Annotated in this window: 47 protein-coding genes (1 of these 47 running past the window's edge); 3 read left to right on the top strand and 44 right to left on the bottom strand. The window is 39.7% G+C overall.

The genetic code is table 11. The features are described from left to right. The 14 genes from pgsA to BJ095_RS13445 form a co-directional block, all read right to left on the bottom strand. On the bottom strand, positions 1 to 201 hold the 5' portion of the coding sequence (gene pgsA, locus BJ095_RS13510; protein WP_107932850.1) for a CDP-diacylglycerol--glycerol-3-phosphate 3-phosphatidyltransferase. It extends 378 nt beyond the left edge of the window; the window shows 201 of its 579 coding nt (coding positions 1-201); it begins with the start codon at positions 199 to 201; its stop codon lies off the left edge, out of view. A 137-nt stretch (positions 202 to 338) separates the two neighbouring features. Beyond that, the gene (locus BJ095_RS13505) at positions 339 to 1229 is read right to left on the bottom strand and encodes a helix-turn-helix domain-containing protein (RefSeq protein ID WP_306460146.1); all 891 of its coding nucleotides are present in this window, start codon (positions 1227 to 1229) and stop codon (positions 339 to 341) included. A 142-nt stretch (positions 1230 to 1371) separates the two neighbouring features. Further along, the gene (locus BJ095_RS13500; protein ID WP_107932846.1) at positions 1372 to 2172 is read right to left on the bottom strand and encodes a DUF3388 domain-containing protein; all 801 of its coding nucleotides are present in this window, start codon (positions 2170 to 2172) and stop codon (positions 1372 to 1374) included. Positions 2173 to 2576: 404 nt separating this feature from the next. Further along, positions 2577 to 2834, bottom strand: coding sequence for a DUF3243 domain-containing protein (locus tag BJ095_RS13495; protein ID WP_107932845.1), 258 nt, complete (start codon positions 2832 to 2834; stop codon positions 2577 to 2579). 47 nt (positions 2835 to 2881) lie between these two features. Beyond that, positions 2882 to 3610 carry an elongation factor P 5-aminopentanone reductase gene (gene ymfI / locus BJ095_RS13490; RefSeq protein ID WP_107932843.1) on the bottom strand — a complete coding sequence of 243 codons (729 nt, stop codon included), beginning with the start codon at positions 3608 to 3610 and terminating at the stop codon, positions 2882 to 2884. Continuing rightward, positions 3611 to 4906 carry an EF-P 5-aminopentanol modification-associated protein YfmH gene (yfmH, locus tag BJ095_RS13485; RefSeq protein WP_107932841.1) on the bottom strand — a complete coding sequence of 432 codons (1296 nt, stop codon included), beginning with the start codon at positions 4904 to 4906 and terminating at the stop codon, positions 3611 to 3613. A gap of 6 nt (positions 4907 to 4912) precedes the next feature. Beyond that, positions 4913 to 6175: an EF-P 5-aminopentanol modification-associated protein YfmF gene (gene yfmF, locus BJ095_RS13480; RefSeq protein WP_107932839.1), complete on the bottom strand. Its 1263-nt coding sequence runs from the start codon at positions 6173 to 6175 to the stop codon at positions 4913 to 4915. Between the two features lie 735 nt (positions 6176 to 6910). Continuing rightward, positions 6911 to 7870, bottom strand: coding sequence for an ABC transporter permease (locus tag BJ095_RS13475; RefSeq protein WP_107932837.1), 960 nt, complete (start codon positions 7868 to 7870; stop codon positions 6911 to 6913). Position 7871: 1 nt separating this feature from the next. Next, entirely contained in the window at positions 7872 to 8921 is a 1050-nt protein-coding gene (locus BJ095_RS13470) for an ABC transporter permease (protein WP_107932835.1), read from the bottom strand. Beyond that, the gene (locus BJ095_RS13465; RefSeq protein WP_107932833.1) at positions 8914 to 10458 is read right to left on the bottom strand and encodes an ABC transporter ATP-binding protein; all 1545 of its coding nucleotides are present in this window, start codon (positions 10456 to 10458) and stop codon (positions 8914 to 8916) included. Before BJ095_RS13465 ends, BJ095_RS13470 begins: the two co-directional genes overlap by 8 nt. Positions 10459 to 10881: 423 nt before the next feature. Next, positions 10882 to 11967, bottom strand: a complete 1086-nt coding sequence (locus BJ095_RS13460; RefSeq protein ID WP_107932831.1) for a BMP family lipoprotein — start codon at positions 11965 to 11967, stop codon at positions 10882 to 10884. Positions 11968 to 12022: 55 nt separating this feature from the next. Further along, on the bottom strand, positions 12023 to 12751 hold the full coding sequence (locus BJ095_RS13455; RefSeq protein WP_107932829.1) for a GntR family transcriptional regulator: 729 nt from the start codon (positions 12749 to 12751) through the stop codon (positions 12023 to 12025). Between the two features lie 168 nt (positions 12752 to 12919). Then, on the bottom strand, positions 12920 to 15271 hold the full coding sequence (locus BJ095_RS13450; RefSeq protein ID WP_107932828.1) for an FtsK/SpoIIIE family DNA translocase: 2352 nt from the start codon (positions 15269 to 15271) through the stop codon (positions 12920 to 12922). Positions 15272 to 15422: 151 nt separating this feature from the next. Then, positions 15423 to 17090 (bottom strand): ribonuclease J, encoded by a 1668-nt coding sequence (locus BJ095_RS13445; protein WP_107932826.1) that lies wholly within the window; start codon positions 17088 to 17090, stop codon positions 15423 to 15425. A gap of 1546 nt (positions 17091 to 18636) precedes the next feature. Here BJ095_RS13445 and BJ095_RS13435 point away from each other — a divergent pair. Continuing rightward, entirely contained in the window at positions 18637 to 19551 is a 915-nt protein-coding gene (locus BJ095_RS13435) for a nuclease-related domain-containing protein (protein WP_235867667.1), read from the top strand. A gap of 131 nt (positions 19552 to 19682) precedes the next feature. Here BJ095_RS13435 and dapA read toward each other — a convergent pair whose 3' ends face one another. The 6 genes from dapA to BJ095_RS13405 form a co-directional block, all read right to left on the bottom strand. Beyond that, positions 19683 to 20585 (bottom strand): 4-hydroxy-tetrahydrodipicolinate synthase, encoded by a 903-nt coding sequence (gene dapA, locus BJ095_RS13430; RefSeq protein ID WP_107932822.1) that lies wholly within the window; start codon positions 20583 to 20585, stop codon positions 19683 to 19685. Positions 20586 to 20598: 13 nt separating this feature from the next. Continuing rightward, positions 20599 to 21636, bottom strand: coding sequence for an aspartate-semialdehyde dehydrogenase (locus BJ095_RS13425; protein WP_107932820.1), 1038 nt, complete (start codon positions 21634 to 21636; stop codon positions 20599 to 20601). Positions 21637 to 21722: 86 nt separating this feature from the next. Beyond that, entirely contained in the window at positions 21723 to 22307 is a 585-nt protein-coding gene (locus BJ095_RS13420; RefSeq protein WP_107932818.1) for a dipicolinate synthase subunit B, read from the bottom strand. After that, the gene (locus tag BJ095_RS13415) at positions 22301 to 23083 is read right to left on the bottom strand and encodes a dipicolinate synthase subunit A (protein ID WP_107932816.1); all 783 of its coding nucleotides are present in this window, start codon (positions 23081 to 23083) and stop codon (positions 22301 to 22303) included. The genes BJ095_RS13420 and BJ095_RS13415 overlap by 7 nt, the downstream gene beginning before the upstream one ends. Further along, a complete protein-coding gene (locus BJ095_RS13410; protein ID WP_107932814.1) occupies positions 23084 to 23350 on the bottom strand; it encodes a YlmC/YmxH family sporulation protein in 267 nt (88 codons plus the stop codon). Positions 23351 to 23691: 341 nt separating this feature from the next. Beyond that, complete coding sequence (locus tag BJ095_RS13405; RefSeq protein ID WP_107932812.1) at positions 23692 to 24918, bottom strand: M16 family metallopeptidase; 1227 nt, start codon at positions 24916 to 24918, stop codon at positions 23692 to 23694. Positions 24919 to 25177: 259 nt separating this feature from the next. Here BJ095_RS13405 and BJ095_RS13400 point away from each other — a divergent pair, with 259 nt between their 5' ends. Then, positions 25178 to 25873 carry an ABC transporter ATP-binding protein gene (locus BJ095_RS13400; protein ID WP_107932810.1) on the top strand — a complete coding sequence of 232 codons (696 nt, stop codon included), beginning with the start codon at positions 25178 to 25180 and terminating at the stop codon, positions 25871 to 25873. Next, a complete protein-coding gene (locus BJ095_RS13395) occupies positions 25863 to 27146 on the top strand; it encodes an ABC transporter permease (protein WP_107932808.1) in 1284 nt (427 codons plus the stop codon). The genes BJ095_RS13400 and BJ095_RS13395 overlap by 11 nt, the downstream gene beginning before the upstream one ends. 841 nt (positions 27147 to 27987) lie before the next feature. Here BJ095_RS13395 and pnp read toward each other — a convergent pair. From pnp to BJ095_RS13270, 24 genes are all read right to left on the bottom strand, one after another. After that, complete coding sequence (gene pnp, locus BJ095_RS13390; protein ID WP_107932807.1) at positions 27988 to 30102, bottom strand: polyribonucleotide nucleotidyltransferase; 2115 nt, start codon at positions 30100 to 30102, stop codon at positions 27988 to 27990. A 404-nt stretch (positions 30103 to 30506) separates the two neighbouring features. Beyond that, positions 30507 to 30776, bottom strand: a complete 270-nt coding sequence (rpsO, locus tag BJ095_RS13385; RefSeq protein WP_107932805.1) for a 30S ribosomal protein S15 — start codon at positions 30774 to 30776, stop codon at positions 30507 to 30509. A gap of 133 nt (positions 30777 to 30909) precedes the next feature. Beyond that, the gene (gene ribF / locus BJ095_RS13380) at positions 30910 to 31863 is read right to left on the bottom strand and encodes a riboflavin biosynthesis protein RibF (protein ID WP_107932803.1); all 954 of its coding nucleotides are present in this window, start codon (positions 31861 to 31863) and stop codon (positions 30910 to 30912) included. Positions 31864 to 31882: 19 nt separating this feature from the next. Continuing rightward, complete coding sequence (truB, locus tag BJ095_RS13375) at positions 31883 to 32791, bottom strand: tRNA pseudouridine(55) synthase TruB (RefSeq protein WP_107932801.1); 909 nt, start codon at positions 32789 to 32791, stop codon at positions 31883 to 31885. A gap of 529 nt (positions 32792 to 33320) precedes the next feature. Continuing rightward, positions 33321 to 33662: a 30S ribosome-binding factor RbfA gene (rbfA, locus tag BJ095_RS13370; protein ID WP_107932800.1), complete on the bottom strand. Its 342-nt coding sequence runs from the start codon at positions 33660 to 33662 to the stop codon at positions 33321 to 33323. Positions 33663 to 33891: 229 nt separating this feature from the next. Then, positions 33892 to 34170 carry a DUF503 domain-containing protein gene (locus tag BJ095_RS13365; protein WP_107932798.1) on the bottom strand — a complete coding sequence of 93 codons (279 nt, stop codon included), beginning with the start codon at positions 34168 to 34170 and terminating at the stop codon, positions 33892 to 33894. Continuing rightward, positions 34170 to 36644 carry a translation initiation factor IF-2 gene (gene infB / locus BJ095_RS13360; protein WP_107932796.1) on the bottom strand — a complete coding sequence of 825 codons (2475 nt, stop codon included), beginning with the start codon at positions 36642 to 36644 and terminating at the stop codon, positions 34170 to 34172. Before infB ends, BJ095_RS13365 begins: the two co-directional genes overlap by 1 nt. Before the next feature lie 14 nt (positions 36645 to 36658). Next, positions 36659 to 36961 carry a YlxQ family RNA-binding protein gene (locus BJ095_RS13355; protein WP_107932794.1) on the bottom strand — a complete coding sequence of 101 codons (303 nt, stop codon included), beginning with the start codon at positions 36959 to 36961 and terminating at the stop codon, positions 36659 to 36661. Next, on the bottom strand, positions 36958 to 37236 hold the full coding sequence (gene rnpM, locus BJ095_RS13350; RefSeq protein WP_107932792.1) for an RNase P modulator RnpM: 279 nt from the start codon (positions 37234 to 37236) through the stop codon (positions 36958 to 36960). Before rnpM ends, BJ095_RS13355 begins: the two co-directional genes overlap by 4 nt. Positions 37237 to 37302: 66 nt before the next feature. Next, on the bottom strand, positions 37303 to 38454 hold the full coding sequence (gene nusA / locus BJ095_RS13345; RefSeq protein ID WP_107932790.1) for a transcription termination factor NusA: 1152 nt from the start codon (positions 38452 to 38454) through the stop codon (positions 37303 to 37305). 22 nt (positions 38455 to 38476) lie between these two features. Continuing rightward, on the bottom strand, positions 38477 to 38953 hold the full coding sequence (gene rimP / locus BJ095_RS13340; protein WP_107932788.1) for a ribosome maturation factor RimP: 477 nt from the start codon (positions 38951 to 38953) through the stop codon (positions 38477 to 38479). A gap of 362 nt (positions 38954 to 39315) precedes the next feature. Then, positions 39316 to 43644, bottom strand: coding sequence for a PolC-type DNA polymerase III (locus BJ095_RS13335; RefSeq protein WP_107932786.1), 4329 nt, complete (start codon positions 43642 to 43644; stop codon positions 39316 to 39318). A gap of 214 nt (positions 43645 to 43858) precedes the next feature. Then, positions 43859 to 45565 (bottom strand): proline--tRNA ligase, encoded by a 1707-nt coding sequence (locus BJ095_RS13330; RefSeq protein ID WP_107932784.1) that lies wholly within the window; start codon positions 45563 to 45565, stop codon positions 43859 to 43861. An 864-nt stretch (positions 45566 to 46429) separates the two neighbouring features. Next, positions 46430 to 47689: an RIP metalloprotease RseP gene (gene rseP / locus BJ095_RS13325; protein ID WP_107932782.1), complete on the bottom strand. Its 1260-nt coding sequence runs from the start codon at positions 47687 to 47689 to the stop codon at positions 46430 to 46432. A 49-nt stretch (positions 47690 to 47738) separates the two neighbouring features. Beyond that, entirely contained in the window at positions 47739 to 48884 is a 1146-nt protein-coding gene (gene dxr, locus BJ095_RS13320) for a 1-deoxy-D-xylulose-5-phosphate reductoisomerase (RefSeq protein WP_107932780.1), read from the bottom strand. A 56-nt stretch (positions 48885 to 48940) separates the two neighbouring features. Beyond that, a complete protein-coding gene (locus BJ095_RS13315; RefSeq protein WP_107932778.1) occupies positions 48941 to 49732 on the bottom strand; it encodes a phosphatidate cytidylyltransferase in 792 nt (263 codons plus the stop codon). 5 nt (positions 49733 to 49737) lie between these two features. Next, a complete protein-coding gene (locus BJ095_RS13310) occupies positions 49738 to 50520 on the bottom strand; it encodes an isoprenyl transferase (RefSeq protein ID WP_107932776.1) in 783 nt (260 codons plus the stop codon). Positions 50521 to 50908: 388 nt separating this feature from the next. Then, positions 50909 to 51466 carry a ribosome recycling factor gene (frr, locus tag BJ095_RS13305; protein ID WP_107932774.1) on the bottom strand — a complete coding sequence of 186 codons (558 nt, stop codon included), beginning with the start codon at positions 51464 to 51466 and terminating at the stop codon, positions 50909 to 50911. Beyond that, positions 51466 to 52191 carry a UMP kinase gene (gene pyrH, locus BJ095_RS13300; protein ID WP_107932772.1) on the bottom strand — a complete coding sequence of 242 codons (726 nt, stop codon included), beginning with the start codon at positions 52189 to 52191 and terminating at the stop codon, positions 51466 to 51468. Before pyrH ends, frr begins: the two co-directional genes overlap by 1 nt. Positions 52192 to 52302: 111 nt before the next feature. Beyond that, the gene (gene tsf, locus BJ095_RS13295; protein ID WP_107932770.1) at positions 52303 to 53187 is read right to left on the bottom strand and encodes a translation elongation factor Ts; all 885 of its coding nucleotides are present in this window, start codon (positions 53185 to 53187) and stop codon (positions 52303 to 52305) included. A gap of 658 nt (positions 53188 to 53845) precedes the next feature. After that, positions 53846 to 54568, bottom strand: coding sequence for a 30S ribosomal protein S2 (gene rpsB, locus BJ095_RS13285; RefSeq protein ID WP_107932767.1), 723 nt, complete (start codon positions 54566 to 54568; stop codon positions 53846 to 53848). 157 nt (positions 54569 to 54725) lie between these two features. Beyond that, the gene (locus BJ095_RS13280) at positions 54726 to 55310 is read right to left on the bottom strand and encodes a hypothetical protein (RefSeq protein WP_107932765.1); all 585 of its coding nucleotides are present in this window, start codon (positions 55308 to 55310) and stop codon (positions 54726 to 54728) included. Positions 55311 to 55320: 10 nt separating this feature from the next. Then, positions 55321 to 55632 carry an RNA polymerase subunit sigma gene (locus BJ095_RS13275; RefSeq protein WP_107932763.1) on the bottom strand — a complete coding sequence of 104 codons (312 nt, stop codon included), beginning with the start codon at positions 55630 to 55632 and terminating at the stop codon, positions 55321 to 55323. A 168-nt stretch (positions 55633 to 55800) separates the two neighbouring features. Then, positions 55801 to 56568, bottom strand: a complete 768-nt coding sequence (locus BJ095_RS13270; protein WP_107932761.1) for a FliA/WhiG family RNA polymerase sigma factor — start codon at positions 56566 to 56568, stop codon at positions 55801 to 55803. Positions 56569 to 57671 lie beyond the last annotated feature (1103 nt).

Raw genomic sequence — 57671 nt, 5'->3', positions numbered from 1 at the left:
ATTGTATTTACGGGCATAATACCCGTCCACCCAGTCTGTACACGAGGCAATGATAAAAACTAAAGCCGCTAAGAAGTGATTCACCGGCATTGTTGCCCCTAAAAAGCTCATATTTCCTAAACCAAAGTCAAATAGTATTACAATCATAAAGACTGGAATCAAAAATATTCTCGAGACTGTAATCTTATTCGGTATATTCATTTGCTAACACCTTTCATTCGAGTATGTGAAACAGCTAGTGAAGGAATTGCCCTTTCCAATTGCTTCCTCGATTTCGTATTTATTGCTAAATTTTGTATTCGTTAAAACGGGAGAAAAATAGCCATCAAAAATGATGACTATTCTCCTGGCTGTAATGTGATAATGATATTTTGCGTTGTAATGGTTTGAGCATATTGAAGCTGTTCGTCGTTGATAAAGACCTTCGCATTGTTTGCATTTCCTAAGCGGATACGAGCGTAAGCATTTGCAGTAGCATCAAAATTAACTAGCTCGCCTGCTGTATAAACACGGTCCTCCACTTGCTCGGCACCCTGTTCATTACGTATACCCACCCAAGTGTCTCCTGTAACCTCGATACGAATATTCATCGTTTCAGTGCCAGATAACTCATAAGATGTTGTTTCTCCCTGTGCAGTACCTGGAGAAATCACTTGTGTTGGAGCTGGCTCTTCTTCTGGTTCTTCAGTCGTCTCTTCAGTTTCAGTATCCTCTGCAGCGTCTTCCTCTTCGTCAACAGCTGGCTCTTCTGTTGGAGGTGGCGTTTGCTGCTCGTATTCTACCTGTGCATCCTCTTGGAGCTCTTCTGGTTGATCGGACGACATCTTTTTTTGATATAAAAACCAAAATGCCACCAAACTTACGATGATGAATAGACCGACGATGATTTTAGGCATCGTTTCCAGTAAACGATTCGTTGAACGCGTATTGAGCTTACGACGTGTCGGACTTTGAGAAATCGATTGAGCAACCTCTTCCTTTTGCTGATCGGGAATTTCCTTCTTAAACTCACTTAAGACTTCCTCTGCATCCAGCCCAACAGCCTCTGCATATTGTTTGATAAATGCTCTAACGTAAAAAGTACCAGGCATGATTGAATAATTTCCTTCTTCAATCGCAACTAGATATCTTTTTTGTATTTTTGTAATTTCTTGAAGATCATCCAAACTATATCCTTTAGATAACCTCGCTTCTTTAAGGCGAGTTCCGAGTTCAGTCAACAATAACACCTACTTTTTAATAATCATTTCAACTCGGGGATCTTGTCGTCCACGATTTTAATATGAATTACGCTTTCATCTTAAAATTTGAGACATTTCCAGGAGCTTAGTCCACTAGTTTTTGTGGGCTGTTTTCAATTACTTTGCTTCATTAAAAATTAAATCCGCCACCAAATCCACCAAAATGGTCGTTCTGTGACATCATTTCATTTTTCTCAATAATTTCATACGTAATCACTTCGTCTGGATGGTGACGCAGCTCGATAATATAGTCAAAATCCTCTATCTTATATTCAGAATGCTGAACAAACAAATCAGGATGCTCTACTACTTTAATAGCCGGAACACGCATCATTTCACGAACAAGCTGCTGATGCCGCTCATCTGTAGTCCTCCGCGTAACTGCTCCATCAAGAATAAAGATATTATTCTCACTAAACTCATCACCCATTAGCTGATGGCGAACTGTTTGCTTGATCATAGTAGATGATAAAAAGAGCCATTTTTTGTTGGCACAAACACTTGCGGCTACAACGGATTCCGTCTTGCCAACACGAGGCATGCCCCTTATCCCAATTAACTTATGTCCCTCTTTCTTAAATAATTCTGCCATAAAGTCAACCAAAATACCGAGTTCATCTCTTACAAAACGGAATGTGTTTTTCTCATCGGCATCCCGTTCTATATAATGACCATGGCGTACAGCTAGACGGTCGCGTACTTTCGGTTCACGAAATTTTGTGACATTGATGTTCTCCATTGTCGAAACAATCGATATAAACCGTTGAATGGATTCATCATTATCTGTTTTTAATAGCATTCCCCGTCGCTCTGCATCTACTCCATTAATCGAAACAATGTTTACTCTTAACATACCCAGGAGTGATGCAATATCACCTAGTAACCCCGGACGATTCACTTGGATTTCATATTCAAAGTACCATTCGCCCATAAAAACGTCCCCCTACTAACGAAACGAAAATTTTTCCTATAAGTTTCATCATAGCGGATTTTATATGTATTGAAAAGTTAGAAACAACCGTTTTTCTTCCAAATTATTAAATTTTATCATCATTAGGTAGAAAATTAACAACCTGACAAAGTTTTCTGTCGAATTTTGAAGAAAATCCCCAACTGGTAGTAATTTTAAAATGAGGAAAAAAGTCTTATTTCTCCTATATAATGATAGAAAAAGAAAAGGAGGACAAGCCTCCTTAAACAACTTAGAAGAATTGATGAAACGCATGTAGAAATGTTCTATGATATAAGGATTTTTCTAAAGGAAGTAGCATTCATTGCACAGGCTTGTACAAAGTGCTACTTTATAAGCCATAACGGCATAAAGAGTGGATACTACTATTGTACGCGGTGGCTTTGTACCAGCTTGATAACACAGTTAGCAAGAGCGTGCTTCTCATCGCCATCAGCAACGGCCCAAAGGTCTTTTAGTACGCGTTCTTGCTCGTTTTTAGGATCTACATTCTTAGCTAAATAGTCACCAATCTGAATAGCTGATTTCTCAATCATCTTTTTAGACATACCATGCTCTTGAGCTTCGTTGACTTGTTCACCTAAAAATGATGTCCATTTTTCCCAGTTTTCTAAAAGTGCCATATTTATCTCCTCCTCCTTTGCACACTTATTATGCGCAAGTTCGGAATTTATATGTACCATCCACCATTAATTCTAATAATTTGTCCTGTAACATAATTCGCTTGACCACTTAAATAGAAACTGACCAAATTTGCAACATCCTCAACCTTACCCGCTCTCGCTAGTGGAATCTCCTCATACAACGCTTGCTTTTCCTCATCATTTAAATGCCCATTCATCGACGTATCAATCAGCCCTGGCGCTATCGCATTCACCAAAATATGATTATAGGCTACCTCTTTTGCATAGGCCTTCACAAACGCATGCTGGGCACCCTTCACCGCACTATACACCGACTCAAACGCAGCACCCGTCTCTCCCCAAATCGACCCTATAAACAGCACATGGCTCCAGTCATTCTTTCTGAGCTTTGGTGAGAGAAGAGCCAAAACGCGCAACGGATTTTGGACGTGCACCCTCCACAGCTTATCCATCTCTATTGCCGGCGTATCCTCCAGCATCCCGTAAAAACTATGACCGCCCGCGAACACAACGGCCTTCAGAGAATAGATTTGAGAAGCAAGGCGCTCTGCGCCCTCCTCGCTACCAAAATCAGCCTGTACTAATAGAAATTCCTGCTCAGGAAAAAGCTTTGTCAGCTCTTCTGTCAAAGATGCTGCTTTTGCGCGACCCCCATTAAAATGCAAATAGAGCGACCAACCATCAAATGCTAGTCGCTTCGCTATTGCATTTCCAATCGCACCAGAAGCACCTACTACAAGTGCGAACTTCTTCATTTACTGAGCACGCTCACTTGAAGGCAGCACCTTAAATACCGTTTGCTGCTCTTCCCCTTGAATTGTTTTCAGCGCTTCTGTTACATCCTCAAGCGTTAGCTTTTCAATCACAGGAACCGCATCAAACAGATTCATTTCATTGAACTCATAGCGCGTAAATTGGTTCGCGATAAATTCCATTGAGTTTAAAGCTCTTAAATAGAAGCCAATTTTCTTGCGTTTAACTCGCTCTAGGCTGTCAGAAGTAAGAAGGCTTTCAGCATTATTGATAACTTCCTTGATCTTAGTCACTAACTGATCTGGTTGAGCAGAGTCAGAGCCGATTAATGCAAACCCATAGCCCTTCTCTAAAGAGAAGTCATAGGCAAAGGATTCATCGATTAAGCCATTTTCATAAACATCCGTATAGAAATTCGAAGCTCTACCATATAGGCACTCCAGGGCAATCTGTACAGAAAGCTCATGCTTGAGCATTTCATCGCCTTTTAGGTCTGTTTGCTTCGCTTTTAAGCCAACATAGACTTTCGCCTTTTGCACATCCATTTTAAGCTCGCGTTCCTTAACCGCAACACATGTTGGTTCCTCCTCAAAATGACGCTCGATTTGTACTGGCTCCGAGAATTCTTTTTTGTTTTGGTTGTCCTCGATAAAGGCCATCATCTCAGTCGGGTCAATCGCACCAACTACAAACAATAGCATGTTCGATGGGTGATAGAACGTGTTATAGCATGTATATAAATGCTCAGCCGTAATTTTGTCGATCGACTCGATTGTTCCGGCAATATCAATTTTCACCGGGTGGCTATGGTACATGTTCTCAATCGCACCAAAGTACAAACGCCAATCTGCTTGGTCGTCGTACATCGTAATTTCCTGACCAATAATGCCCTTTTCCTTTTCTACTGTTTTTTCTGTAAAATAAGGCTCCTGAACGAAATTTAAAAGCGTCTCTGTGCTTTTGTAAATATGGTCAGTAGCAGAGAATAGGTATGCCGTACGAGTAAATGATGTAAAGGCATTGGCAGAGGCACCTGCTTCACTAAACTGCTGGAACACGTCCCCGTCCTCTTTTTCAAACATTTTGTGCTCCAGGAAATGGGCAATCCCATCTGGCACTGTAATCGCTTCTGATTCACCAATCGGTACAAATGTACGGTCAATGGAGCCATATTTCGTCGTGAACGTTACAAAGGTTTTCGAAAACCCCTTTTTCGGCAAAATATAGACATCTAAGCCATTCGGTAGCTTTTTGTAAAATAAAGTTTCATCTAATTGTTTAAATTCAATCGTTTTCATGACGATTCAGGCCTCCTTCCCACATAAGAAATAAACTGCTTCTAGCTGTACTTGAGAAGCCATTTTTTGCACATCTTCTTTTGTCACCTGATCCCAGCGTTCCTTCCAAGTATCCACTGAGAAAGTCTCGCCTAAATCCTTATACTGGTCATAAATCTCAATCTGCCCACGTGCAAGGTCTAGCGTTTCCTTCAGCTGATTCACAAGCATCGCTTTTGTTTGCGTCAGCTCAAGATCCGTGATTTCACCATTTTTCATGGCTTCTAATTGCTCTTTAATGACATCTGTTGCCTTCTTTTCGTTTGAAGGCTCAATCCCTGAAACAACATAAACCAGGCCGTATTGGGAATTATAAGAGCTTGAAGCATAGTAGGCCAAGCTTTCTTTTTCACGAACATTCATGAACAATTTCGAGTGCGCATAGCCACCGAACACACCGTTGAAGATTTGCATTTTTGCATAGTCTTCATCACCAAAGCGCACTGGTGTACTAAAGCCAATATGCAGCTTCCCTTGCTTCATCTCCTGCTGTTCTTTTGTATACTCTTTTTCAGCTTTAGACTCGTTTGTATCCTGTTGAGTTTCTTTAGCTTTACGATCCTTGAATGGAAGTGCTTCTGTTAGTTTCTTTTGCACCGCTTCCACATCGATATCCCCAACAACATAGATATCAACCTTATCTTCATTTATCATCGCTTGATATGTCTTTGTTAACGATTCAGGCGTGATTTGCTTCACTGTATCAATCGTCCCGCTCGCTGAAATCGAAGCCGGGTGATTCGGGCGAAGAATTTGTGTCAAACGATACTGAGCATAGCGTGTTTTATCATCAAAAATGGACTGGATACGCTGTGTCACCATTTCCTTTTCACGTTCAACAATCGATGGCACAAAAGTACCATTTTCTAGGTTTGGCTCAAAAATCGCTGTATTGATAAGATCGAGCACTTCATTAAATACTTTGTTTTGTTGAAGGTATTGATCATTCACCGTTTCTACATTAAGTAGAAGTGTGTGCTCGCTCCCACGCTTTGACGCATCAAAATAAAGCACAGTCCCGAACAAATCATCTAAATAGCTTCGGAATTCGGCCGATTTCTTAAATTTCCCATTGCTGTGCTGAAGAACATTCGATAGAACTGCTCTTTCTGCAGCAGATTGCTGATCCAATGGGGCTCTAAATTTTATTGAGAAACTCACAGTTTTAAATTGTGTCGTTTGTCGAATATGCAGATTTACACCCTCTGCTAACTGTGTCGATAAAAACAAAAAAATTCCTCCGATCGTCATCAATGAACGCCTGCGCACACTGACTGTTTATTCATCTAGGTTTATGTTTTTGGTCCCCAAAACACATGTGGAACCGGAAAAATAGTGATAGTACTACTATACATGTAGAATTGGTTATTATGCAAAAATAATCCAATTTCTTTCATATCTTCATCATCCACTAATTAATTTTACCCTCCCCAGTAGGATTAATGCATGAAAGTTATTTAGATTGGGCTGTTGTGTGGATTAAGTTTTGCGTGGGGGATTGGTTTGGCGGATATATTTGCTTAACTGGCGGGTATTTCAGTAAAAGTGGCGGATTTCTCTCAAAATTTGGCGGATAAATTAGTGAGGGTGTTAGGATTGTCTGTAAACGCATTTCTTCTCTATGCACTTAACAATTTACTTAAGTAACTATCTTTACAGCTTGTTTAATGAAAAAGAGCTGGAGTGTTTTAATAAATTTGTCCCAAATTTATTAATAATTTACTAACTGAACGCGTGTGATTTTGAAGTGTCGGGTTTCTTGAAGAATGTGTCGGGATTTTTCGCATTTTTGTCGGGTTTCTTCAAAAAAGTGTCGGGAATATCTACAAAAGTGTCGGGAATCAAGCTCCATGCTCCCCATGCTCCTCCCAAAAACAAAAAAACGCCTCCAACCGACCTAACTCGAGGGGAGGCGTTTCTATATAAGTCAAACGGTTGGTAGCCCGTCCGACTTAACGGACAAGATTAGCGTTTGCCTTTTACGTAAGGGACACCACTTGCTTTTGGTGCGTGGGCTTTTCCAATGAAGCCTGCTAGTGCTAGGATTGTTAGAACGTAAGGTAAGATTAATAGGAAAATCTTTGGTACGTCCTGTACATACGGAATTGAACCCCCGGCAACACTTAGTGCCTGTGCGAAGCCGAAGAATAAAGCCGCTCCTAGTGCACCTAGTGGATGCCATTTACCGAAGATCATTGCAGCGATGGCCATGAAGCCTTGACCACTGATTGTTGATGCTCCGAAGTTACCAGAGATTGCTTGTGCGTAGATTGCACCACCGATACCACCAAGGGCACCAGAGATCATAACTGCTACATAGCGCATTTTTGTAACGTTTACACCCATTGTGTCGGCCGCCATTGGGTGTTCCCCAACTGCTCTTAAACGTAAGCCGAATGGTGTTTTATAGATTACAAACCATGCAACAATTGCTACGACGATTGCTAAGATAGATGTTGCGTATACGTCTACAAAGAACATTTTCCCAAGGATTGGGATATCGCCTAATACAGGAATATCAAAGCGAGAGAAACGTTCTGTAATTGAATCTGTTTGACCTTTATCGAAAATCATTTTTACTGTGAATACTGCTACAGCAAGACCCAGCATATTAAGGGCTACCCCAGAAACAGTTTGGTCTGCACGTAAAGAAACAGCAGCAACAGCTAAGATTAGTGATAAAAGAATACCGAAGCCCATTGCGACGATTAGCCCAACCCATGGAGTTGCATTTCCTAATTGGTCAGCAAATGATAAGTTAAAGATAATACTACTTGCAGCACCGACGATCATAATCCCCTCAAGACCAATGTTTACAACACCTGATCTCTCAGTAAATACTCCACCGATTGCTGTTAAAATTAATGGCGCTGCATAGAAAATTGCAGAAGGAATAATAAAATATAGCACATCTAAAAAGCTCATGTTATTTTTCCTCCTTTCTCTTTTTACCAAATCGCTCAAGCGCCACGCGAATAATGTAGCCTGAAGCTACGAAGAAGATGATTAGCGCGATTACAATCGAAACGATTTCTGTTGGAACGCCAGCTTCACTTGGCATATTTAGTCCACCATATTTTAGTGCACCGAATAGGATAGCTCCTAAAAGTACTCCAAATGGTTGGTTTGCACCTAGTAAGGCAACCGCGATTCCGTCAAATCCGATACCTGTTGCGGCATGTAGTTTTGACATATTTTCAAACGTACCTAGTGCTTCCATCGCACCACCAAGACCTGCGAAAGCCCCAGAGATAAGCATTGCTAAAATAATGTTTTTGTTAACATTCATACCAGCATACTCAGATGCATTTTTGTTGAATCCTACAGCTTTTAGCTCATAGCCAAGCGTTGTTTTTTGTAAAATGAACCACATAATCATTACTGCGATTAGGGCGATAACGAAGCCCCAGTGCATACGTGAGTAATCCGTGATTGATTCTAAGAACGGTGAACGTAACGAGGCAGATTCGTGAATGCTATCTGTACGCTCCTGACCACCTGAAATTACACCGATTAATGCATTCGCTACATGTAATGCAGTGTAGTTCATCATAATTGTCACGATAACCTCGTGAACTTGTAATTTCGCTTTTAGTAAACCAGGAATGAAGGCCCATAGAGCACCTGCCGCAGCTGCAGCGATTAATGCTAATGGCACGTGTACAACTGCAGGTAGTTCAAAAGCTTGCCCTACCCAAGCAGCTGCCAGCCAACCCATGATTAGCTGACCTTCAACACCGATGTTGAATAGTCCAGTACGGAAGGCGAATGCTACCGCTAAACCTGAGAATACATACGGTGTAATTTGGCGAATTGTTTCACCCATTGTATATGTATCCATAAAGATACCGTTCCATAATGCCACATATCCATTAATTGGGTTAAAACCACTAACTGCCATTACGATAGCACCAATGATTAAACCTAATAGAATCGAGATAAGTGGCACGAGGATATTCACTACACGCTTACTCATTGCGGCCACCTACCTTATTACTTTCTTCTAGTGTTTGTCCTGCCATTAGTAGACCAAGATCCTGCTCAGTTGTCTCTTCAGGACTTACTGTATCGATAATATATCCATCATAAATAACGGCAATTTGATCGGAAACGTTCATTACTTCATCTAATTCGAAGGAAATTAATAGAACGGCTTTTCCTTTGTCACGCTGTTCAATTAAGCGTCTATGAATAAATTCAATCGCACCAACGTCTAGTCCGCGAGTCGGTAATGCAGCAATTAGTAAATCTGGATTACGTTCAACTTCACGACCGATAATCGCTTTTTGCTGGTTACCACCTGATAGTGAACGGGCTAATGACATTTCGCCTTCACCTGAACGCACATCATATTGTTCAATAATTTGACGAGCAAATTCATTCACTTTTTTGTAGTCAATGACACCATTTTTTGAAATTGGCTTTTTATAGTACGTTTGTAATGAGATATTGTGACCAATTGGGAAATCTAATACAAGTCCGTGCTTATGACGGTCTTGAGGAATATGTCCTACACCAGATTCCGTAATTTTTCTTGGTTTTAAGCCAGTGATTTCTTGACCATTTAGCTTGATATGACCATTTTTCACTTTTCGAAGACCTGTAATTGCCTCGATTAGTTCAGATTGACCATTTCCGTCAATCCCTGCAATCCCCACAATTTCACCAGCACGAACTGTAAGGTTTAAGTTTTTCACCTTATCAATTCCTCGGTTATCGGCAACTGTTAACGAATCGATTTGTAGAACTACTTCTTTTGGATTAGAAGCAATTTTTTCAGTTTTAAACACAACTTGACGACCTACCATTAGCTCGGCAAGTTCTGTTGGATTCGTCTCGGCAGTTGTAACAGTGCCAATTCCTTGTCCTTTACGGATAACTGTTACTCGGTCAGATACTTCCATTATTTCTTTTAGCTTATGTGTGATTAGGATAATCGACTTACCTTCCTCAATCAGGCGTTTCATAATTTGCATAAGCTCTGTGATTTCTTGTGGTGTTAGAGATGCCGTTGGTTCGTCGAAGATAATCATATCTGCGCCACGATAGAGCGTTTTCAAAATTTCAACACGCTGCTGCATCCCAACTGAAATATCTTCAATTTTCGCATAAGGGTCAACATTCAAGTTGTACTGTTCAGAAAGAGCTTGTACTTTCTTTGCAGCATCCTTGATATTGATTGAGCCCATTTTTGTAGGTTCGCTACCAAGAATGATGTTTTCTGTCACCGTGAAATTTTCAACTAGCATAAAGTGTTGATGGACCATTCCGATACCTAGATTATTGGCAACGTTCGGGTCAGTAATTTTTACTTCCTTCCCTCGAACACGGATTGTTCCTGCTTCAGGCTGGTATAGCCCAAAGAGTACATTCATCAACGTAGATTTCCCTGCACCATTTTCACCAAGAAGTGCATGAATCTCGCCTTTTTTTAGTTGAAGGGTGATGTTATCATTGGCTACAAAATCCCCAAATTGCTTACGGATTCCAAGCATTTCAATTACATATTCCAATGTGTTCACTCCCTTGGATACTTTTATTATTTAAGAACACAGATTTCGCAATTGCTCGATATCTGAGGTTTATTTCATCCTGATATGAAATTGGTACCAGTATGAAAGTAGGTTACTAGTGTTGTATATAAATTAACACAAGAAAGGTTTTAATTTAAGATGGTGATTCTATGTAAATTTTGCTAAATTTAAACCTTTCGTCTATCAATTCAGTAATGGCAAGGCTTTCCATAAAAAACGCTTTCACAAATTTCTTTATTCTGAAAATTGATAACAGATAAATCTATGTAATTAAACATGATATTCGAATAATTTTCAAGTCCGATTTTTATAGTAATTTTGATTTGGCTGAAAATTTAAACTAATACCTGATTACAAAACATGAAGACTAGCAATGCTAGCCTTCATGATTAATCTTGATGATTATTTTTCTGGTTGTTCAGGAACTGTTACTTCACCATCAATGATTTGTTGTTTAGCTTCTTCTACTTTTGCAATTGTTTCTTCAGTGATTGCACCACGAGAATCAGCTAAGTCAACTCCACCATCAGCTAAACCGTAAGTGATAGTTTCTCCACCTGGGAAGTTTCCTTCTAATGCTAATTTTGCGACTTCTTGAGCTGCAACGTCAACACGTTTTAATACAGAAGTTAAAACGATGTTTGTTTCTGCATCAACTTGTCCTTCGTCATATTGGTCACGGTCTACACCGATTGCCCATACGTTAGCGTTTGGATCTTTTTGTTTACGTTCTTTTGCTTCTGTGAATAAACCGTTACCAACTCCACCAGCTGCGTGGAAGATAATGTCTACGCCAGAGTCATACATTCTTTTTGCGATTTGTTGACCTTTAGCTGCATCAGTGAAGCTTTCTGCATACTCAACGTCTACTACGATATCAGGGTTAACTGAAGCTACACCAGCTTCGAAACCAGCTTGGAATCCACCAATAATTTCACCAGTCATACCACCGATGAAACCGATTTTGTTAGATTTAGTTTCTAGGGCTGCTGCTACACCAGCAAGGTAAGAAGCTTCGTTAGCTTTGAACATAATTGAAGCTACGTTTTCTTTGTCAGCTACTACTTCATCGATAATAGCGATTTTAGCGTCTTTTTGTTGATCAGCAACTTCTGCTACTGCATTGTGTAATGCGAAACCAACTGCAAATACTAAGTCGAAATCACGACGGATTAAGCTATTTAAGTTTGTAACATAATCAGATTCTGCTGCAGATTGTAGGTAATCGTAACCACCGTTGCCTTTTTCAAGACCGTTAGCTTCACCAAACTCTACGATACCTTCCCAAGTTGATTGGTTGAATGATTTGTCATCCACACCACCTGTGTCAGTTACCATAGCTACTGAGAAATCAGATGTTTCTTCAGTTGAACCATTACCAGAACCTGTAGTTGTTTCTTCTTTTTCTTCGCCTCCGCCACATGCAGCAAGGATTGATCCAGCCGCAAAGATTGAAGCAAGAGCTAAACCAAATTTACGTTTTTTCATTTGTGTTACCCCCCAAAGATTAGTAATTAGCAGGAATCTTACTTGAAGAAATGTTCTACACCCGTTTTCGAATTACATGGAAGCTGAATTTATCAGCTCTAAAGTAGTTCTTAGAATAAAGAACAACTCGATCATTATCATCGTAATGAAGTTGCTTTAATACGAGCAATGCTGTTTCTCGACCGCAATTTAAGATTGGTGATACTTGTTCATGATAGCCTACTGGATCTATGTAAGTGACTGCATAAGCAACATGGATATCACCAGCTTGTTCAAGCGACGAGAAAATGGATACTTTTCTGTTTTGAACATAATCAGCTGGAAGATGTTTCGCTAGTACTTTGTCTAGACAATAAACAACCGGCTCCTCATCAGCAGTTCTAACACGTTCAATTGTTAATACTTGGTCATCCTTGTCACATTGGAAGCGCTCTATATCATCCTCTGTTGGCTCGTTTTCGGTTGCATCAATAAAGATGGTTCCCGGAGTCATGCCAGCATTTTCAATCATGGACGAGATACTTGATAATTGCTCAATGCCTGATGTAAAGACAGGCTTTGGATTTACAAATGTCCCGACCCCATGACGTCTAACGATGATGTTTTCTTCCTCCAATAGCCGAAGTGCCTCACGAAGAGTTGCTCGACTTATTCCAAGCTTTTTCGATAGCTCGAATTCTGAAGGTAATTTTTCGTTTTCACGATAGATACCGTTTTCAATATCCGCCTTTAATCGATCAATAACTTGGAGATATAAATGACGATGATCTGTTTTTATTGACAATTTCATCACCACCATACTACGCAAGATCAGACATCTGATGTTGAACATTCCTACTAATCGATTCATAATATACCATTTTTCTTGAATAATGAAAATAGTAAAAAAAAAAATCTGTTGTGTAATAGGAATATTTTTTATAACGGCACCATGTTATTTACAAATCTACCATTATTCTACATTCGCTTTATCTAGTAAAACCTGTCTCGGACGACTTCCATCCGGAGGACCGACTACTCCCCTAACTTCCATCTGATCTACGATGCGAGCGGCTCTAGAATAGCCTATTCTAAAGCGTCTTTGGAGCATTGAGACCGAAGCAGTTTGCATTTCGACAACAAGCTGAACAGCATCATCGTACAAATCATCCGTTTCTTCCTCAAAGGATTTTTCCGGTTCGTCCGACGGAATCATTGTTTCGTCATACTGTGCTTTTTGTTGTTCTATAACAAAGTCTACTACCTCTTCAACCTCTTCATCTGATAAAAATGACCCTTGAACACGTACTGGTTTTGATGAGCCAGCAGGAAGGAAAAGCATATCCCCTCTTCCGAGTAAACGTTCAGCACCACCCATATCTAGTATTGTGCGCGAATCAATAGCAGATGATACGGCAAAAGCTATTCTAGACGGGATATTTGCTTTAATAACGCCTGTTATTACATCAACTGAAGGGCGCTGCGTTGCGATAATTAAGTGAATTCCAGCTGCACGTGCCATCTGTGCCAAACGAGTGATTGAATCCTCTACATCATGGGATGCTACCATCATTAAGTCAGCTAACTCGTCGATTATTACGACAATATATGGAAGCTTCGGCTGCTTTTCTTCTGTTTCTAGATTGTGTTTGTCAATATGATCGTTATAGCCTTTAATATTTCTTGTTCCAGTATGGGAGAATAAATCGTAACGTCTCTCCATTTCAGAAACTACTTTCTGTAAGGCCTGCGATGCTTTTCGTGCATCGGTTACAACCGGTGCAAGCAAATGCGGTATCCCATTATAGACATTTAGCTCAACCATTTTCGGGTCGATTAGCATCATTTTTACTTCATGTGGAGCAGCGCGCATTAATATTGAAATAATAATTCCGTTAATACACACCGACTTACCACTACCAGTCGAGCCGGCTACAAGTAAGTGAGGCATCTTGTTTAACTCTGCAAGAATTGCTTGTCCTGTAATATCTCGTCCAAATCCAATCAACAGCTTAGAATCCGGCTTGTTATTCTCTTTAGCTTCAAGCACCTCGCGCAATGTAACCATTGCAATTTCACTATTTGGCACTTCAATCCCAATGGCAGATTTCCCAGGAATCGGTGCCTCCATACGAATATCCTTTGCCGCAAGTGCCAATGCCAGGTCATCCTGCAAGCTCACAATTTTACTAACCTTCACACCGACATCCGGCATAACCTCATACTTCGTTACAGCTGGACCAAGGTGAACCTGCGTAACCTTAGCTTTTACTCCAAAGCTTAGGAAGGTTTGCTCCAGCTTTTTCGCGTTCGCTTGAATCACTGAATACTCCCCACTTTGATCATAGGAAGGCGGCAATAATAACAAGTCCATGGAAGGTAGACGATAATCCACATTTTCTACATTTGTTTCAACGGCCTTTTGGATTACCTCATCGATATTCGTTTTATCATCAGCTACCGGCTCTTCTTTTATACTAATTTGAGCTGCTGGAGCTGGCTGTGGATTGTGTTGAATATGCTGTGTAAAGGCTGAGATGATCGGTTCTTCATCATAATCATCTTCATCCTCCTCTATTAATTCCTCCACAATCGGCTCAGGCTTTGGTTTTCGTTTCTTTTTACCGCGAGCAGGAGCTTCGGATGTTGCAGCAATTTCATCTGAGATTGGTTCGTCCTTTGTGCGAGAGCGTTTCGGTTTTTTCTCATCCTTAACTACCGGCTTTGCTCTACGTTTTCTGCGCGGGAACTTCTTTTTCCATTTTGGCGCATTTTCAACCAATATCGGCACTAATGCTTTTCCAGTAATTAAAATCAGTCCGATAAAGAATAGGAACCACGCAGCAATTTTCGCACCGGCAGAATCAAATAAAATATGGAACATACTGAATAGTAACGCTCCAACCATACCGCCCCCAATAGCACTGCTACGGTTTTCAACGCCTTCCATATCGACAAGTATTCTCCAGGTTTCACGAATTACAGAGTCCGATAATAGTCGATCACTATTAAATAATTCTTCAAATAAAACACTATGGCTAAAAATCGATAAACTACAAACGATCAAGAGCGCCCCTTGGACAATTCGGTCCGTAAATCCGACGCCTTCTCGGTTTATCATTAATAGGACGGCAATCAGCACCGAAAAGAATGGCACCATCACATGCAAGTTGCCAAATAAAAACATCGAAACCGTTTGGATTGTTCGCCCGACTACACCATATTCAAAAAAGACGATAATGGCAAAACCGATTAATAATAACCCAATAATTTCATATGCTAATGGATGTAGTCCTTTTTTGGCTTTTGTTTTTTTCTCTGCCATTTTTCTCACCTCTTTACATAAACTCTTCTTGAAGACAAAAAGGATTTCCTCGACCTGTGACGGTTAAGAAAATCCTTTTTGTTGTGACAGCTCCTCACTTTTGGTAAGGAAAAACTTATTTTATTGTCTACAACGCACCTTTACCTAGGGCTTAGTATTCCATAATTATTGGGATAATCATTGGGCGGCGCTTTGTTTTTTGGAATAAATAAGCATTTAGTGTATCACGGATTTCTTGTTTAATGTTTGTCCATTCAAATGTATCTTTATTTACATACTTTTCAATAACAGTTCGTGCAAGTTCAGTTGCTTCAAGGATTAACTCCTCTGACTCACGCACATAAACAAATCCGCGCGATAAAATTTCAGGGCCAGACGCAATTCTTTTTTGTCCACGATTCAATGTAACAACAACGATGAAAATCCCATCCTGAGATAGTAATTTACGATCTCTTAATACGATATTTCCTACGTCACCTACACCGATTCCGTCAATCAAGACATTGCCCGCTTGTACACGGCCACTCATTCGCATTTTACCATTTTTGTACTCAACGATATCCCCTTTGTCGGCGATAAAGACTTGTGATTTTTTCATTCCAACCTGCTGGGCAAGCTTAGAATGGGCAATTAACATTCTGTACTCCCCTTGAATTGGGATAAAGTATTTTGGTTTCATCAGATTTAGCATCATCTTCAGATCTTCTTGACTACCATGACCTGAAACATGTACCTTTTTATCAGCTGTTAAGACGTTCGCCCCTGCTTTTGCAAGGTTGTTCATCGCATTACCCATTTGAACTTCCATACCAGGTGATGGCGTAAATGTAATCAACACAGTATCCGTATCTTTAATGCGGATATCACGGTGCTGTTTACGAACGATTTTGTCAATCGCCTCTAGTGGTTCACCTTGATTACTTGTTACTAGGATAATCAATTCCTCGTCCGCATGCTTTTGAATTGTATTCACTGGAATCAACGTATCATCAGCCACTGTTAGATAGCCTAAATTTAAACCGATATCGATTACTTTTTCCAGGCTTTTCCCAACAACCGCCACTTTTCTTCCCGATTCCTGTGCATGATTGAAAACCTGCTGAATGCGAATAAAGTTCGATGCATACACTGCAACAATAATACGTGCTGGTGCCGCATGGAAATACTTCGCAAGCTTCTCTTCAATCACAACTTCACTAGTCGTATGGCCAGGTCGTTCTGCTTCTGTAGACTCGGAAAGCAGCATAAATACGCCTTCTTCCCCAAGCTGAGCCATCTTCGCAATATCCGGTTTAAATTTGCCTGTCGCTGACTGATCAAATTTAAATTCACCCGTATGAACGATTGCCCCCTCCGAAGTATGGAACACAATCCCCAACGAATCCGGAATGCTGTGTGTCGTATGGAAAAACGTTACGTATGTCGTATTAAAATTCATACGACTTTTATTTGTTACTTCAAAGAACTTCACAGGTTGTGGAACTGGTAAATCCTTCAAGTGCTCTTTCGCTAAAGCAACCGTCAGCTTTGAGCCATAAACCGGCGCTTTAATCTTTTGCAGCACGTATGCAATTGAACCAATCGCATCTTCATGTCCGTGTGTAAGGAAAATCCCCTTCACACGCTCTTTGTTTTCTTCTAGGTATGTAATATCCGGAATCACGATATCTATCCCAAGCATTTCATCCTCTGGGAACATTAATCCACTGTCCACAATGAAAAGCTCGTCATCGATTTCGATTACATACATCGATTTCCCGATTTCTCCAACTCCGCCAAGAGGGATTACTCGGATTACTTCATTTTTAGTCTTAGTCACTTGATTTCCTCCTATAATATCCCGAACGCAACCACTTATAACTCATTATACGTTTTCAATGTGTGAAGCACAAATAAAAAAGCGAATTTTTTACAGAGTATGGGATTGGGGGTTGGAAATGGTAGGGTTGTGAGGGGTGGGGCGAGTGGGTTATGTGATGCTATTGGGGCGGGTGGAGGTGGTTGGGTGTTGTGGATCCGAAGCAGCTGGGCTGGAGGGAGAGCTTATATTGTTGATGAAACGGGTTTGTTTCTTCTTTTGCTTTCACTTTGCGTTTCAGATCCTTTTTGAAACGCGTTTCTCTCTTATTTTTCTTTCACTTCGCGTTTCAGATCCTTTTTGAAACGCGTTTGTCTCTTATTTTTCTTTCACTTCGCGTTTCAGCTCCTTTTTGAAACGCGTTTCTCTCTTATTTTTCTTTCACTTCGCGTTTCAGATCCTTTTTGAAACGCGTTTCTCTCTTATTTTTCTTTCACTTCGCGTTTCAGATCCTTTTTGAAACGCGTTTCTCTCTTCTTTGCTTTGCACTACGCGTTTCATCCACATCATGAAACGCGTTTGTCTCTTATTTTTCTTTCACTTCGCGTTTCAGATCCTTTTTGAAACGCGTTTGTCTCTTCTTTGCTTTGCACTTCGCGTTTCATCTACATCATGAAACTCATTCCGCCCTTTTCACGCGCGCTTAACACGTTTCATTCCGCTTATGAAACTCATTCCGCCCTTTTCACGCTCGCATAACACGTTTCATCCCGCTTATGAAACTCATTCCGCCCTTTTCACGCTCGCATAACACGTTTCATCCCACTCATGAAACGCATTCAGACCTTTTCACACATGCTTAACACGTTTCATTCCGCTTATGAAACTCATTCCGCCCTTTTCACGCGCGCTTAACACGTTTCATTCCACTCATGAAACGCATTCCTACCTTTTCACGCACACTTAACACGTTTCATCCCATCCATGAAACGCATCCCCCCCTTTTCACGCACACTTAACACGTTTCATTCCACTCATGAAACGCATTCCTACCTTTTCACGCACACTTAACACGTTTCATTCCGCTTATGAAACGCATTCCTACCTTTTCACGCACGCTTAACACGTCTCATTCCACTCATGAAATCCATACCTACCTTTTCACGCACGCTTAACACGTCTCATTCCACTCATGAAACGCATTCCTACCTTTTCACGCACACTTAACACGTTTCATTCCGCTTATGAAACGCATTCCTACCTTTTCACGCACGCTTAACACGTCTCATTCCACTCATGAAATCCATACCTACCTTTTCACGCACGCTTAACACGTCTCATTCCACTCATGAAACGCATTCCTCCCTTTTCACGCACACTTAACACGTTTCATCCCATCCATGAAACGCATCCCCCCCTCCTCACTCTCGCTTAACACGTTTCATTCGCGGCAAATTGCTCGTTTTTTATTTTTCGCATTCAAATTTAGTGAAATAATTATTTTCGGAACTTCGATAGTAATTTATAATTTTTTCCATTAGAATATGGTTAATAAATATTAGAGAGGATGAGAAATCTGTTATTCAAGCATAGAACTGAGTCCATTGAATTAATTATTTTAAGTTTTTTAAATCGGCGTATGGAGTTGTCGAAAACTGATCAACAACTCTACTATAATTTAAGAAAAGGCTATGAAGGTGAGTTAATGTTTGATGCTTTAACTAAAAATCTCACGTCAGATTGTCTTGTTTTAAATGATTTAGTTTTCAAAACGAACAACCAGAATTTTCAAATTGACTCCTTAATAATCATGAAAAACCAAATCTATTTACTTGAAATCAAAAACTTCAGCGGGGATCACTTTTACAAATCAAATGATCGATTACATAATACTCGTAAAGAAATCACTAACCCCCTCATACAATTATGCCGATCCGAAACCTTGCTTCGTCAAATGTTGATTAAACTCAATACCAACATACCTATCCAAGCTTATGTTATCTTTATAAACCCCGAATTTACTATGTATCAGGCGCCTATGGAGAAGCCTTTTATTTTTCCCGGTCAATTGAATCGTTTCTTTAAAAAGCTAAATACAGACACTGCAAAATTAACACCTCAACAAACTGAGCTAGCTGAAGCTTTATTATCACTGCATCTGCAGGAAAATCCTTATCAGCAACTGCCCACTTATAACTACCAAGAAGTTAAAAAAGGAATAGCCTGTTCAAATTGCCAGTCTTTTGATATGCAAATTATCGGTAGAAAATGTAGATGTATGACATGTGGAGTAATTGAACTGTTTGATACTGCAGTAGCAAGGACTGTTAATGAATATAAAATTTTATTTCCCAATGAAAAAGTTACTACCAATAAAATGATTGAATGGTGCAATATTACTCCTTCAAAACAGCGTATTCAAAGAAGTTTAAAAAAGCACTTTCAACACTCAGGAAAACATCAGTGGAGCTACTATCAATAACTTTAGAGTGTTTTCATTCATCCTAAACTATTTAAGGAATGAATTCCCTTTCCCTTTATTTTTCGTAACCACAAAAAAACAAACACCACATAAAGCAGTGTTTGCTCTCTTTTTCTCTGGACAGCCTACCTTTACGAATGACTCTTTATTTCACTCACGCGCTCTTGGAATTCTTCCCATATCTGATCATACTTTAATTTGTCTTCGTCTAGCATGCCTACTAATGGCAGGCGGACGTGCTGTACTTGGAAGCCTAGTTTGCTTAGTGCGTATTTGACTGGGACTGGGTTTGGGTCTACGAATAGTTGTTTGGCTAGTGGTAGCATGGCTTGGTGGTATTCTTGCGCGATTTGGTGACGGCCTTCTTCATAGGCGCGGATCATTTCCTGCATTTCGTTTCCGATTACGTGTGAGGCAACGGAAATGATGCCTCTGCCCCCGATGGATACAAGCGGCAGTGTTAGGGCATCATCCCCACTGTACACGTAGGTGTCATCAGAAACACCTCTTAGGATTTCAGTCATTTGCTCCAAACTACCGCTTGCTTCTTTGACAATGCGGATGTTTGGAATTTTGCTTAATGCAATGGTTGTGTCAGAAGAGATATTGACACCAGTGCGTCCCGGGACATTGTACACGACAATTGGCAGATCCGTTACTTTGGAAACGGCCTCGAAATGTGCGTAAATGCCTCTTTGGTTCGGCTTGTTATAGAAGGGTGCGACGACCATAATGCCGTCAGCACCGAATGCTTCTACTACTTTTGTTGCCTCGATTGTGTACGCAGTGTCGTTGTAGCCAACACCGGCAATGACCGGAATGCGTTTATTGACCTTTTTGATGGTAAAGTCGATAAAGGCTCTCTTTTCCGGTATTGACAATGTTGGGGTTTCGCCTGTCGTCCCACATACCACGATTGAATCTGTACCATTAGATATTAAGTGCTCAATTACTCGCTCTGCTACTTCATAATTTATAGCTCCATTTTCGTCAAATGGGGTAATCATGGCAGTAGCAACTCGACCTAAATCCACTAATAAACACCCCTTAGAGTAGATTATCCTCTAACATGCTTTCGGCAATTTGAATTGAGTTTAAAGCGGCGCCTTTTAGTAAGTTGTCTGATACGATCCATAAATGGAATCCTTTTTTGTTGGATAGGTCTTGGCGGATACGGCCAACATAAACTGGATCTTCCCCTTCAACAAATAAAGGCATTGGGTAGTCTTGTGTTGAAATATCATCTTGTAGAACAATGCCTGGAGCATTTCTTAACACATCAAAGATTTCTTGCACACTGGCTTCTTTTTCTACTTCAATATAAACAGATTCTGAATGTCCTGAAACAACCGGAACTCGCACACAAGTAGCTGCTACTGGTAGATCAGGCATGTGCATAATTTTTTTTGTTTCATTTATCATTTTCATTTCTTCGTATGTAAAGCCATTGTCCGTAAATACATCGATTTGCGGAATGACATTACGTGCGATTGGATAATGCTTTTTGTCTGATTTTACCGGAAGAATTTTTGCCTCAACATTCTTACCAGCTTCCCACTCGGCACTTTGCTCGCGTAGCTCTTCAATTGCCGATACTCCTGAACCTGACACGGCTTGGTAAGTCGAAACAATTACATTTTTCAAGCCAAATTGCTCGCGAATTGGTTCTAATGCTACAACCATTTGAATTGTCGAACAGTTTGGATTGGCAATAATTCCGTTATGCTTTGCCAAATCTTCACGATTTACTTCAGGTACCACTAAAGGTACGTTTGGATCCATGCGGAAGTGACTTGTGTTGTCGATCACCACTGCCCCACGTTTTGCAGCTTCTGGTGCTAACTTCGCTGAAACTGAACCACCTGCTGAAAATAGCGCTACGTCTACGCCTTCAAAGGCTTCTGGTGTCGCTTCTTCGATTGTATACGTTTTACCGCCAAATTCGACTTCTGTTCCAGCAGAACGAGCAGATGCTAAAAATTTTATATGTTTAATTGGAAAATTACGTTTCAATAGTTGTTCTTTCATTTGTGTTCCTACTGCTCCTGTTGCACCTACAATTGCAACTGTCAATTCTTTTGCCATAACTCATCTCTCCTCAAAATACAAATAACATAATGTTGAAAATTGTATCATAAAAAGGACTAGTTGTGTTAGAATTTTTAGTTATTTCAATATTGGATTAATAGAGGCTGTAGCTGTTTTTTATGGTTAATGGCATGGTCAACCGTTTCTACCATTTTCGTAAAGTCAGAAATTAGTGAATTCGGCTTTCCTTGTGGATCATCCTGACCAAATGGAATAAAGTAAATATTTTTTGAGTTCATGAGCTTCATAATGTTAACACCGTTTAAACCAAGAGCATCATTAGTTGAAATACCCAGTACAACCGGTGAACCATTACGAAGTGTAGCCTTAGCCGCCATTAAAACGGGGCTATCAGTTGATGCATTTGCAAATTTACTGATCGAATTACCCGTCATCGGGGCAATTACCATACAATCTAATGGGTTACTCGGTCCGAATGGTTCAGCCTCCATAATGGAAGAAACAACTTTTTCTCCAGTTAATGCCTCAATCTTTTTAATCCATTCTTCCCCCGTACCAAATCGCGTTGCAGCTGTTAACACGGAATGTGTGATAATAGGAACTACCGTTGCTCCCACTTTTGTGAAGTTCTCAATCTTCGGAATCACATCTTCATACGTACAGTGGGATGCTGTAATACCTAGCCCTATGCGTTTACCTTCTAGCAAGTGTGTCTCCTCCTTAATTGTTCAACAATTGATTCATATAGTACATTTCCAGCATCTTCAGGGAAAAACTTTCCTGGCAATGCAGGCAACAGCTCATATTGCTTTCTACTAATACCATCTTGTAAACACCCTGGATAGGAGGCTAAATCATAAATTGGTATTGTAATTTTCTTATTAAATTGTTCATCCAGCCATTTTGCAGGAATAGTGTTAATAAAGAAATCACCTTCGATTTCTCCTACTTCATTGATATCCGCAGCTTCATAACGAAATGCCCTGGCTTCGTTTAGCTGCACATCAGAACGCACCGCAATGCAAACGTCTGCCCCGATGCTTCTTAAAATATGTGCAACCATTTTCGACACCCGACCAAATCCGGTAATAATGAACTTTTTCCCCATAATTGCTCTTTTTGTATTATAAAAGCTAGATACAAAGGCTTCTGCTGTTAAGACTGCATTGTGCCATATAAATCCTTCATCTTCTAAATAATAGTGAATTTCGTTTTCTTTTAAGATCTCATGCCATTCATCATTCAGCTTTCCAGTGAAAACCACCGTTTTCGAAAGTCCAACCACCACAGGTACTTCAATCGGTAGTGGATGAATGGGCAACACGACAAAATCAGGATGAAACTCAAGAACTGTTTTGTTAAGCTCCTCATCCCACACTGCCAGGTTTTTATAATAAACTGTTCGGTTATCATTGCTTAGATTCTTCGCTAACACCTTCATGCGCGTATCTGTACCTACAACCAGCCATTTCTCTTCAGTCATTTAGTCAAACTGCCTTCTTTTTGATGATGTTCGGTGGAATAAAATTCGATCTTCGCCAATGAGATGAATTTCTTCCCAAGGAATAAATAACGGTGCAGCAGCTTTTTTCTTCTGGAATGGCATCTTAGAGGTTTGTTCGTGTAACTCAAAACCAAAAATCTTCCCTGTTTTTGGGTCAAATAGACATTCCGTTTCAGACAAATAGCCGTACCTCACACCATTCTCCATTTCGATCAATTCCTTCTCCGCAAGCTCCGATAGCAGCATGTTTTCCCTCCTCCATGAGCTTATTGTTACTATATGCAATGCCAGATTTGTTGGTGCCCCTTTTTTACGAATCCCCTACTAACGACTGAATCTAAAGGCGACATATCAAGAGCTTTTTTAGCTAGGCCATAAAATACATTTTTGGAGTAGTCTGTAGTTATAGGAATCCCGTTTATTACTTCAAAAAATTTCTCAGATATACTAATTTACTGAAAGTCACCTACTCATTATTACTAAATCACTTAGAAAAACATAATTATCGATAATAATAGAGAGAAAACATGAATTTCAGACAAAAAAACGGCTGCCTCCTAAAATAGAAGACAACCGTTTTCATCATTTTATTTTACCCCTTGCCCGATAATTGCAATGGCAGGGTCTGCATTTAAAATTGAGTTAATGAGGTCATTCACTTTATCCATCGAAACCTCGTCAATCTCTGAGATTACTTCGTCAATCGATTTATGACGGCCGTGAATCAGCTCGTTTCGACCATTTCGGCTCATTCTAGAATTCGTCCCCTCCATGCCCAGAACAAAGCTCCCCTTAAGCTGCTCTTTCGCGTTCACTAGCTCAATATCCGTAATCCCGTGTGTACGAACCTTTCCCAATGTCTCGTTAATGGTATCCTGCATCACGGAAAGCTGTTGATTATTTGTACTTCCATAAATTGTAAACGCACCAACATCGGCATAACAGGATTGGTAAGAGTAAATTGTATAGGCTAATCCCCGCTCTTCCCTAACCTCCTGGAATAGTCGGGACGACATATTTCCTCCAACAATGTTATTTAATGCGATGAAGTCATTTAGCTTAGGATCCATCACACTGATAGCAGGGAAGGAGATTGCAAGATGAGATTGCTCTACATCACGTTCCTTCACGAACTTACCTGAGTGGAATACAGGATTTGTTAGAGTTGTTTCAACTGCATTTGGTGAACGTTCAAAGCTACCGAAAAGCTCTTCAATATGTAAAAGCAAATCCTTTGTTACGTTCCCGGCAATCGACACCACAATATTTTCTGGGCAATAATGTTTATCTATATATTGTCGAATTGTGTCAGATGAGAAGGTTGAAAGTGTTTTATTCGTCCCCAATATCGGGAGACCTAATGCATCAGTTGGATACATGACACCCCATAATTGCTCATGTACATCATCGTCTGGTGCATCTTCACTCATAAGTATCTCTTCAAGTACAACTTGTCGTTCTTTATCTAGTTCGTTTTCATCGAAAGTAGAATTGAAAAACATATCTGCTAGAATTGAAACGGCCATTTCACCGTGATGATCTAAAACCTTGGCATAATAGCATGTGTTTTCCTTTGAGGTGAAGGCGTTTATTTCCCCACCGATTCGGTCAAACTCTTCTGCGATTTGTCTAGCCGTTCTCGTTTTTGTCCCTTTAAACAACATATGTTCAATAAAATGTGTAATACCGTTTTCTTCTGGTGATTCAAATCGTGAGCCTGCTCCTACCCAGATCCCTACTGAGATGGAACGCACATGAGGAATCTCCTCCGAAACAATTCGAACACCGTTTTTACATGTATAAACTGTCACCAAATTTCCCCACACCTATCTAATTTTCTTTTAATCTGAAGCTATCTTCAGTTATTTTTATCTGTGTATTTCCCGCCATTTTCAAACAATGGCTTATTTGATTAATCATATGCTAAACTTCTCGAACCTTCAACTTAGAAACTTTTAATTTTGTATGCATATCTTTAAATTTCTTAAGAATTTCTTCATATTTATGCTTCCTTTATCTTCAGAATCACCCTCTACAATGAAGTTATCACAACAGATAAAGGAATGAGTAACTATGATTACAGTGGATGCTTTACATCATACCTTCTCGATTGGGAAGAAGGGGCATGAGAAAAAAGTAGAAGTACTTAAGGGAATTAGTTTTCACATTGAACGCGGAGAAATCATCGCGATTGTTGGAAAAAGCGGTTCAGGCAAGTCAACTTTACTTCAAATTATTGCTGGATTTATGAAGCCAGACTCTGGCTCAATTCTAGTAAACAATACGGAGATTGCAGGCTATAACGAAAAGCAGAGCGCTGCCTTTCGCCTGGATAATTTCGGGTTCATCTTTCAAAACTTTCAGCTGCTGCCGGCACAAACGGTTTTCGAAAACATTGAGCTACCTTTGAAGCTAAAAGGTGTAAACCGTGATTTACGTGCACAAAAAGTAACTGAATTACTAAATAAAGTGGGGTTAACAGAGGTTGCAGACCATTATCCAAACGAACTTTCTGGAGGGCAGCAGCAACGTGTTTCTATTGCAAGAGCCATGATTACAAACCCACCGATTATTTTAGCGGACGAGCCTACAGGAAGCCTTGACTCCCAAACCGAGCAAGAAATTTTAGCCTTGATTCGCAAGCTGAATAAAGAAGAAAATTTAACATTCGTTATCATCACTCATGACGAAGAGGTTGCAACGATTTCTGATCGACAATTTCGCATGACAGATGGCGTTTTAGTTGGAGGTATGAGCCGTGTTATTTAAGGACCAATTACAATTTGTCTTACAGCATATGAAGAAAAACAAACTACGCGTTACCATGACCGTTTTAGCTGCCATGATTGGTTGTGCGTTTTTAATCGTTCTAGCCTCGATTGGATTTGGAATACAGCACACTTTAAAAAGTGAGCTTTTAAATGATGACGCAATTACCCAAATCGAGCTTTGGGGCGACGAAACGCTTGCAGAGGAAGATGTGGCTTATATCGAAGGCATCGATCACGTAAATGTAGTCTTAAATAGAGCAGAAATCAACGGTATGGTGAAATCATCTTTGGATGATCGTACAGGAGAAACCAATGCATCCATTGCCGATATGACTGCTCAAAATAAGCTCCCTTCTAGCCTTAGTGAAGGTCGTTTACCAGAAAATGCAAATGAAATTGTCGTGGGCTATCATTATGGCCAAAGCTTATTGAATGAAGCTGATTTAGCGGAGCTTGAAAGAAAGTCGAGGGAAGCTGAAGAAGCCGGCTCATATTATGATGGTTCTGAAGAAGGCTATAAGGATGCGCTTTTAAATAAAGAAGTAAATATCCAGCTTTACGATGAGAACACACAGGAATACATGGAACCTGCTGCTTTTACAATTGTCGGGATATTAAAAGAGCCTTCTTACGATTGGTACAGAGACACAAGTATTCAGTTTAGTGATTCATTATTAGTATCGTACCCTGATTTAATAACATATCCATCGACAACAATTTATGTGGATTCGATGGAAAATGTCATGCCCGTGTTAGAATTGCTGAAAGAGCAAAATTATCAAGTATATTCACAGGTAGAACAATTAGAAGAGCTCGATTTGTTCTTCTTAATCTTTAAAATCGGACTCGTATTCATCGGGACAATCGCAGTTCTCATCGCTTCAATCGGTATTTTCAATACAATGACGATGGCCGTAACAGAAAGAACTAGGGAAATCGGTGTGTTAAAGGCGATTGGCGCTTCCCCATCGTTGATTCAACGACTCTTTTTAATGGAAAGCACATTCATCGGGCTATTAGGAACCGGTTTAGCGATTATTGTTTCATACGCTGTAAGCTTCGCCGCAAACGCGATTTTACCTTACGTTGTTTCCTTCGCCTTCTCAGATGAAGACTTATCGTCCTATGATATTACATTCTCATTGATTCCATGGAGCCTAGTCGTAATCGCTGGAGGCATCAGCTTAGCAGTAGCCATCCTATCCGGCTTACGTCCAGCACGAAACGCAACAAAAATCGAAGTAATCCAGGCCTTGAGACAGGAGTTATAGGATTGGACTTTGAATATAGAGTTACCTCGGGAACCGGTCAGTGTTGATCGGTTTTTCTTATTGAGATGGGGGCGGTTTGATGTACAAAGTGGTGGGCGTGGTGGGTTTGCTACGTTTCATGAGGGAACTTTCTTCGGATTGTAGCATAGGAGGCTGGTTTGCTACATTTCATGTGGTTACTCGCTTTGAATCGTAGCAATGCTGAGCTTTTACGACGTTCCACGAGGTCACTCGCTCCTAATGGTAGTAATCCAAGCCGGTTTGCTACTTTTCATGAGGTTACTTTTTCCAGATAGTGGCAATCCAAGCTGTTTTACTACTTTTCAAAAGGATTCCCGCTCCTATCGGTAGTAATCCAAGCCGGTTTGCTACTTTTCAAACGGATTCTCACTTCGGATCGTAGCAATGCTGACGCTTTTACGACGTTCCACTAGGTCACTCGCTCCTAATGGTAGTAATCCTAGCTGGTTTGCTACTTTTCAAACGGATTCCCGCTTCGTATCGTAGCAATGCTGACGCTTTTACGACGTTCCACGAGGTCACTCGCTCCTAATGGTAGTAATCCAAGCCGGTTTGCTACTTTTCAAACAGATTCTCACTCCAAATCGTAGCAATGCTGACGCTTTTACGACGTTCCACTAGGTTACTCGCTCCTAACGGTAGTAATCCTAGCTGGTTTGCTACTTTTCAAACGAATTCCCGCTTCGTATCGTAGCAATGCTGACGCTTTTACGACGTTCCACTAGATCACTCGCTCCAAACCGTAGCAATCCAAGTGGTTTTCCTCCCAATCCCCCAAAAAAAGCAGAGGAAACTTACTCCCTCTGCTTTAAAGTTATTATTATTCGCCTTGTTCAGCGCGTTCTTTTTCTTCTTTGATGACTACTTTGCGAGATAGGTTGACGCGGCCTTGGTTGTCGATTTCGATTACTTTTACTAGTAATTCGTCGCCAAGTTTTAGGACGTCTTCTACTTTGCTTGTGCGTTCTTCTTGGATTTCAGAGATGTGTAGTAATCCGTCTTTTCCAGGGAAGATTTCACAGAAGGCACCGAATTTTTCGATACGTCTTACTGTTGCCATGTAGTACTCGCCTACTTTAGCTTCACGTACGATTGATTCGATGATTTCTTTAGCACGCTTGTTCATTTCTTCGTTTGCTGAAGAGATGTAGATTGTGCCGTCTTGTTCTGTGTCGATTTTTACGCCAGTTTCATCGATGATTTTGTTGATTGTTTTACCACCAGAACCGATTACGTCACGGATTTTATCTGGATTGATACGAATCACTTCGATTTTTGGAGCGTATTTCGATAGGCTTGTACGTGATTCAGCAAGTGTTGCAAGCATTGATTCTAGAATGATCATACGTCCAGCTTTCGCTTGTTGTAATGCTTCTTCAAGAATGTTGCGTGATAGACCATCAATTTTGATGTCCATTTGAAGTGCTGTAACACCTTTAGCAGTACCGGCAACTTTAAAGTCCATGTCGCCAAGGTGATCTTCCATACCTTGGATGTCCGTTAAGATTGAGTAGTGCTCACCTTTTTTCACAAGACCCATTGCAATACCAGCAACTGGTGCTTTAATTGGAACACCAGCATCCATCATTGCAAGTGTTGATGCACAAATTGATGCTTGAGAAGTTGAACCGTTTGATTCTAATACCTCAGACACACAACGGATTGCGTATGGGAAGTCTGCTTCATCAGGAATAACTGCAAGTAATGCACGTTCACCTAAAGCACCGTGACCGATTTCACGACGACCTGGTCCACGAATTGGTCCTGTTTCCCCAACTGAGAATTGTGGGAAGTTATAGTGATGCATGAAGCGTTTTGATTCTTCAAGCCCTAAGCCATCAATGATTTGAACATCGCCAAGTGGACCTAATGTACAAATTGAAAGTGCTTGAGTTTGTCCACGTGTGAACAGACCAGAACCGTGAGTACGCTCTAATAGGCCTACTTCAGAAGATAGTGGGCGAATTTCATCGACTTTACGACCATCTGGACGAACTTTGTCTTCAGTGATAAGACGACGAACTTCTTCTTTTACCATTTTATCTAAAATTGTTTTTACTTGTTTTAATGTTGCATCATCAGCTTCTTGCTCTTCAAAGCTAGCCATCACGCGCTCTTTTACGACACCGATTGCTTCTTCACGAGCATGCTTTTCAACCGTTTGGATAGCAGCGATCATATCTTCTTCACACATAGCTTTTACTTGTGCTTGAATTTCTTGATCCACTTCGTATAATTCTACTGCGATTTTTTCTTTGCCCATTTCAGCAACGATTTGTTCTTGGAAGGCAATTAATTTCTTAATTTCTTCATGACCGAACATAATTGCTTCTAGCATGATTTCCTCAGGTACTTCTAATGCACCTGCTTCTACCATGTTAATGGCATCTTTGTTCCCTGCCACAGTTAAGTGAACAGTGCTTTTTTCTGATTGCTCAGTTGTTGGGTTAAGAACGAATTCTCCGTCGATATACCCAACATGCACACCTGCGATAGGGCCATCAAATGGAACATCCGAAGTAGCTAACGCTAAAGAAGAACCGAACATTGCTGCTACATCAGTAGGGCAGTTTGGATCAGAAGACATTACCATAGAGATAACTTGTACCTCGTTACGGAAGCCATCTGGGAACATTGGACGAATCGGACGGTCAATTAGACGTGAAACAAGGATTGCGTGCTCTGATGGGCGTCCTTCACGTTTAATGAAACCTCCAGGAATTTTACCTGCTGCATATAGACGTTCTTCATAGTTCACTGTTAATGGGAAGAAATCTAATGGCTTCGGTGATTTTGACATTGTTGCTGTTGATAGTACTGCTGATTCACCGTATCGAATTAATGCAGCACCGTTTGCTTGTTTTGCTAGCTGTCCTACTTCTACTACTAGTTGTCGGCCAGCCCATTCATATGAATAGACTTTCTTTTCGGTCATTTAATGAACCCCTTTCTTTTGAAACACACTTTCATCACGAATATAATCATAGTAAGTGTATCAAAAAACCAATATCTATGCTAAATATTTTCAATCTAATTATGTCTAATTCGTATAATTTTTACAATTATTTTAGGAGATCTATATCTATTATCTAAAAATCAGGCCATTTTTATGACTGATTGATCTTTTAAAGAGAAACTTTTTATTATCAATTTGTCCAAATTTTACAATTAAATACTGATAATCGGTTTAATTGCTAGATTTGACCATATACTTTTTACATAAATAAAAAGCGGGAATGTTCCCGCTTTTCTTAAACAGAGATCGTTCTCTGCTTCCTTATGTGTAGCTTTAGCAGCTAGGCTTGAATCTAATCGAGCCTAGCTGCACCTGCTTTTGTATTATCGACGTAAGCCTAAACGTTTGATTAGTTCACGGTAGCGTGCTACTTCGTTTTCACGAAGGTACTTTAATAAGTGACGACGACGACCGATTTTTTTAAGAAGACCACGTTGTGAGTGATAATCTTTTTTGTGAGTGCTTAAGTGAGCGTTTAAAGCGTTGATATCAGCAGTTAATACTGCGATTTGTACTTCTGGAGAACCAGTGTCCCCTTCGTGAGTTTGGTACTCAGCGATAATTTCGTTTTTACGTTCTTTTGTAATTGCCATGTTGAATGGACCTCCCAAATAATAATTATTTTACACCTCTAGCACAGCAGTCGTTGGAGAATCGAAAAGCCGAGCCAAGGTTTGTGCTATGCACTTAATGAATAGTACCATACTTCTGTTTGACAATCAACTATTACGAATGTACCTGGAAATATTCAATAGCTTCGTTTTTGTCCTTCTCAATCTGAGCTTTCAACGATTCGATGCCATCAAATTTCTTCTCGCTACGGATGCGTTTATACCAGCCTACTTTAACTTCTTCCCCGTAGATGTTTTTGTCAAAGTCTAAAATATGCACTTCAATGGATAGTTGCTTGTCCTCAGGATTCTTAAAGGTCGGTTTATAGCCCACATTACATACGCCATCATACCATTTATCCTGTACAAGGATTTTAACAGCATACACACCTGTAGCAGGTATGAAGCTTCCTTCTATGGACTGAATATTCGCTGTAGGGAAACCGATTGTACGTCCTCGCTTGTCTCCGTGAACTACAATACCTGGCACCTCAAAAGCGCGACCTAAAAGCTTAGCAGCGCTTTCCATGTCACCATCTTGAAGATATGCACGAATTCTTGTAGAGCTGATTTTCTCTTCTTCATCACTCTGCTTTTCAATAACCGTTACGCCATATTCTCCGTTGCTTAGCTCCTGCATTGTCTCCATCTTCCCTTTTCCAAATTGGCCAAAGGAGAAGTCAAAACCAGCTGTAACATGCTTCACATTTAGGTCTTTTATAAAGTATTGAATAAAGTCCTCTGGTGAAAGCTTTGCAAAATCAGATGTAAAATTAACAACAAAAACATTTTCCACACCGAACTCTTCTAGTACATCAAGCTTTTGTTGGAGAGGTGTTATGTAAAATACTTGTTCTTTGCGCCCTCCTAGAACTATCGATGGATGCGGATCAAAAGTCATGACAGCGCTTTCGATATTCAGTTGCTTTGCCATTTCCTTTGCGTTTTGAATTACGGCTTGATGTCCTTTATGTACGCCATCAAAGAAACCCACTGCTAAAGAATATGCAGTAGAAAATTCGTTTACTAAATTAAGTTGATGCGGGTATTTTAAATGTACTACCTTCATGACGGATCTTGCCTCCTAATCAGTTGATCGGGAACATTTTCTCTGGTTTCATGTACCCTTCTTTTGTTGGATGTTGAATATAGACCGCGTAAGCCTTACCTTGGATGCTATAAACTATTTTATCATTTTCTTTCAATAATGCATGAATTGGAAGAACTTGTCCATTCAAAATTTGTTTTTCAATTGATTCGTCAACCTCAATAGATGGATAGGCTGTCAATGCATATTCAACAGGAAGGATTACCTCATTGATATTCCCTTCGTTCATGATTTCTTCCACCTGTTTGAGTGTAACGCAATCTTTTTTAGTAAATGTGCCAGATGCCGTACGAACAAGGGATGCCATGTGTGCAGGGTAACCAAGCTTCTCCCCAATTTGAACAGCAAGTGTTCGGATATATGTGCCTTTACTGCAGGCGATTCGAATTCGGAAAGTAACTTCTTCCCCCTCGAAGCTTCGTGCATCATCCAATAATTCAAGCGAATAAATCGTTACTTTTCTAGTTGGACGTTCAACGATTTCTCCTTTTCGAGCATACTCATAAAGTCTTTTTCCATTTACTTTTACTGCTGAGAACATCGGCGGAGTTTGTTCAATTTCGCCTGTTAGTTGCTGAAGTGCTTCTAGTAGCTGCTCACGTGAGAATGTTTTAGGAGATAAATTCTCCTCAACCGTTTCGCCTTCTGCATCCTCAGTTGTCGTAGTTCTGCCGATAGATACAACTGCTTCATATGTTTTGCCCGCGTCAGTTAAATATTCTGCAATTCTTGTTGCTTGCCCAATACAGATTGGCAATACGCCTTCTACAGCCGGATCGAGTGTCCCGGTGTGGCCAACCTTTTTCGTTTTTAAAATTTTACGTAGCTTGAAGACGCAATCATGACTTGTCATGCCGCGCTCTTTCCATAGAGGTAAAATGCCGTTCATATGTAAGCTCCTTTGGATGGGGTGGCGGAGGAAGACTTGCGATATCCGCCAGAACTAGAGGCGTTTCCGTCAACTCAAATTAACCCATCAATTTTTTATTGAATTTGATGCAATTTTATCATTCTTTTGACTGCTAATTAATAAACGTAGTCGCTCTTTTTATAATCTAGCCACTTTTGCTGATAATCTAGCCACTTCAAAAGTGCATAGTGCATTATTAATAAATTTGGCACAAATTTATTAAAACACTTTAGCACTTTTCTTTAATCAAGCTTAAAACTTAAGTGACATATTAATAAGCAATAGTTTCCTACTACTAAGTTTGTGCAAAAGCTTCTTTTGAAATAATCCCGACACTTTTGCTGAAAATCCCGACAGTTTCTTGATTAATCCCGACACTTCACAAACCCTAGTCAATATTTTACTTGTTTCCCTAAATTTTTATCAACTGAAGTAGCTTGCGGGCAGCAAGAAAAAGCCTACATCGCACTTGCTTATGCAGATGTAGGCTTTGCTTTTAATTGATCGATTAGTCGTTGTTTAGTGAACGTAGAAGTGCGTCGATTTTGTTGCCGTATTCTACAGATGAATCGAATTCAAATGTGATTTCTGGTGTGCGACGCAAGCGAATACGATGACCAATTTCAGTGCGGATGAAGCCTGCAGCTTTTGCTAAAGCCTTTAGCGTTTCTTCACGTTCACGGTCATTGCCTAGTGATGAGATGTAGACTGTTGCTAGTTGTAAGTCACCAGAAACTTCTACATCTGTTACTGTAATAAACCCAACGCGTGGGTCTTTTAGTTTACGAGTGATGATATCACCAAGCTCTTTTTTCATTTGTTCTGCTATTCGATTTGAACGTAATGACATATAGTGACACCTCTGTATAAAGATTAGAAAACTAGGCTAATTGCCGAGCTTTTTGACAATTAGCCTTAGTTACACTTATGCGGATAAGAAGGATTTATTCTTTCTTATCCGCTAAAATATTGCCTCCTACTTTACGTACCCATTGCCTTGTAAAAGCAAACGATTCGTAATAAAAGGAGCATCAAAAATTTCTTAAAGCTATAGCTTAACGAGAACGAGTACCGCCATTTTATAAGTAGTCTGTCCAGACCTCGAGTTGCTCCCAGGAAGGGTTAGACTTTAGGAAGTGAAGTGCATGATTGATTTCTCGCTCTGCACTCATCTTAGATGAAGACACGCAGACAAGAGCGATTCTTGTCCGTTGCCATACATTTTGATGATCTATTTCTGCCACAGAAACATTAAATTTCTGCTTTGTTCGGGTAATCATTCGCTGTAGAACAGCTCGCTTTTCCTTTAACGAATGGGATTCAGAAATGATAAACTCAACTTCCGCGTAAACGATCATTATCGTTTAATTTCTTCCATTACGAAGGCTTCGATAATGTCGCCTTCTTTAATGTCATTGAAGTTTTTGATTGTGATACCACATTCGTAACCTTTTGCTACTTCTTTTGCATCGTCTTTGAAACGTTTTAGCGTATCTAAATCCCCTTCGAAAATAACGATACCTTCGCGAATGATACGAACGCCTGAGTCACGAGTAATTTTACCTTCAGTTACATATGAACCAGCGATTGTACCAACTTTTGATACTTTAATCGTTTGACGAACTTCAGCTTGACCGATAATTTTTTCTTCAAATTCAGGATCAAGCATCCCTTTCATCGCCGCTTCGATTTCTTCGATTACTTTGTAAATAATACGATGTAAACGAATATCAACGCCTTCTTCATCTGCAGCACGTTTTGCATTTACGTCCGGACGAACGTTAAATCCAATAACGATTGCGTTTGAAGCAGCTGCTAATGAAATATCCGATTCTGTAATCGCACCAGCGCCAGTGTGAATGATTTTCACGTTAACGCCTTCTACATCGATTTTCATTAATGATGCAGCCATTGCTTCCACAGTACCTTGAACGTCAGCTTTAACGATTAAGTTTAATTCCTTAACTTCGCCATGTGACATTTGTTCGAACAGGTTATCTAACGTTACGCGTTGTTTTTCAGAACGGTTTGCTTGGATTGCAGTCATCGCACGAGATTCACCCACTTGACGGGCTGTTTTCTCATCTTCGAAGACTACGAAACGGTCACCAGCTTGTGGCACTTCGTTAATCCCAGTGATTTCAACCGGTGTTGAAGGACCTGCTTCTTTTACACGACGGCCAAGGTCATTAACCATTGCACGTACACGTCCATAAGCATGACCAACTACGATTGGGTCACCAACACGTAAAGTTCCATCTTGTACTAATAATGTTGCTACAGAGCCACGACCTTTGTCTAGCTGTGCTTCAATTACTGAACCAATAGCTGAACGACCTGGGTTTGCTTTTAGTTCAGCTACTTCAGATACTAATAGTATCATCTCTAATAGCGTATCAATACCTTCACCTTTTAAGGCAGATATTGGAACGAAAATTGTTTCGCCGCCCCAGTCTTCAGGAACTAAGCCGTGCTCAGTTAATTCTTGCATTACACGGTCAGGATTCGCTGATGGCTTATCCATTTTGTTTACTGCAACAATAATTGGTACTTCAGCAGCTTTCGCATGGTTGATCGCTTCAACTGTTTGTGGCATTACACCATCATCAGCAGCTACTACGATGATTGCTAAATCCGTGATACTTGCACCACGAGCACGCATTGTTGTAAACGCAGCATGTCCAGGAGTATCTAGGAATGTGATTTTTTTGCCATCGATATTTACTTGGTAAGCACCGATATGCTGAGTGATTCCACCTGCTTCACCAGCAGTTACTTTTGTGTTACGGATTGAGTCAAGTAAAGTTGTTTTACCGTGGTCAACGTGACCCATGATTGTTACAACTGGTGGACGTACTGATTGTTCTTCTTCGACAACTTCAGCTTGCTCGAAGTAAACATCTAAGTCAGTTTTGTCGATACGAACTTCTTCTTCAACCTCTACGCCGTAATCAGCACAGATAAGCTCGATTGCATCTTTGTCTAATTCTTGGTTAATCGTTGCCATAACGCCAAGCATGAATAATTTTTTGATGATTTCAGATGGCTCACGGTGTAGCTTTTTCGCTAATTCTGCAACTGATAAAGATTCATAAAACGTGATTTTTTCCGGTAGCTCTTTTGGAGCTTGTGGAATTGTTGGTTGGTGTGTTTTAGGATGGCGACGTTTGCCTCCATGGATACCTGGCTTTTTACGTTGGTTGTTGTTAAAGCCGCCTTTTTTGTTGTTATTGTTGTTTGAGTTGTTATTATTATTTTGGGACATATTTCGATTTTGGTTACCTTTTGCATTCTTAAATTTTTCGCCACTGTTTTGTGACGTTGATCTTTGTTCGTTAGACGAATTGTTTGGACGATTCGCTGTATTATTGTTAGACGGACGGTTTGATGATCCGTTTGCTGGTCTGCTTGCAGAGCCATTTGATGGACGATTTCCTTGGCCATTTTGTGGGCGATTCGCCGATCCATTTTGTGGACGGTTTCCTTGACCATTTGATGGACGATTCGCTGATCCATTTTGTGGGCGGTTTCCTTGACCATTTGATGGTCGGTTAGCTGAAGAATTTGCTGGGCGATTTGGACGGTTCGATTGGTCGTTTGACTGAGTTCTTTGTCCACTCGGTGCAGCTTGCTTCTTCTCTTGACGTACTTCTGTGTGTCTTGGTGCAGAATTAGATCCTTTAAAAACAGTATCCAATTTTGTAACAGCGTCACTTTCAAGCGTCGACATATGGTTTGAAACCGTAACGTTTAGCTTTTTAAGCTCTTCGATTACTTCTTTACTTGATTTATTTACTTTTTTCGCATATTCATGAACTCTTACTTTGGTCATCTGCTCACCCCCGATTAATTTTCGTTGAGTAGACTAGATATCTTTTTCGCAAATCCACTATCTACGATAGCTATTGCGACACGTGCTTCTTTACCAATTGCAGTCCCTAGCTGGTAGCGATCACCAAACACATGATACTCAACGTTATAATACGTACATTTATCTTGAATCTTCTTGCTAGAATTCTTTGAGGCGTCATTTGCTAGTAGCACCAGCTTAGCTTTATTTGTACGTATTGAATTCACTACTAACTCTTCCCCAGTAACTATCTTCCTTGCTCTAGCTGCTAAACCTAGTAGTTGGAGTAGTTCACTCATAGAATTGACTCCCTGCGAATCAGTTTAATCAATTCATCATAAACCTCTTCAGGGATTTTCACTTCTAGCTGGCGTTCTAATATATTTTTCTTCCGAGCAGCTTCCACTGCATCTTCCGATTTTGAAATATAAGCCCCACGTCCTGATTTCTTCCCAGTAATATCAACAGATACCTCGCCCTCTTTTGAGCGCACAACACGTATCATTGATTTTTTAGGAAGCATCTCGCCTGTTACGACACATTTACGTAAAGGAACCTTTCTTTGTGTTGCCATAAGAATTCACCTTCCCTTATGATTAAGCACATTCCTTAACCATATTTACGCTTTATAGCTTCTAGCTTATTCTTCGTCGTCTTGATAAAGATCATATGTTACATCTTCATCATAGAAATCACTATCATTGTTCGCCTCTTCCACTGGAACAAAACGACTTGACTCGTTTGGATAAATTCCTGCTTCACGTGCGTCTGTTTCACTCTTAATATCGATTTTCCAGCCTGTTAATTTCGCTGCAAGACGTGCATTTTGTCCACGTTTTCCGATAGCTAGTGATAATTGATAGTCTGGTACAACAACCGTTGTAGATTTTTCTTCTTCGTTTACAATTACATCAAGCACTTTTGAAGGGCTTAAAGCATTTGCCACAAAGACGATTGGATCCTCTGACCATTCTACGATGTCAATCTTTTCACCATTTAACTCGTTAACAATATTTTGTACACGGGCACCCTTAGCACCTACACAAGCACCTACTGCATCAATTTCTGGGTTGTGAGCGAATACAGAAATCTTAGAGCGATCTCCAGCCTCACGAGCGATTGATTTGATTTCGACGATACCCTCGAAAATTTCTGGAACTTCCATTTCGAAAAGTCTGCGAAGTAATCCTGGATGTGTGCGAGAAACAATTACTTGAGGTCCGCGTGTTGTACGCTCAACTTTTGTAATATAAACACGTACGCGGCTTTGTGGTCGATATACTTCACCTTGGATTTGTTCATTCACAGGTAATGCAGCCTCAACTTTACCTAAGCTCACATAGATGTTACGAGCATCTTGACGCTCGATTGTACCATTTACAATATCATCAGTACGATCTACGTATTCTTCGTAAATAATGCCGCGCTCTGCTTCACGAACTCGTTGTGTTACCACTTGTTTTGCTGTTTGAGCAGCAATACGTCCAAAGTTACGAGGCGTTACCTCTTGTTCTAGTACGTCCCCAATTTCATAGGCAGGGTTAATGTCTTTTGCATCCTCTAGAGCAATTTGAAGACGATCATCTTCAACTTCCTCTACTACATCTTTACGAGAATAAACTAGCATTGAACCGTTATCTAAGTTTAAATCTACACGTACATTCTGTGCTTGATTAAAGTTTCGTTTGTATGCAGTTACTAATGCAGCTTCGATTGCTTCAACTATTACTTCTCTTGAAATACCCTTTTGTTGCTCCAGAGCAGTTAAAGCATCTAGTAAATCACTACTCATTTTGTTCACTCCTAATATTCAGTTATGATGAAAAATCGATAGCAAGTCGTGCTTTTGCGATTTTTTCATTTTCAATAAAAACAGTTAATTTACGTGTTTTAATACGAACTTCTAGCTCTAAGCCTTCACTAGTATATGATCTTAGATAGCCTTGGAATTCTTTCATATCTTTTATGGGCTCATATGTTTTCACATAGATAAATTTGCCTACTGATTTTTCAAAGTCTGATTCTTTTTTCAATGGTCGTTCAGCACCTGGTGAAGAAACCTCTAAGTAGTAGTTTTGCTCGATTGGGTCTTTTTCATCCAGAATTTCACTTACTCGCTCACTAACGAGTGCACATTGTTCAATATCAATGCCGCCTTCTGGTGTATCAATATATACACGAAGGAACCAGTTGCGTCCTTCTTTTAAAAACTCAATTTCGACAAGTTCAAGGTTCAACTCTTCAACAATTGGCGTAACAAGTTCTTCAATTACTGACGTTACTTTGCTCATAGTATCCTCCCAACGTAATTGTCTCTTGCCTTTTTTTCACAAAAAATCGGTTTATATAAACTAAAATTTCACTAAAAGATGAGATTTTATGCTTTTTTTATACTAATTGTTCTCTGGATTTTAAATCTCAATCAGTATAAAAACAGAAATTCCACCAGGACATGGTGAAATTTGAGAAAGTACCGAATTTGATGGTAAAAAAATTTGAATAAGCGTAACAACAGAAAAGAGCGGGAAAAGCCCCACTCTTTTGCTGCAAAACTATCAACAAATTATTACCATTACAATAGCACAATTTCTAACTTAATGCAAATTTACGCAAATGTGTTACATAAATGGTAATACACATTATCAGCTCTCTTTTAGAACAATGATAATTGGTTTGCATCCGGTAGACCTTCTAAGCAGCCTAGTGTATCCATATACTCGATAAGAGATTTCGATACTCTACCACGCTGCTGTAAATCCTCTTTAGATAAGAACTCTCCGTCTTTCCTTGCTGCAACGATTGCTTTTGCAACGTTTGTACCTAGACCAGGAATTGCATCAAAAGGTGGAATTAATGTATTGCCTTCAATGATAAACTCACTTGCCTGAGAGCGATACAGGTCTACCTTTTGGAAGCTCATCCCGCGCTCGCACATTTCTAAGGCAAGCTCCAATACCGTCATTAAATCCTTTTCCTTTTTCGAAGCATCTAAACCTTTTACATTAATATCATCAATACGTGAGCGAATCATTGCTGAGCCCTGTGTCATGGCGATTAAATCAAAGTCACTCGCACGAACAGTAAAGTATGCTGCGTAATAAAGAATCGGATGATGTACTTTAAACCAGGCAATACGTACGGCCATCAATACATAGGCAGCGGCATGGGCTTTCGGGAACATGTATTTAATCTTCTTACATGAATCGATATACCATTCCGGCACGCTTTGAGCACGCATTTCTGCTTCCATATCCTCTGATAAGCCCTTCCCTTTACGCACAGACTCCATTATTTTAAAGGCAAAGCTTGGTTCTAGTCCCTGATAGATTAAGTACACCATAATATCATCACGACAACCGATAACCTCTGAAAGTACACAGGTTCCGTTATGGATTAATTCCTGGGCATTTCCTAGCCAAACGTCTGTCCCATGGGATAAACCAGAAATTTGGACAAGCTCACTAAATGTAGAAGGCTTTGTGTCCTCAAGCATTTGTCGAACAAATCGTGTACCAAACTCAGGAATCCCCAAAGTACCCGTTTTTGTGCCTATTTGTTCTACCGTTACACCAAGAGATTCTGGTGTGGAGTAGATTTTCATAACTTCTGGATCATCAGTTGGGATTGTTTTCGGATCAATACCAGATAAATCCTGAAGCATCCTGATCACAGTCGGATCATCGTGTCCCAGTATATCAAGCTTTAACACGTTATCATGGATGGAGTGGAAGTCAAAATGGGTAGTCTTCCATTCAGAATCCTGCGCATCTGCCGGGAATTGCACCGGTGTAAAATCATAGATGTCCATATAATCAGGTACTACGATAATCCCACCTGGATGCTGACCAGTTGTACGTTTTACTCCTGTACAGCCTTGTACAAGACGGTCAACCTCTGCTCCCCGAATGGTAAGATTATTATCAGTTGTGTAGCCTTTTACGTAGCCATATGCCGTTTTTTCGGCAACAGTACCAATTGTACCCGCACGGAATACATAGTCTTCTCCGAACAGTTCCTTTGTATAATTATGGGCTTGTGGCTGATATTCTCCCGAGAAGTTTAAATCGATATCGGGAACCTTGTCTCCTTTAAACCCAAGGAAGGTTTCAAAGGGAATATCCTGTCCATCTTTTTTGTACCCTGTACCACACTTCGGGCACTCCTTATTCGGTAAGTCGAAGCCACTACCAACAGAACCATCATCAAAGAACTCAACGTTTTTACAGCTCGGACAAATGTAATGTGGTGGTAATGGGTTTACTTCTGTAATTTCCATGAAGGTCGCAACTAGCGAAGACCCTACAGATCCACGTGAACCAACTAGATACCCATCTGCTAGAGACTTTTTAACGAGCTTAGCGGAGATTAAGTAAATTACGCCGAATCCGTTACCTAAGATCGATTTCAGTTCTTTTTCAATACGAGCCTGTACGATTTCTGGTAGCTCTTCCCCATAAATACGGTGCGCCATTTCGTAAGTTAAATTCGTTACTTCATCATCAGAGCCTTCAATTTTTGGTGTATAAAGGTCGTCCTTAATTGGCTTTACGTCACCAATCATATCAGCAATTTTTTGTGGATTCGTTACCACAATCTCTTTAGCTAAATCCGGCCCTAAAAAGTCGAATTCAGCAAGCATTTCATTTGTTGTACGGAAATGCACTGCTGGCAATTTGTAACGATTTAGTGGATTTGCCCCACCTTGCGAGCCGACTAAGATTTGACGGAATACCCCATCATTTTCATTTAGATAGTGAACATTCCCTGTTGCAACAACAGGTTTTTCCATACGCTTCCCAAGCTTCACTAATTTGCGTATGATATCCTCTAGATTCCATTCATCATGAATAACGCCACCCTCTATTAAAGGTGCGTAGACTGGCTTAGGTTGAACTTCGATATAATCATAGAATCGCGCTACCTTTTCAGCCTGGTCACTTGATTTGTTCATCATCGTTTCAAACAATTCACCGTTATTACAGCCAGAACCTACGATTAGTCCTTGTCGATGCTTCGTTAAATCAGAACGGCGAATACGCGGTACACGGTGATAGGTTTGTGTATGGGCAATTGTAATTAGCTTAAATAAGTTTTTTAATCCATCATTGTCGACCGCTAAAATCGTACAGTGATATGGACGAGACTGTTTATAGCTTTCATCTCGATTGATTTGGTTATTAAATTCATCATGATAATAAATGCCATGATCCTCTTTTGCATCCTTTAATAGATGCAGCATTAGCTCACCTGTCGCCTCTGTATCATAGATGGCACGGTGATGCTGAGTTAGTTCGATACCATATCGTTTACATAAGGTATTTAAACGATGACTTTTTAATGTAGGGTTAAGGAATCTTGATAATTCTAAAGTATCGATAACTGGGTGGGTTACCCCTTGAATCCCCGCTTTTTCATAGGCTGTATATAAGAAGCCCATATCAAAGGAGGCATTGTGGGCTACAACGATTGACTCCCCAATGAATTCCTTAAACTCTGTTACAACTTGGTCGACTTCTGGTGCATTTGTAAGCATGTCGTCCGTAATATGAGTAAGCTCGATAATTTTGGCTGTTAAAGGTCTGTGAGGATTAGCAAAGCGTTCGAATTTGTCGATTACTTTTCCTTCCTTAATCTTAACAGCAGCAAGCTCAATAATCGTATCGTATGCAGTTGAAAGACCTGTTGTCTCTACGTCGAATACGACAAAGGTTGCATCATCAAGTTCGATATGCTGCTCTGCATAAGCAATCAGTGCCCCATCATCAACTAAATTGGCTTCAATCCCATAAATAATCTTAATGCCATGCTTTTTACCTGCTGCATAGGCATCTGGGAAGCCTTGTGCAACAGCATGGTCTGTAATGGCTATTGCCGGATGACCCCATTTTGCAGCTTGTCCTACTAGCTGTTCAATTGGCGTTACGGCATCCATTTGACTCATTGGTGTATGTAAATGAAGCTCGACCCGTTTTTCTCCCTCTGGTGCTGTGTCCTTACGTGATTCCTTGAAGACCTCGTTGATATCCTGAGCCATTACAACTAAATCGCGGACGAAGGTATCGTTTTGAACTGCTCCGCGAACTTTAACCCACATACCTTTTTTCAGCTGTGCCATGCGTTCAGCATCTTCTTTATCACGAGAGAACATTTTCACCATGATTGAATCTGTATAGTCGGTCATTTTCAGCTCTAGAAGGGAGCGTCCACTTCTTAGCTCCTTGATGTCTACAGCAAATACAAATCCTTCAAGAACAACGCGACGCTCTTCTTCTACTACGCGGCGAATTTCCATAACATCTGTATCCTTGATAAGGTTCCCAAGCTGGAATGGTCCACTGCTTGCAACTGAATCTGGATTATCCGTTTTCGCTTTCTCACGACTTTGGAAGTCTTCCATTGCTTTTCTCGCAAGCTCAGCTTCCTCTAGCTGACGTTTCTCAATATATTGCTGCTGTTCTTCCTTCATCTCGTCTGTTGCTTCAACTAATTGGAAGTCTACCGAAAACTGAGGGAAGCCAAGTGTCTCATAGGCATCTACAATTTTCTGCACGTATTTTGCTTTTAGTGTCAGCTGTTCCATTTCGGCCATACAAGAAACTACTAATTTATTCCCTGTCCATTTTGGAATTTGTGAGACTAAACGATTTTTCACTGGAGGTGATGCGTCTAGCTGCTCCACTGCTGATAACCAATAATCTGTAATCAACTGCTCCGTCACTACAGGGTTTCTAGCCTCAATTGTGATGGAGGCTTGGGCAATATGTGAAAACTGCTCGGCCATTCTTGTACGGAATAGTTGGTACAATTGGAAGGGCAAGATATTTTCTAGTTGAATGGCAAAACACCAGACACGATTTTTTTTATGGACGGTTAGTCGAGTAAGCTCACCTTTTTCAAAAAAAGACATGTAGACATCTTCTGTTAGTTGGAGCTGTTGTAATAGCGTTAAAAATCGTTCTCTTGCTTCTTGGTTGTCTACCATTTTACTCACCACCTGTTTAATATTTGTAATGCTAGTCGCTACCCGAAAAAATACGATTTTCGTAAGTTTACGAAAATCGATTTGTCTTTGTGCTTTTGTGAAGGCCCGCTCAAATTTGTTATTTCTCCTTAAACTTCTGGATATACTGATCTTACGTGGTAGGCTCGCGACGTCTTAAATAGAAGCCTATTTTGGATTTCATAAGTATAATAAATTAATTCGTTCTAAAAAGTTCATTTAAGTGGTCGATTAGTTCTTCTTTTGCCCACTCGTAGGTATCACCAGTGCTTCTGATTTTGACTTCTACGATGCCTTCGCTTGCACGTTTGCCTACCTTAATGCGGACTGGTAGACCGATTAAGTCTGCATCTGTAAATTTATCTTCTGCCATTTCGTCACGATCATCAAATAGCACCTCAAACTGATAGAAGGTTAATATATTGTAGAGTTCTAATGCCAAATTAAATTGCACTTCATCTTCTCGATCGACCGGTAACAGATGAAGGTCATATGGCGAAATCGGTTTTGGCCAATAAAAACCGCTGTCATCCTGATAGTTTTCAGCCATTACAGCTAATATTCTTGAAATACCTAGATGGAAGCTGTTCATGAAAATGGCTTGAGATTGTCCATTTTCATCAGTAAAGCTAGCATTAAATTGTTCTGATACACTAACACCTAGTTTGCAAATCTTGCCTATTTCGATTCCTCTTTTAAAGAGAATTGTTCCTTGTCCATCAGGTGAAGGATCCCCTTCTCTGATATATCTGATGTCCTCATACATACTGATAGCAAAATCTCGTTCAGGCGAAACATTCGTATAGTAATAGCCCTCTTCGTTCGCTCCAGCCACTCCACCTCGAATGGATTGAATTGCATAATCTGCAATAACCTTCACATCGATAGGCAGCTTTATGGGGCCAACCGATTCTAGCTTGCAGCCTAAAAGCTCTTGCACCTCATCTTCAGTTGCTAATGAAATTGACGTAGCCTTTAAAACATTCTGTAGTTTATAAGGGTTTACCTGATGATCTCCACGTGTCAATACAACGACAAAATCACCATCCACCTTAAATACGAAAGATTTAATATAATTGCTTTCTTCTATATTAAAAAATGTGCAAACTTCTTCTATCGTTTTCAAGTTAGGTGCTTCGAATTTTTCCAATGGTTTGATTGGCAGCTCTGAAGGGCTAAACTCATTTACAACCTGTGCCACTTCGATATTTGCCGCAAATCTAGAATCATCTGAATAGGCAACGATTGTTTCACCAGCCTCAGAAGCAACGATAAATTCCTTTGCAATAGCACCATTTGCAGCTCCTGGATTTGCATCGATTATTTCATAATGCAAGCCTAGCTTACTAAATAAATTCGAATAGATTTGGATTATTTCATTAAAGGAAGCCTCTAAACTCTCCTCATTTGCATGGAAGGAGTAGGCATCCTTCATCAAAAATTCTTTACTTCGCAACAAGCCATTTGTTTTGCGTTTTTCATTGCGATATTTTGATTGGATTTGATAAAAAGTAATCGGTAAATTTTTATAGGATTGGCTTTCCTCAGCGAGCAACATTGTAACAGCTTCCTGATAGGAGGGCGCCAGTATTAAATTCTGTTGGTTCTCGTTTGTTAAATGAAAGATTTCATCTCGACTACTAGCAAAATTTGTAGTTTGCTCTAAATTCTCTTGCAGCTGCAAGGTAGGCAAACCAATCTCTACTGCACCAATGGCTTCCATCTCTTGATGAATCATTTTTTCTAATTTGTTCAATACACGTTTAGCTAATGGTAAATAGGAATATACACCACTTGTCGTTTCTCGGATGAATCCTGCACGAAGTAGCATTTTGTGAGACTTCACTTCAATTTCTGAAGGTACATCCCTAAGTGTAGGAATTAACGTAGAACTTTGTTTCATGTGCTCCACCTTTTCTCTTCTAAATCACATATTTAGCATATCATACAATGAAGTTACATCGTACGTACAACTGCTATTTGGATTGAAATTTCGATTATTATTTATAGCCTAAATCCTAAAATATCCAAGTTTTAAAAAATGTTACAAAAGTTGATTTTAGAATATAAATCACAATTTGAAATAACTCGGCATTCATGAGCGGTTTTTTTAGTGAGATGAACACTTTAGCTGAGATTTTCATCCTGGGTTATGAAGGTCACTTTTAGTTAGAATTTTATCTAAAGTGCCTTTCATCTTTGGGATGAAGTACATTTTGAGTCAGATTTCTATCGAAAGTAGCTTTCATCTTGGAGATGAAGTACATTTTCAGCGAGATTTCCAGCTAAAGTGGCTTTCATCCTGTTTATGAAAGACATTTCCAGCCAGATTTCTATCGAAAATGGCTTTCATTCTCTTTATGAAAGACATTTCGATCCTGATTCCCTTCAAAAGTGGCTTTCATCCTGTTTATGAAAGACATTTCCAGCCAGATTTCTATCGAAAGTGGCTTTCATTCTCTTTATGAAAGACATTTCGATCCTGATTCCCTTCAAAAATGGCTTTCATCCTGCTTATGAAAGACATTTCAAGCCAGATTTCTATCAAAAGTGGCTTTCATTCTGCTTATGAAAGACATTTTAACCCTGATTCCCTTCAAAAATGGCTTTCATCACCATAATGATTCAGTAAATCTCCCTAAATCTAACTTTACTATCCGCAAAAAAAGTTAACCTTATTCACTATGGATTTTACCACAAATGAATAAGGTTAAGAAATTCGTGTTTGGGTTGTTTTAGACTTGCTTAGAACGCGGGTCAGTCAGCTCTAAAAGAAGAATCTCTGTATATCATTCCATGTTACGACTACCATAAGGATCATTAGTAGTACGATACCTACAAAGTGAACGAGGCCTTCTTTTTGACGGTCTACTGGTTTGCCGCGTAGTGCTTCGATACCGAAGAATAATAATCTTCCTCCATCTAGTGCAGGTAGTGGCAATAGGTTCATGATACCTAAGTTAATGCTTAGGACTGCTGCCCAGTTCATTAAGTTATAGATACCATATTGGGCAACTGTTTCTGTTGCCTTGTAGATGCCTACTGGACCAGAAAGGGCGTCAATTGTGAATTGACCTGTAATTAAGTCGCCTAATAGACCTAAAATAAGAACAGTGTAATCATATGTTTGCGTGACACCGAAAACGATTGCTTTTAGTGGATTTTTCTCCACTGGACTTTGGTACATAACACCAATTTGTCCGTATTCCTTACCGCTTTCCACAAGGGTGTCTGGCGTCATTTTCAGCTCGATATTTTGTCCATCACGTTCCACGATAAGCGTTAGCTGCTCACCTGGTTTTTCTTGAACAGTGCCGGATAGCTGCTGCCAGTCTTCAACAGGTTGTCCATCGATTGCTTTTACATAATCGCCAGCTTTCATACCAGCAGTCTCTGCCGGTCCATTATCTACTACATCATGAATGATTGGCTCGTAGGTAGGAACACCCTGCATCAAGGCGATAAAAGCAAATACGAAGAATGCTAAAATAAAGTTGAAGAGCGGCCCAGCGAAGATAGCCATTGCTCGCTGCCCAACCGTTTTTGAATTAAATTGACGATCATATGGTGCGATTAATGTTTCAGTGCCATTTTCAATAATCGACGCTTTTCTAGATAAATTGATTCTAACAAATTGATCGTCCTCGTCGTACCCTTCAATCCATAGCCCTTTTTCAAGGTCGGCACGTTCTACTTCCAAAAATAGAACATTTGGATTTTGTACATTTTGATTCAAGTAAATTTTTTCGGCTTCGTTATTTTTGTTTAGGATTAAACCTACTCGATATCCTGGCTGAAGCTCTACTGAGTCGGTATCTTCCCCCGCCATTCGGACATAACCACCGATAGGCAGTAAACGAAGTGTATATAACGTTTCACCTTTCATCATTCCAAAGATTTTCGGACCCATTCCAATTGCAAACTCACGAACTAAAATCCCTGCGCGTTTTGCAAAAATGAAATGCCCAAGCTCATGGAAGAATACTAGGGAGCCGAAAACAACGATAAATGCTATAACTGTTTGCATATCATCCCACCTTCAAAGTGCAAGTTAACTTATTCTATGCTTGTACTCTCTATTTTACCATGCTCTCTACTGATTTTCTTGTTTCGGTATCTACATGCAATATAGTTTCTAAATCTGGAGCTAGAATATTATGATGATTATTCATAATTTGTTCAATAATCTCTTCAATTTGAAGGAAAGTGATTTTTTCTTGCAGGAATAAACCTACAGCCGCCTCGTTAGCTGCATTCATTGCTGTTAGCATCGTGCCACCTGCTCGTCCAGCATCATAAGCAAGCTTTAAAGCGCGGAATCGATCAAAGTCTACTTCTCTAAAATTGAGTTGTCCAATCTTCGCTAAATCTAATCGAGTACCTTCAACAAGTGGCAGTCGATCTGGATAGCTTAGTGCATATTGGATTGGTACACGCATATCCGGTGTCCCAAGCTGCGCAATGACACTTGTATCATGATACTCAACTAGAGAATGAATAATACTTTCTTTATGTAATAAAACATCAATTCTATCAAAAGGCATATCAAATAATACATTTGCTTCAATAACTTCTAAGCCTTTGTTCATCATCGTTGCAGAATCAATCGTGATTTTAGCACCCATTGACCAGTTTGGATGATTCAATGCATCTTTAACTGTTACATTCTTTAGTTCCTCACGCGTTTTGTCACGGAATGAACCACCTGATGCTGTTAGGATCAGTCTTTCGATTTGCTTTGGATTTTCACCATTCATAGATTGGAATAGCGCGGAATGCTCACTATCCACAGGTAGAATCGGTGCGTTATATTTTTTTGCTTCTGCCATTACTAAATGACCTGCAGTTACTAATGTTTCTTTATTAGCAATCGCAATCGTTTTAGACATTCGTATTGCAGCTAAAGTAGATTCTAGACCCACACTTCCTAGAACAGCATTCACAAGAACTGTAGAATCTGGGTGTGTTGCAACCTCTACTAGTCCCTTAGCTCCGAATGTGAAATGGATTTGTGGAAACTCTTTTGCCAGTGCAACTGCATCCTGTTCATCTTGTACAGAAACAAGCTCTGGATTTAGCTGAGAGATAATTTCACGAGTTTTTTCGATGTTTTTCCCTGAAGATAATGCAACAAGCTGAAAACTCTCTGGATTGTTCAACAATATATCAATGGTTTGTATCCCAATCGAACCTGTTGCTCCTAATAAGCTGATTTTCTTCATGATTGATTTTATCTTCCCTTCAACAACTAGAAATAGTACTTTCTTTAAACACAGATTTAGATTAATTGCAGGAAGTGTAATAGAGGTAATACAAATAACAGACTATCAAAACGGTCTAATATTCCTCCGTGACCCGGCAGTAAATTACCAGAGTCCTTTACACCATAGTGACGTTTAATAGCTGATTCCACTAAATCACCCATCTGCCCGAAAATCGACGCAATTATTGCAATCACGATTAGAGCAATCCATGATGACGAAATCGGGAAAATCATTTGCATAATCGATGCAAACACTACCGCTGTAATAATTCCGCCAACAAAGCCTTCTACCGTTTTGTTAGGTGAAATCTCAGGCCATAATTTCTTCTTGCCGAGTTTTCGGCCGATAAAATAGGCACCTGAATCAGTCGTCCAAACAATTAGTAGAGCAAAAATTAGATATTCCAAGCCACCATTACGTGTCTCAATTAAATAATAGAAGCCCATTCCAACATATACCGTACTCAGTAATATGAATCCTACATCATCAAAGGTAAAATGATTTTTTACTAGGACCGAGTAAATTAATAATAGGATGACACCAATCAGTAAAAAGTCTAGCTTTGTATATACTGATGCCTCTAAAAAATTGAGTGTTATCGCTTTCGGTAGCAATAAACTAAATGTAATGAGTAATGCAAGAATACCTGGGATTGAATAGATTTGAATATTCTTCATCTTTAACAGCTCATATATTGCAACTGCTGCTAATGCATATACTAATAACGTGAAGGGTAGGTTACCTAGCACAAGAAAAATGATAAATAACGCTCCTGCTACAACCCCCGTTATAATTCTTTGCTTCAATGTAATTATTCTCCTTTCAGCCCACCATAGCGCCTGTTACGTTGCTGGTAAGCCTGTATAGCTTCCATAAAGGTTTCTTGGTTGAAATCTGGCCAAAGTATATCAGTAAACCAAAACTCTGTATAAGCAAGCTGCCATAACATAAAATTGCTAAGACGAACTTCTCCACTTGTACGAATAAGCAAATCAGGCTCTGGAAGATTTGAAGTTAGTAAATATTGATCAATGAGTGTTTCATCCACTTCATCTAGAGTCAATTTTCCGTTATTCACTTCTACCATTATATCCTTCATTGCTTTAACAATTTCAGCCCGACTACCATAATTCATAGCAAAATTTAAAATAAGGCCAGTATTATTCTTTGTTTTTTCCATCGCTTCATTCAAAGCCACTTTAGTACTAGTTGGAAGTCCTTCTTTATCGCCTATCATTTCAACTCGGATGCCCCGTTCCATTAACTCTGGCATAAAGGAGTTCAAGAACATTTGAGGAAGGCTCATTAAATAGTCGACCTCTGATTTTGGTCTCTTCCAATTTTCAGTAGAGAAAGCATAAAGAGTTAAAACTTTGATACCCATATCATCTGCAATACGAGAAATTTTACGTACAGTTTGCATTCCTTCATGATGACCTGCGATTCTTGGCATGGCTCTTTTTTTCGCCCAACGTCCGTTGCCATCCATTATGATTGCGATATGGGAAGGTACACATTCATTATTGATTAGAGTTTCGTTAACCTCCAAAGAGTGCTTTCCTTTTTTTGACTTACTTAATAGCTTTTTTAACATCAGCAATTCCCCCACCTGACAACTTTTTGGACGTTTTTCTTCTTATAAGATACGATACCAAAATTCTTAAAGTTATAAAAAATCCCGATTCCCGCGTAAATTAGCGAAAAGCGTATTTTTCTAATCATATCAAAAACAAATGATTGTGTCTTACGTTCTTTTGAATAACTTCTAAATTTTTCAATTTATTGTTGCTTATTATGTATTTTATTTCTATTTTACCATATTAATTTGCGCAGATTTGGCTTACTACCCGGTTCTACACATCATCAACATTGAAAAAAGACGTCCCATTTAATAGGACGCCCTACTGTCTGAATAAGTTCATGATTCATTTAGATTTACAAAAAGTTTGCAAATGATAAATATCAATCAAGATTGCATTTTATTAAACAGATAAGATTTCTTTTTCTTTATCTTTTGCAACCTGGTCGACTTTAACGATGTAGTCATCTGTTAATTTTTGAATATCTTCTGTGAATCCACGTAAATCGTCTTCTGTAATGTCGCCGCTTTTCTCTAATTTTTTCAAATCATCGTTAGCGTCGCGACGTACGTTACGGATTGCAACCTTTGCACTCTCCGCTTCTTTACTCACAACTTTCACAAGCTCTTTACGACGCTCTTCTGTTAAAGCTGGAATTGTTAAACGAATTACGTTACCATCGTTTGTCGGAGTAATTCCGATATCTGATTTCATAATCGCTTTTTCAATTTCACCTAAGATTGATTTGTCATAAGGCTGGATTACAAGTAAGCGCGCTTCTGGAACTGAAACACCAGCTAATTGGTTAATTGGTGTTGGTGCACCGTAATAATCAACTGACACTCTGTCTAGAAGTGACGCATTTGCACGTCCTGCACGAATTGAAGCCAATTCACGAGAAAATGCAGAAATCGATTTGTCCATTCTGTCTTTTGCTTGGGCTAATACTTGTTTAGGCATTAAAAATTCCTCCTAACAACTGTACCGATTTTTTCACCGAGTACCGCTCGTTTAATATTTCCTTTATTCATAATAGAGAATACTATTAATGGGATATCGTTGTCCATACATAAAGTGGAAGCAGTTGAATCCATTACCTGTAATCCTTGTTGAATTACGTCTAAATATGTGAGTGTGTCATATTTAACAGCAGTTGAGTCAGTTTTTGGATCAGCAGAATAAACACCATCCACATTATTTTTTGCCATTAGAATTGCATCGGCATCAATTTCCGCAGCACGTAATGCAGCTGTCGTATCTGTAGAGAAGAATGGATTTCCTGTACCAGCAGCAAAAATGACAACGCGTTTCTTTTCAAGATGACGCACTGCTTTTCTGCGTATGTAAGGCTCTGCTACTTGTGTCATAACGATAGAAGATTGAACACGAGTTCCAATTTCTAATTTTTCAAGCGCATCTTGAAGTGCTAATGAGTTCATCACTGTAGCAAGCATTCCCATATAATCTGCTGAGGCACGATCCATACCCATTTCGCTTCCTACTTTTCCACGCCAGATGTTTCCGCCACCTACTACTACTGCAACTTCAACGCCAAGCTCTACTACTTCTTTAATATCCTCTGCAACTGACTTAATGATTTTTGGTGATAGACCGTAACCTGCTTCTCCTGCTAATGCCTCACCGCTAATTTTAATAACAACTCGTTCATATTGTGGCACACTCATAGTAAACCTCCGCAATTCAATTTTATTCTTCAAACATATCAGGTGATTTTTCAATCCCTTGAAAAATAGGGAACACTGGTTTGTGTCCCCTATTTTTACTTATTATTTAAATTAGTTACCTTTAACTTGGTTCATAACTTCTTCAGCAAAGTTGTCTTCGCGTTTTTCGATACCTTCACCAACAGCAAAGCGTACGAATGAAGTGATGTTACCACCAGTTGATTTTACGAAATCACGTACTTTTTGATCAGAGTTTTTAACGAAAGTTTGATCAAGTAAGCAAACGTCCTCGAAGAATTTACCAAGGCGACCTTCTACCATTTTAGCAACGATATTTTCTGGTTTACCTTCGTTTAGAGCTTGTTCAGTTAATACTTTACGTTCACGGTTAACTTCTTCTTCAGAAACTTCATCACGTGATACATATTGAGGATTAATAGCAGCGATGTGCATAGCTACATCTTTAGCAGCTGATTCATCAGTAGAACCTTCAAGAACTACTAATACACCAATACGCCCACCCATGTGTAGGTAAGAACCGAAAGCATCTGCATCAGTTTTAGCTTTTACTTCGAAACGGCGAAGATTGATTTTTTCTCCGATTGTTGCTACAGCTGTTGAAATTAAGTCAACAACTTTAACGCCTTCTGCATTTGTAAGCTCTAATGCAGCTTCTACTGATTCTGGTTTGTTAGCTAAGATAAGGTGAGCTAATTCAGAAACTAGTACTTGGAATTTTTCATTTTTTGCTACGAAGTCAGTTTCAGCATTAACTTCTAAGATTACCGCTTCGTTTCCTTCAGATAGGATATAAGTTGTCCCTTCTGCAGCGATACGGTCAGCTTTCTTAGCAGCTGAAGAAAGACCTTTTTCACGTAAGAAATCAACAGCAGCGTCGATATCACCATCTGTTTGTACTAAAGCTTTTTTACAGTCCATCATACCTGCGCCAGTTTTTTCACGAAGTTCTTTTACTAATTGTGCAGTAATTGCCATTTGAAGTTTCCTCCTTGAGTTGTGTGAGTTATTTAGTTTTTTTGTTTTTGTCTAGTTGCGGCGGTTAGCCCCTCAAAAAACTAATTTCCTCCCGCGCATGCAAGCATGCTTGTCGAAAATCTCCGTAGCACATGGATGTGCCAGTGCCGACAATGCAACAGGACGTTGCGTTATTGTCGGCCAGTTTCGAGGCTCACACGATGTGAGCCATGTCGACGTTGCAACAGGATGTTGCGTTTTCGTCGACACGGAGCTGAACGAACCGCTTCCACTTTTCTTCTGTCTAGTTGCAGCGCTCAGCCCCTCGGCCGTTTCGGTACCTTCCCACGTGTGCAAGCACACTCGTCAGGTCCCTCCAACGTCTGTCGTGGCTAATCGGAGCGCTTCCACTTTTCTTCTTGTCTAGTTGCAGCGCTCAGCCCCTCGGCCGTTTCGGTACCTTCCCACGTGTGCAAGCACACGTGGGAAGGTACCTCCAACGTCTGTTGTGGCTAATCGGAGCGCTTCCACTTTTCTTCTAAAAAAAGGTGATAAGAGGGTTCATCCACTTATCACCTTTGTAGAGCTAAGAAAGTTTATCACTTCCTTAGCTGCTTAAGAGCAACTAAGGCTTTTCATAGAAAACTGACTACTTGCGCCAAGTTTTCTAATAAGTGAATTACTCAGCAGCTACTGCTTCTTCAGCTGTAGCTTCAGATTCACCTTGTTTAGACTCAATTAGAGCATCAGCCATTTTAGCAGTTAATAATTTAACAGCGCGGATAGCGTCATCGTTAGCAGGGATTACGTAGTCGATTTCATCTGGATCACAGTTTGTATCAACAATCCCTACGATAGGAATATTTAATTTAATAGCTTCAGCAACAGCGATACGCTCTTTACGTGGGTCAACCACGAACATAACGTCTGGAATGCCAGCCATATCACGGATACCGCCTAAGAATTTAACTAGACGTTCGTGTTCTTTTTTAAGTTGGATAACTTCTTTTTTAGGTAGAACTGTGAAAGTTCCATCTTCTTCCATTTTTTCGATTGCTTTCATACGAGCAACACGTTTTTGGATAGTTCCGAAGTTAGTTAAAGTACCACCTAACCAACGTTGGTTAATGTAGTAGTTACCAGAACGCTCAGCTTCATCTTTGATAGCTTCTTGAGCTTGCTTTTTCGTACCTACGAAAAGTACTTTACCGCCATCTTGCCCAACTTGGCGCATGAAGTCGTAAGCTTCTTCTAATTTTTTAACCGTTTTTTGTAAATCGATAATGTAGATACCGTTACGTTCAACAAAAATGTATTTTTTCATTTTTGGGTTCCAACGGCGAGTTTGGTGACCGAAATGTACACCAGCTTCAAGTAATTGTTTCATTGAAATTACTGACATGTGTGTTTCCTCCTAATGTTTTGGTTTTTTCCCTCCGCATTTTTCATCTATAACAAGCAACTTTTTTTACAAAAAAGCACCACTTACTACATCAAAATGCGTGTGTAATTAACACCAATTGATAATATATCACACTAATTTTCCTCGTGCAACAATTTTATGCATGGAACTTGATGAGCAATTCGATTTCCGTCTTCCCTTTTTGCGTGATTTTCGCAATTTCGTCAATTGATTTTCCTTGTCGGTAAAGGTTTAATACCTTTTGTTCGAAAGTTGGAAGAGAGGACATATCTTTTTCTACAGTTTTAGTTTCTTTTGCTTGTGGAACAGCTGGAGTTTCATTTACCGCTTGCTGTTTATAGGCATTGGCAGCCATTTTTTTTGGTACAAACGCCTTCTGGGCAATGTTTTCCACCGGCTCTTTTTTCTGTAGACTTTCATCTTGAGTAGCACCAGCGGTTTCCTGTGCCTCCTCCAAGTTAATCATTGCCATTTTTTGATTTTTTATATCATTATTTTTGAACTCACGTTGTTTTATAGATGAAAGTTCGTCAATGAGACGATCATTTTCTTCCTTCATCTCTACTAGATATAAACTAATCGCATCATCCATTTCTCGAATTAGCTGATCCTGTCGTTTTTCTAAATCCTTAAATTTTGCTATTTTCGTATTTAAAATAACGATGAAGTAAAAACAAATGAGTTGAGAAATAACCAATATGATGATTAGACCTATGACCATACATGTGCTCCTATCCGCTAAAATCGATAAAATTACCTTTAAAAGGATGCTGCATTGGCTGCTCTACATTCTTCTGTTCAGTATCTTGCTGCTTTTCACCAGCTAAATTTTCTTCATGATTTTGCTTTTGATTATTATCATTAATTTTTTCGATTTTTTCTGTATCGCTAACTTGTAATTGTTTTTTTCTAATCTCTTTTTTTAATGCCTCATTGGCATTTACCTGCTGACCCAGCACATTTTGTTGGTGCTGATCGGCCAGCTTCCCCGCATCAAAGGTCTTTGGAATAGCAATCTGAAGTTCTAATGCCTTTAAACTCATATCGTATCAGCTCCCCTCTTACTATTATAAGATTCAGATGAGTGATAAACAATACAGAGGGCTTACATCTAGCCCCATAGCTCAAGAAAATGCCCAGATTTCTCGTGCTAACTTTTTAGGAGCTAGCTCGAGAAACCTGGGCTGTTAATAATGAACTCTCTTATGTTATTAGCTTAACATTTCATTTGAAAGAAGCTTTCTTAACTTTAATAATGCTTTTGAGTGGATTTGTGAGATGCGTGATGTTGATAAATTAAGCGTTTCACCAATCTCAGTTAAAGTTAACTCTTCAGTGTAGAACAAGCTTAAAACCAACTGTTCCTTTTCACTTAGGTTTTTAATATTATCGGAAAGGTCTTTTATTAATTCCATGTGGACTGTTTCTTGCTCTGGAGTTCTTGTATTGTCATCTCTGATAACAAATGCTTTTCCTTCTGATTCTTCCTGATCTTGTTGTTCGTTGATCGATAAAACACTCGAGAAGAAATGCTCTTGTACTGTTTGGTATACCTCATCAACAGGTAATTCCATATGCTGTGCAAGCTCGTCAGGTGTAACTGTACGCATTAGCTTTTGCTCTAATTTTTCAATATGTGCTTCCAACTTCTTTGCCTTGTCGCGAGCTGAACGAGGAAGCCAGTCCTCTTTTCTTAGCCCATCTATAATAGCTCCTCTTACACGAAAGGAAGCGTATGTATCAAACTTTAAATCTCTATTTATATCAAATTTATTTAATGCGTCAAATAGACCCATCATGCCTAAACTCATTAAATCATCACGTGATACATTTTTAGGAACACTCGAACCTATTCTTTGAACATGATAGGATACGATAGATTGATATCTTTTTATTAGCATATTTCCTGCATCCGGATCGCGATCGTTAATCCAGCAATTCCAAAGAGTTTGTTCGTTGTCTAATTGTAGTTGTACCATTATATGCACCTCACTAAAATTGTTTGTAGGATAAGCAATCGTCAATCACTTCGCTTCTGATGTTACTCTATCCACCGTATCTTTACCTCATACTTTTATATCAGATTTAAGATTTATATTCAATAAATTCACAAGACTTTATTACTATTCATTAACAAATCCAATTATATCATCTATTAAGGACTTAAGCTATTATTAATAGGTCTTTTTTACTCCCTATTTATTTTCAGGCTTGTGCGTTCCTTACTACTCAATAATATAACAATTGATAATAAAAAAACACACATTTCTTCTAAACTTATTAAATTTCCTCACAAACCAAAATTTGAAAGAAACTTCGAGTCTATTACGAAGATTTGAGTGATATAAAATCTAGGTTATTTATTTATATAGGAAGAATGTCTACATTAATCCGTGATTTCCGTTACATCACAAGGTACAATTTGAAGCTATTATGGTGCGGCTGCTACTTCGGCTGAAGGCTACAGTTGACTGGTTCTGGTTTAGTTTGGTTTTCTGTATAATTTTGTTGTGAGTAGAGTGTGCAAGTGCTTGTAATAGATGTTAGGTGCTCCTGTTTGGTCTAGGACAGGCGTGTTGGTCTTGGTTATACAACGATTTGCTCCTCACAGTTGGCTGAAACGTCGCATTGTCGCTCGCTTTACGACGTTTCGCTCCTCAGATCTGGCTCGATCGTCCCATTATCACTCGCTTTACGACGTTTCACTCCTCACACCCGGCTCGTTCGTCCCATTATCACTCGCTTTACGACGTTTCACTCCTCAGATCTGGCTCGATCGTCGCATTGTCACTCGCTTTACGACGTTTGGCTCCTCACACCCGCCTCGATCGTCGCATTGTCACTCGCTTTACGACGTTTCACTCCTCACATCCGGCTGGACCGTCGCATTGTCACTCACTTTACGACGTTTCGCTCCTCACATCCGGCTCGTTCGTCCCATTATCACTCGCTTTACGACGTTTCACTACTCACACCCGCCTCGATCGGATAAAGTCCATATAATTGTGTAAAAAGAAAAAGAGTCATTTTATTCTCTCTTGGATACAATGTTTTCAGCGACGATAAACATGAAAAGAGGGAA

This window comes from Ureibacillus chungkukjangi (assembly GCF_003217295.1).
In the GTDB taxonomy this organism is placed as follows: Bacteria; Bacillota; Bacilli; order Bacillales_A; family Planococcaceae; genus Ureibacillus; species Ureibacillus chungkukjangi.
Note: the sequence above shows the minus strand (reverse complement) of the source record. Positions and strands in the feature narration are given on the sequence as shown.

Bases quoted from the DNA above. Each gene is read 5' to 3' on its own strand.
- BJ095_RS13330 (WP_107932784.1), bottom strand. From the start codon at position 45,565: ATGAAACAAAGTTCTACGTTAATTCCTACACTTAGGGATGTACCTTCA.
- BJ095_RS13415 (WP_107932816.1), bottom strand. From the start codon at position 23,083: ATGACTGAAGAGAAATGGCTGGTTGTAGGTACAGATACGCGCATGAAG.
- BJ095_RS13450 (WP_107932828.1), bottom strand. From the start codon at position 15,271: ATGGCAGAGAAAAAAACAAAAGCCAAAAAAGGACTACATCCATTAGCA.
- rnpM (WP_107932792.1), bottom strand. From the start codon at position 37,236: ATGGCAACACAAAGAAAGGTTCCTTTACGTAAATGTGTCGTAACAGGC.
- BJ095_RS13460 (WP_107932831.1), bottom strand. From the start codon at position 11,967: ATGAAAAAACGTAAATTTGGTTTAGCTCTTGCTTCAATCTTTGCGGCT.
- BJ095_RS13355 (WP_107932794.1), bottom strand. From the start codon at position 36,961: ATGAGTGAACTACTCCAACTACTAGGTTTAGCAGCTAGAGCAAGGAAG.
- dxr (WP_107932780.1), bottom strand. From the start codon at position 48,884: ATGAAGAAAATCAGCTTATTAGGAGCAACAGGTTCGATTGGGATACAA.
- BJ095_RS13365 (WP_107932798.1), bottom strand. From the start codon at position 34,170: ATGATCGTTTACGCGGAAGTTGAGTTTATCATTTCTGAATCCCATTCG.
- BJ095_RS13335 (WP_107932786.1), bottom strand. From the start codon at position 43,644: ATGGTAGACAACCAAGAAGCAAGAGAACGATTTTTAACGCTATTACAA.
- rbfA (WP_107932800.1), bottom strand. From the start codon at position 33,662: ATGTCATTACGTTCAAATCGAATAGCAGAACAAATGAAAAAAGAGCTT.
- BJ095_RS13400 (WP_107932810.1), top strand. From the start codon at position 25,178: ATGATTACAGTGGATGCTTTACATCATACCTTCTCGATTGGGAAGAAG.
- BJ095_RS13435 (WP_235867667.1), top strand. From the start codon at position 18,637: ATGAGAAATCTGTTATTCAAGCATAGAACTGAGTCCATTGAATTAATT.
- rpsB (WP_107932767.1), bottom strand. From the start codon at position 54,568: ATGTCAGTAATTTCAATGAAACAATTACTTGAAGCTGGTGTACATTTC.
- BJ095_RS13425 (WP_107932820.1), bottom strand. From the start codon at position 21,636: ATGGCAAAAGAATTGACAGTTGCAATTGTAGGTGCAACAGGAGCAGTA.
- rimP (WP_107932788.1), bottom strand. From the start codon at position 38,953: ATGAGCAAAGTAACGTCAGTAATTGAAGAACTTGTTACGCCAATTGTT.
- BJ095_RS13310 (WP_107932776.1), bottom strand. From the start codon at position 50,520: ATGTTAAAAAAGCTATTAAGTAAGTCAAAAAAAGGAAAGCACTCTTTG.
- BJ095_RS13270 (WP_107932761.1), bottom strand. From the start codon at position 56,568: ATGGTACAACTACAATTAGACAACGAACAAACTCTTTGGAATTGCTGG.
- BJ095_RS13410 (WP_107932814.1), bottom strand. From the start codon at position 23,350: ATGCTGCTATCGGAGCTTGCGGAGAAGGAATTGATCGAAATGGAGAAT.
- ribF (WP_107932803.1), bottom strand. From the start codon at position 31,863: ATGAAGGTAGTACATTTAAAATACCCGCATCAACTTAATTTAGTAAAC.
- tsf (WP_107932770.1), bottom strand. From the start codon at position 53,187: ATGGCAATTACTGCACAATTAGTAAAAGAACTTCGTGAAAAAACTGGC.
- ymfI (WP_107932843.1), bottom strand. From the start codon at position 3,610: ATGAAGAAGTTCGCACTTGTAGTAGGTGCTTCTGGTGCGATTGGAAAT.
- BJ095_RS13280 (WP_107932765.1), bottom strand. From the start codon at position 55,310: ATGGTCATAGGTCTAATCATCATATTGGTTATTTCTCAACTCATTTGT.
- BJ095_RS13470 (WP_107932835.1), bottom strand. From the start codon at position 8,921: ATGAGTAAGCGTGTAGTGAATATCCTCGTGCCACTTATCTCGATTCTA.
- nusA (WP_107932790.1), bottom strand. From the start codon at position 38,454: ATGAGTAGTGATTTACTAGATGCTTTAACTGCTCTGGAGCAACAAAAG.
- infB (WP_107932796.1), bottom strand. From the start codon at position 36,644: ATGACCAAAGTAAGAGTTCATGAATATGCGAAAAAAGTAAATAAATCA.
- BJ095_RS13500 (WP_107932846.1), bottom strand. From the start codon at position 2,172: ATGGGCGAATGGTACTTTGAATATGAAATCCAAGTGAATCGTCCGGGG.
- BJ095_RS13495 (WP_107932845.1), bottom strand. From the start codon at position 2,834: ATGGCACTTTTAGAAAACTGGGAAAAATGGACATCATTTTTAGGTGAA.
- BJ095_RS13475 (WP_107932837.1), bottom strand. From the start codon at position 7,870: ATGAGCTTTTTAGATGTGCTATATTTTATTATTCCTTCTGCAATTTTC.
- rpsO (WP_107932805.1), bottom strand. From the start codon at position 30,776: ATGGCAATTACAAAAGAACGTAAAAACGAAATTATCGCTGAGTACCAA.
- BJ095_RS13275 (WP_107932763.1), bottom strand. From the start codon at position 55,632: ATGAGTTTAAAGGCATTAGAACTTCAGATTGCTATTCCAAAGACCTTT.
- pnp (WP_107932807.1), bottom strand. From the start codon at position 30,102: ATGACCGAAAAGAAAGTCTATTCATATGAATGGGCTGGCCGACAACTA.
- yfmH (WP_107932841.1), bottom strand. From the start codon at position 4,906: ATGAAAACGATTGAATTTAAACAATTAGATGAAACTTTATTTTACAAA.
- frr (WP_107932774.1), bottom strand. From the start codon at position 51,466: ATGCCTAAACAAGTATTAGCCCAAGCAAAAGACAGAATGGACAAATCG.
- pyrH (WP_107932772.1), bottom strand. From the start codon at position 52,191: ATGAGTGTGCCACAATATGAACGAGTTGTTATTAAAATTAGCGGTGAG.
- truB (WP_107932801.1), bottom strand. From the start codon at position 32,791: ATGAACGGCATTTTACCTCTATGGAAAGAGCGCGGCATGACAAGTCAT.
- rseP (WP_107932782.1), bottom strand. From the start codon at position 47,689: ATGCAAACAGTTATAGCATTTATCGTTGTTTTCGGCTCCCTAGTATTC.